This is a genomic window from Herbidospora mongoliensis, assembly GCF_001570545.1.
Lineage (GTDB): Bacteria > Actinomycetota > Actinomycetes > Streptosporangiales > Streptosporangiaceae > Herbidospora > Herbidospora mongoliensis.
This window is the reverse complement of the sequence record NZ_BBXD01000019.1, coordinates 283228-331122: the sequence shown is the minus strand read 5'-3', so window position 1 is coordinate 331122 and position 47895 is coordinate 283228. Positions and strand designations below refer to the sequence as shown.

Sequence of the window (47895 nt, the reverse complement as noted above, 5' to 3'; positions counted from 1 at the left end):
GGGAACCCCCGTCACTTCCTCTGGGATCCCGTCATCACGGACGATCAACTCGCCGGATATGCCCGGCTGTGTGCCCAGGACCGTGCATGCGCCGCACGTACCGAAGACCTTGCCGTCTCCATGAGGGCGACCGCTGCCCACCTGCCCGGCCGCTGGGGACCGCTGGCCATCAAAAGTGGCAACGTCCGCGCCGCGACGCTGATCGGGCTGGTCAACTCCACGCGATTCGCCGCACCGCTCAACGCGCCCGCGATGTTCGACGCGTGGCTGGCCGCCGCCGACGGCGATCCCAGCGGGCTCTGGGCCGTCTCTCTTCTCGCCGACCTGACCATCCCGATGTCTTTCGTCTGGGGAGAGTCCGCCGCGACCACCATGATCGACGCTGCGTCGGTCGACGGCTACTACGCGGCAGGGGGCGATCGGGGCTCAGTTCTGGGCAACGCGGGTGCGGATCTGCTGTGGGCCGGGGGTGGCCTCACCAAGGCGTGGCCGTCCAGCCCCGATTCTCGCGAATACCAGCGGACGCGCCCGACCGACGTCGAAACGCTCCTGATCAGCGGCACCGTCGACTTCACCACACCCGCTCAACTGGCCACCAGGGAACTGCTGCCCGCACTGCCCGACGGCCGCCAGGTGATCTTGGCTGAACTCGGGCACACCACAGACTTCTGGCGATACCAGCCCGAGGCCAATCGGCGGCTGCTGACCGGCTTCTTCGACCACGGTCAGATCGACACCTCCGGGTACACCACCCACAAGGTCGACTTCCAGGTAGGCGCGCTCAGCATGCCGAACATCGCCAAGATCCTCGTAGGCGTTCTGACCGGCCTTGCGCTGGCCGCGGTCGCTCTGCTCGCCTGGATGACCCGTCGGGTACGCCGACGCGGTGGCTTCCGGCCCAGGACCGGCATCTGGTTGCGCGTCGTGACCCCGGTGGCCCTCGGCCTCGGTGGCTGGTCCCTGGCCGTGCTGACCGTGTCGATCGTGTGGCCGGCGACCTACCTCGGCGACCCGCTTGTCGCCGTACCGTCCGTCGGCACAGCCATCGGGTACGGCGCCTACTGCGCCTGGACCCGCCGCGACCGGACCTCTCGTGAGCAGCACCGAGGGCTGGCCGCCGCACCCGTCGCGGCATTGGCCGGAGCCTGGCTGGGATTCTCCGCCGCCGACGGTCTCCCCGGCGTGATGACCACGATCATCGGGGCCGCCCTCGCAGCCAACCTCATCCTCCTCGCCCTCGACATCATCGGCGACAGCTCCGCCACTCTCTCGGAGAGCTGATTCACCGCCCATCGTGCGGCCTGGAGCCAGGACAGACGCTCGTCAGAGGATGGTCCAGCAGTTCGGACACGCGATGGTTCCGGGGCTGCTCGGTCGCGTCCGGGAGCGTTGTCGTCGTCTTGGTGGCCTGACGGCGTTGTAGCCGGCTTTCGAAGCCCGCACCCGGATCGGTGGTGAAACGCCGCAAAGGATGACAGACAGACCGCCGCCCGAGTTAGATTCGATAGTTTAGCTAGTTCTGGATCACCGATATCCCCACAGAAGGGACTGGGCAACGTGGTCGACGACCCCGGTTTGAAGGCGCTGGGCGAGGCCGCTCGTCTCTCCCCGGACAACCTGCCGCTGCGCCGGCTCCTGGCCGAGCAGTTGTTGAACAAGGGGTATCTGGCCGATGCGGAGGCTGAGTTCAGGGCCGCGCTCGTGCTCGCGCCCAAGGATCCGGACATCGTGGCGGGGCTGGCCGAGGCGTTCGTCCGGCAGAGTTCGCACGGGGAGGCGTTGTCCGTGCTGGAGCCGCTGCTCGCCGCAGGTGGATATCCGCCGCGTGTGGGGGTGCTGGCGGCCCGTGCCCTGCTGGGCGAGGGGGACCTGTACAAGGCGGCCTACCGCTACCACGAGGCGGTCTCGCGTGACCCGTCCGTCGCGGACGCCGATCTGGCGGCGCGCCTGGTGATCCCGGAGGCCGCCGCACCGCCTCAGCCTGCCGGGGACGCGTACCCGGCGCCTTCCTCGGCGACCCACGAGCAGTCGACCGCGGAGATCGAGCGGTCGGCCTTCAGTTTCGCCGACGTCGCCGGGATGGACGAGGTCAAGGAGGCGCTCCGGGTCAAGCTGCTGCTGCCCGTCCAGCAGCCTGAGCTGTTCGCCGCCTTCGGCAAGCGCGCCGGTGGCGGGGTGCTGCTGTACGGGCCGCCGGGGGTCGGGAAGACGCACCTGGCCAGGGCTGCCGCCGGTGAGCTCGGCGCGGCGTTCGTGAACGTCGGGCTGGCCGACATCCTCGACATGTACGTCGGGTCCAGTGAGCGGAATCTGCGCGCCACGTTCGACCTGGCTCGCCGTCATCGGCCCTGCGTGCTGTTCTTCGACGAGGTGGACGCGCTGGCCGCGCGCCGCTCCGACATGCGGCAGGCGCACACTCGGCAGCTCGTCAACCAGTTCCTGGCGGAGCTGGACGGTGTCGACCAGAGCGCGAACGAAGGCGTCCTGGTGCTCGCCGCCACGAACGCGCCCTGGTACATCGACGTCGCGTTCCGCCGTCCGGGGCGGTTCGATCAGCTCGTCTTCGTGCCGCCGCCGGACGCGGCGGCACGGGCGGCGATCCTGCGCATCCTGTGCCGCGACAAGCCGCTGGAGGAGGTCGACTTCGGCGCGGTGGCCAAGGTCACCGACCAGCTCGTCGGGGCCGATCTCAAGGGGCTGGTGGACCGGGCGGTCGAGGTCAAGCTGCACGAGTCGATCCGCGCGGGGCGGGCGATCCCGCTGTCGACCCGCGACCTGCTGGCGGCGGCCAAGGCGGCCAAGCCGACGGCGGTGCGCGAGTGGATGGCGACCGCGCGCAACTACGTGATGCACGCCAACGAGTCGGGGGCCTGGGACGAGCTCATGCCCTGGATCCAGCGCAAATGGTGAAGACAGGCGACCCGTTGGCGCGGGCACGGCTGTTACTGCAGATGAGCCGCCCGGCGGACGCCGAGCGCGAGCTGCGCGGGCTCCTCGCCGAGGAGCCCCAGCACGTCGGCGCGCACGCGCTGCTGGGGTTGGCGCTGGTTCAGCAGGACCGTACGGGCGAGGCGCTGGAGGAGTCGGGCGAAGCGGTGCGGCTCGCGCCCGACGACTGGATGCCGCACTACCTGTCCGGCCAGGTGCACTACATGGCGGGGCTGATCGAGGAGGCCGCGCGCGCGAGCGCCGCCGGTATCGCCCTCCAGCCGGAGTACGCCCCTTTGTGGGAGCTGCTGGCGCGCGTGCACATGAAGCGGCGCAACTGGGTCCAGATGGCCGAGTGCGCCCGCTACGGACTCAGGATCGAGCCGGAGGACGCCGACCTGGCCGCCCTGCTGGCCATCGCGCTGACCATGCTCGGCGAGCACGAGCAGGCCAGGGCCGCCGCCGCCCAGGCCGTGGCCAACGACCCGGAGAGCGTGCGGGCGCACTGGGCCCTCGGCCGCGCCGCACTGGCCGCCGGTGACCCGAGGACCGCCGCCGAGTCCTTCCGCGAGGTGCTCCGCCTGAACCCCGGCTTCGAATCGGCCAGGGACTGTCTGGTGATCGCGCTGAAGGAGCGCAACCCGGTTCAGCGGACGTTGTCGCGGCTGCGCCAGCGGTTCGTGGGCGGCTGGAGGCTGCTGTTCCTGCTGCCCGCGCTGCCGCCGGTCATCCTGGTGTTCGTGATCATCGCGTTGCTGCACTGGGCGGCGTGGATCGCCGAGTCCTGGACGACGCTCCGGCTGGCCAGGGCCAAGGCCACCCGGCTGCTGTTCGAGCGCGCCGCGGCCCGGGTGTCCATGCTCTGCCTGGGCCTGGCGGGGGCGGGCGCGATCCTGGTCGGCCTGGGCGTCGGGCTCGGCTGGGAGGAGCTCGGGTTGGCCGGTGCGGCGACCATGGCGCTGGTGACTCCCGTACAGGAGGCCGCTCACACCGGTTCCCCGGCCGGGCGGCGCGTGCTGTACGGCTGGGCGGTTCTCCTCGCGGTGGTGGCTCTCGGCGCGATGGTCACCTCCGCCTTCCCTCCCGCCCTCCTCGCGGTCTACGCCGCGCTGGGCACGATCTGGATCGCGGCGGGCGTACGGAAGATCTTCCGCCCTCGGCAGGAGGTCTAGGGCTTGATCGTTGCCCTGAAGATCGGTTTTGATGGCTCATTCGTGAACAGCGCTGGCCCGACAGACAGGAGTCGTGGAGCCGGATGGAATTCAACGTGCTGGGGACGTTGCAGGTCATCCGGGACGGGCGTGAGGTCAACCTCGGAGACGCCCGCAAGCTGAGGCTGACGCTCGCCGTGCTGCTGGCCGGGGCCGGACGGCCTCATTCGGCCGAAGCGCTGGTCGACGCGGTCTGGGGCGACCGGGCGCCCGCTTCGGCGCGGCACAATCTCTACCTCTACGTCCACCGGTTACGCCGGGTCCTGGGCGACGACGTACTGACCCGGGGGGCCGCCGGCTACACCCTGCACGCTCCCGGGCTCGACGCCCGCCGTTTCCGTGACCTGACGGCCGAGGGCGACGCCGCGCTGGCGGCGGGGGAGGCCGAACTGGCCGCCAAGAGGCTGGGGGAGGCACTGGGGCTGTGGCGTGGCGAGGCGTTCGAGGAGCTCGTCGACTGCCCGCCGGTCGCCGAGGCCGCGCGCGGTCTCGAGGAGGCCCGGCTCGCCGCGGCCGAGTCGTGGGCGGTCGCCATGCTCGGGGCGGGGCGTCCAGGGGAGAGTGTCGCCGACCTCGCCGAGCTGGTCCGGCGGCATCCCTTCCGCGAGGGGCTGCGCGGGCATCTGATGCTGGCGCTCTACCGGTCCGGCCGGCCGGCCGAGGCGTTGGAGAGCTTTCACGAGGCGAGGCAGGCGCTCGACCGGGAGCTCGGTGTCGAACCCGGTCTCGGTCTGCGGCGGCTGCACGAGGCGATGTTGCGGGGGGACGAGGAGCTGATCCCCCTTCCCGCCGACAGCGGCGAGTGTCCGTACCGAGGACTGGCGGCCTTTCAGGCGGCGGACGCCGACTGGTTCTTCGGGCGGGAGGCGCTGCGGGACCGGCTGGTCGAGCTGGCCGACCGGTTGCCGCTCGTGGCGGTGTTCGGCGCCTCCGGCAGTGGCAAGTCGTCGTTGCTGCGCGCGGGGCTGGTCGGGGTCCGGCCGGACAGTGTGCTCATCACGCCGGGGGAACATCCGCTCGGCCAGGTGCCGGTGGAGACCGGCGGGCTGCTGGTCGTGGACCAGTTCGAGGAGATCTTCACGCTCTGCGCCGACGAGGAGGAACGGCGCGGGTTCGTGGCCCGGCTGCTGGAACCCGGGCGGCGGGTGGTGCTGGGGGTCCGGGCCGACTTCCTGGGGCGGCTGACCCGCTATCCCGACCTGGTCGAGGCGCTCGGCGGGGAGGCTCAGTTGCTGGTCGGGCCGCCGTCGACGGCCGAGCTGCGGGACATCGTCGTCGGGCCGGCCGCGCGGGCGGGGCTGCGGGTGCAGCCCGAGATGCTGGCCGAGATCGTGGCCGCCGCCGTGGCCGAACCGGGTGGGCTGCCGCTCGTCTCGCACGCCCTGCTGGAGACCTGGCGGGCCCGTGAGGGGAGTCTGCTCACTCTGGACGCCTACCACGGCACCGGCGGGGTCGCCGGAGCCATCGCCCAAACCGCCGAGCAGGTGTACGCCGGCCTCGGCCCCGAGGAACGCCAGGTCGCCCGGCGGATCTTCCTGCGACTGTCGGCGCTGGGAGAGGGCACGGAGGACACCCGCCGCCCGGTCTCCCCGGCCGAACTGGTCGGCATCGCCGCGGAGCCGGTGGTCACCGAGGTGCTGCTGCGGCTGGCCGCCGCCCGGCTGGTCACCCTGAGCGCCGACTCGGCCGAGGTCGCGCACGAGGCGCTGATCCGGAACTGGCCCCGGCTGCGCGGCTGGCTCACCGACGACCGTGCGGCGCTGCTGGTGCACCGGGGCGTCACCGAGGCCGCCCGGCTCTGGGACGGCCAGAGCCGCGATCCCGGCATGCTCTATCGCGGGGCGCGGCTGTCGTCGGCGCGCACGTGGGCCGAGGAGCACCCCGGCGAGCCGAACGCCCTGGAGGCTGACTTCCTGGCCGCGTCCAGAGCAGCCGAGCAGGGCGAGATCGACGCGGTGCGGCGCAGGAACAGGCTGCTCAAGCGGATGGTCGGCGGGATCGCGGCGCTGCTCGTGCTGGCCTTCGTCAGCGGCGCCGTCGCGGTCGGTCAGGGGCGGGAGGCCGAACGCCAGCAGCACATCGCGGCCTCCGGCCGATTGTCACTGACGGCCCGGTTCCTGCTCGACACCGACCCTGACCTGGCGGGCCTGCTCGCGGTGGCGGCCAACGATCTCACCGCCGACGCCGAGACCGTCGGCGGAGTGCTGAGCGTGGCGGCGGCGGCCCGGCGGCGGGTCGAGGTCCAGGCCGACGACGCCGGCGTCTACGCGCTGGCGTTCAGTCCCGACGGCGGCATGATGGCCGCCGCCGGGGTCAACGGCACGGTCGCCGTATGGGACCGGAACCACCGCCGGATCGCCACGCTCAAAGACCATCTGACCGACGTGGACCTCTACGCCAGGACCGTGGCGTTCAGCGGCGACGGGCGCTACCTCGCCTCGACCGCCCGCGCACCGGTCGCGGCCGAGGCGCGCGGCTCGGTCGTCGTCTGGGACACCACCACGATGAAGGCCGTCTTCACCGAACCGCTCACCGAAGTCACCCCCGCCATGGCCTTCTCCACCGACGGCCGCACGGTCGCGGTCGGCCACGACGACGGCACCATCGACATGTGGACGCTGCCCGGCGGCGCCCACCGCGTGATCGACACACGTGGGCCGAAGATCGGCTCACTGGCCTTCGGCGCCGGGAACTCGCTGCTGGTCGCCGCCGGACCCGACGAAACGGTCGTGTGGGACGTCCGCACCGGCCGCCGCCACGCCGAGGTGCCCGTACAGGCCCTGCACCGGGTGATCGTCTCCGGGGAGACGCTGGTCACCGCCTCCGACACCGGCGGCGCCCGGTTCTGGCGGCTGACCCGCGACGGGGTCACCTCGCTGTTCGCGCTGCCGACGAGCGGCCCCTACGCGTGGGACGTGTCCGCGCCCGCCGGCGACCGGGTCGCGGTGGCCGACGAGGACGGGATGATCACCGTCTGGGACCTGACCCGCAGGCAGCCCGTGGAGACCTACCTCGACCGCAGCCGGGCCGAGACCCGGGCCCTGGCCCTCAGCGCCGACGGCTCCCGGCTCGCCTCGGGCGGCATGGGCAGGTCGATCGTGATCCGCGAGCAGGCGGTCCCGCTGTTCGGCGGCCACAGCCAGGCCGTCAACGATCTCCAGATCAGCCCCGACGGGACGATCGCGGCCTCGGCCGGCAGCGACAGGACCGTCCGCCTCTGGGACCTGACCGGACAGCCCCTCGCCATCCTCGACGGGCATCCCGACCAGGTCAGGTCGATCGTCTTCCGCCCCGACGGCCGGGTGCTGGCCGCCGTCGGCCGCGACCACAGCATCACCCTGTGGGACGTGCCGACCCGGCGGCGGCTGAGCGAGATCCACTACGCGGGCACGGGCGCCACCACCAGCGTGGCGTTCGACCCCTCGGGCCGGGTGCTGGTGACGACGGCGCTCACCCGGTTCCGCTGGGACGTCACCGACCCGGCCGAACCCAAGCAGGTGCCGTTCGGCGGCTCGGCTTATCTGTCGACGGTGGTGGCCTACAGTCCGCGCGACCCGCTGCTGGTCTCGGTCGGCCCGTCGGACCTGCTCCTGCTCTGGAACACCGACACGGACAAGGAGATCTCCCGGGTACGGCCGGGCCACGGGTCGATCCTGGACGTCGCCTTCAGCCCCGACGGCGCGACGATCGCCACGTCGGGCTCGGACCGTACCGTCAAACTGCACGACCCGGCCGGACGGACCATCGCCACCCTGTCCGGCCACACCGCCCCCGTGCACGCCGTCGCCTTCAGCGCAGACGGACGGCTGCTCGCCTCCGCGGGGGAGGACCGCACGATCATCGTGTGGGACCTGGCCAGCCGACGCCCCTTTGCCCGGCTGACCGGCCCCACCCTGCCGATCAAGGCCCTCACCTTCACCCCGGCGGGCGAACTCATCAGCGGTGACGACTCCGGCCGCATCATCCGCTGGTCCCTCGACCCCGCCGAAGCGGCCACCCGGTTGTGCCAGGCGTCCGGACGCGACCTCACCCCCGCCGAGTGGGACACCTACGCCGCCGGCCTTCCCCGCCAGGTGACCTGTGGCTGATCAGCAGGCGCGCAGACCCGGCGTCCAGCCGGTGACGTTGGTGGTGAGCTGGCCGGAGCGGCCGGGCTCGCCGTCCAGGCGCAGCTTGTAGTTGCCGTACAGTCCGCGCACCCTGATGTACGCCCCATAGCCGTAAGGGACGGTGCTGTGCCAGAAGTACTGTCCGGTGCCCACGTCCTGGAGCTTGATGTTCAGGGTCTTGCCACCTTGCAGCGCCCAGCAGTTCGTGGCGATGACCATGATGTCGTGGGTGGAGGAGTTGGCGGGCACCGTGCCCGTCGTGCAGGTGGTCGAGAACGGCAGGATCGAGCAGTTGGCGCTGGCGGCCATGGCCGACGGTGCCGTTCCGACGAGAAGCGCCGAGATCGCCCCCAGGGCGAGGGCCACCTTGTAGATCTTCCGCATTCCGCTCCTTCACATCGGTTGACCTGACAGGGCGGAACGCTGGTCCATCGGGATATACGCGAGCTATATCGGCTCAGGCGTCAGCGGAAGGCGGCGGCGTTGTGCCTGGCCCAGCCCGTGAAGGGGGTGGCGGCCCGGCCGAGGATCCTCTCCACATCGGGGCTGACGGTCTGTTCGCGGACGGTGGGGGTGCCGAGGATGTCGAGGGTGGTGTCGGCCACCGGGGCGGGCATGAACGTGAGCATCTGGGCGCGGGCCTCCTCCCGGGTCTGGTCGACGAAGGTGACGGGTTCGCCGATGGCGTCCGCGATGACGGCCGCCCGCTGGCGTGGGGTGATGAGCGTGGGCCCGGTCAGTTCGTAGATCGCCTTGGCGTGGCCCGGCTGAGTCAGGGTGGCGGCGGCCACGGCGGCGATGTCGTCGGGGTCGATGATCGGGAGGCCGATCTCGCCGAAGGGTGCGGCGATCGTGCGGGTGGCCCTGACGGAGGAGGCCCAGGCGTAGGCGTTGGAGGCGAAGCCGCCGGGGCGCAGGAAGGTCCACTCGGCGCCGGAATCCATGACGGCCTGCTCGAAGGCGGCGAAGGCCCGCCCGTGTGACAAGGACTCGGGGCGCGTGGCCACTCCCTGGGAGCTGAGCAAGACGATCTTGCCGGAGCCGGCGAACGGTGCGACGACGCGAGCGGGGTCGCCGGCCATCATCAGGTCTCCGCCGATCAGCAGGAAGACCGCGTCCACCTCGGAGGGCAGGTCGGCGGATGGCTGCGAGAGGTCGGCTGCGACGGCTTGGACACCGGTGGGCACGTCGGCCCGGGTGATGCGGCGGGCTACGGCTGTCACCTCATGGCCCTGGTCGGCGAGGATGCGGACCAGCGTGCGGCCGACGTTCCCGGTGGCGCCTGTGACGACGATCATGATGGAGTCCTCTGGAGTTAGTTAGCTGGCTGACTCACGGAAAACGTAGCACGGATGAGGCCGTAGAGTTAGTCAGGTGACTGACTTGAAAGGGTCCGCCCGAGCCCGGACGGCCGACGCGAAGCGGCAGCGGCTCATGAGGGCCGCGGCCGAAGTCGTGCACCGGCAAGGCGCCGAGCGCACCACCATCGCCGACATCGCGCGGGTGGCCGAGGTCCCCGTCGGCAACGTGTACTACTACTTCAAGACCAAGGACGAGCTGGTCGCGGCCGCTCTGTCCGAGCACGCGCGGCAACTCGAACTGCTCACAGGCTCCCTGGACGAGCTCGCCGATCCCCGTGAGCGTCTCAAAGGGTTGATCAAGGCGTGGGTGAGCCAGCGCGACCTCGCCGCGCGCTATGGCTGCCCGACCGGCACGCTCGCCGCCGAGCTGGACAAGCGCGACGACGGCGGTTTGGACGTTGAGGCGGGCAGGGTCATCCGGCTTCTGCTCACCTGGGTGGAACGCCAGTTCAGCGAGCTGGGCCAGCCGGAACCCGATGGCCTGGCGCTCACCTTGGTGGGTGCCTATCAGGGCATGTCCCTGCTGGCCAACGCCTTGCGCGACCCGGCAGTCATGGAACGCGAGGGTGCTCGCCTGCTCGCCTGGCTCGACTCTCTTGATGCCGCGTGAGCCAGGCCTAGCCGTTCGGGAAGCGCGCTTTCGGTCAGTCCGGGCGGGTCAGGGCGTTCTCCGCGCCGGCTTGGTTCTCGTCCGGACGCCGCTGAACAAGGCGAGCCCGCTGATGACGACGCGTGGCGCTCCCCGCCTCCTGTGGGCGGCGCTTCTGTCGAACGCCCCGAACAGGCCGAAGCCCTTGACCTCGACTTCGACGTCGTCGGGAACGGTGACTTCCGCGTACCCCCAGAGAGCGAAGACGCGGACCCGGATCTCGCGGGCGGCGAAGGCGGCGTCGCGTAGGTCGATCTCGCCGCCGCCGAACATCGACAGCGACGTGAAGTCGCGTGGGGCGACCCAGTGGCCCCTGCGGGTGAACCAGCCGAACACACTCATCGCGAAGTGGGAGCTGGGTTCGTCGCTCACCACCAGCGTGTCCGTGCGGGCGGGCTCGGGAAGATCCTGGCCTGCGCGCTCCAGTTCGGCCTGGGTCTTGGCTCCGTAGATCTCGGTGAGCCGTCGGTCCAGGTCGTCCAGGTCGATCCGGCCCTCGGCGGCGGCTGACTGCAGGCGCTCGGCCGCATGGTCGCGATCCTTGTCGGAGGCGCGCACCGAGGGGGCGGGGTGCTCAGCCATGCGTGAGTCCTGTCTGTTCGATCAGCGTGATGGTCTCCAGGTTATTATCCAACTGGCCAATAAGTCATCCGGATTCGGCCACCATGTGGTTTCCCAGCATCGTGGCCAGTTGGACGCGGAACTCCGCCTCGTGCGCCGGATCGTCGGGGTCGTGTCCCATGCCCGCCAGCCACGACTGACCGCCGATGGCGAACCCGTACGCCGCCGACAGTCCGATGAGCGCCACCGCCTCGATGCGGGAGCGGCTCGGCACGGGTCGTCCCGCCAGCGCCGCGTGGATCCCGGCTTCGATCGCGTCGATCAGTTCGACCAGCTCCGGACGGACGGCGCCCCGGTAGCTGGCGTTCATCTCGGCCCAGACGAACAGGCGCAGGTAGCGCTCGTCGGCAAGGGTGTCGAACAGCACTCCCGTGATTCCCACCGCGGTCGGGACGCCCTGCTCGGCCTGGATCCGCTCGCGTACCGACACTTCGATGCGGTCGTTCTCGGCGGTCAATACCTCGCGGACCAGGGCGGCGTAGGTGCCGAAATAGTGGGTCACGAGCCCGTGGGCGACCCCGGCGGCCTCGGCGATCTGTCTCAGGGTGACGTTGTCCGGGCCTCGTTCCCTGATCAGCTGGGCCGCCGCCGCCAGGAGCTCCGCACGTGATTCCTCGGGACTGCGTCTGCGGCGTCTGGGTGTCATGGGCGGCAGCTTATTCTCCGTTGGAGAACAGTCACCGTCGTCGGCGGAGCCGCTTGTCGGCGATCGCCGGGATCTCGGCGTCGTAGTTGTCGGCGGGGTTGAGGTCGGTGCCGGGGGCGACGATCTCGTCGATGCGGTCGAGGACGTCGTCGCCGAGGGTGACGCCAGCGCCGGCGAGCAGGTCGTCGAGCTGTTCGGGGGTGCGGGGGCCGATCAGCACCGTGCTCACCGCCGGGTGGGCGCGGACGAAGGCCAGCGCGAGATGGGTCATCGGCACGCCCATGCCGTCGGCGATCTCGCGCAGGTGCTCGACCGCCTGGATTTTCGCCTGGTTGGCGGGGGTGCCGAGGTCGAAGACGTGGGCCTCCAGCCCGGGACGGCGGCCGCCGGCCGGGTCCTGGCGGCCTGACAGCCAGCCGCTGGCCAGCGGCGCATAGGTGAGCGCGCCCATGCCGAACTCCTGGAGCGCCGGGAAGACATGCGCCTCGGGGCGGCGGTTGAAGATCGAGTAGCGGGGCTGCTCGGTGACGAAACGGTGGTGGCCGCCCCTCTGCGCCACCCACTGGGCCGAGACGATCAGTTCGGCCGGGAAGGTCGAGGATCCGATGGCCCGCACCTTGCCCTCGCGGACCAGGTCGGACAGGGCGCTCAGGGTCTCGTCCAGATCGGTCGCGTAGTCCGGCCGGTGCATCTGGTAGAGATCGAGGTAATCGGTGCCCAGTCGTCGCAGGCTGTCCTCGACGGCCTGTTTGATCCAGCGTCGCGACCCGCCGGACCCTTCACCCATCGGCAGGCCGAACTTGGTCGCCAGCACCACTTCCTCGCGGCGGCCGCGTACCGCCAGGCCGACCAGGCGTTCCGACTCGCCGTGGGTGTAGACGTCCGCCGTGTCGATCAGATTGACCCCGGCGTCCAGGGCACGGTGGATCATGGCGATGGCCTGGTCCTCGTCCGGGCCTCCGGGGAAGCCGAAATTCATCGCGCCGAACGCGATGTCGCTGACCGCGATGCCGGAGGTGCCGAGTGTTCGATTTCGCATCATCGAACCAGTACACGGCTCTTGCTCCGGGCCGTGGAAGGCTCTGCCGAGACCGGGTAACGGCCAGAGGGGGGACCGGCAGAACCCCCTCAGACCTGACGATTGCGCAGGTGGCGGCCCTTACGGTGGAGAGATGGCCGACCTCGCCGCGAACGATCTCCGTGAGTTCCTGCGCACCCGTCGCGCCCGGATCACCCCTCAGGACGCCGGGCTGCCGCCGCAGATCGGCGTGCGCCGCGTCCCCGGCCTCCGGCGTGAGGAGGTCGCGCTGCTGGCGGGCGTCAGCGCCGAGTACTACGAGCGGATCGAGCGGGGCCGGGTCAAGGGCGTTTCCACGTCGGTGCTCGACGCGATCGCCCGCGTGCTACGGCTGAACCGCACCGAACGCGATCACCTCTACGCCCTGGTCGCCCCTGCTCGTGCCCGGCAGGCGACCGGGCCGGCTCCCCGGCTGCGTCCAGGGCTGCGCCGGGCGCTGGATCTCGTCGTGGACGTGCCCGCGCTGGTCCTCGGTCCCCGGAGCGACCTGCTGGCCATCAATCCGCTCGGCCTCGCCTTCTACGCCGGGCTGGAACTGCTGCCCGCCGGGGAGCGCAACATGGTGCGCTACCTGTTCACGGTGGGCGCGGCCCGCGATCTCTACCACGACTGGGCCGCCACCGCCCGCAAGGTCGTCGCCGGGCTGCGGGTCTACGCCGGCACCCACCCCCACGACCCACGACTGGCCGACCTGGTCGGCGATCTCGCCGTCGGCGACCCCGACTTCCGGCGGTGGTGGGCCGAGCACGACGTCGACGTTCGCGAGCACGGGACCAAGGGCTACCACCATCCCCTGGTCGGGGAGCTCGAACTCGGATACGAGGCGTTCACGCCGGTCGGTGAGCCGGAGCTGGTGTTCGGGCTGCACACGGTCGAGCCCGGCTCCGGCTCCGCGGCGGCGCTCGGCCTGCTCGCCAGCTGGTCGGCGTCAGTCGGGGAGCGGACGGGCGGCCAGGCCGTCGAGGAGAAGTGAGATCAGCCGCGACGCGAGGGCGCGCTGATGCTCGTGGCCGCTGATGAGGGTGATGCCGCCCAGCGCCATGAGCACGTCGGAGGCCGAGCTGTCCGAGCGCAGCCGCCCGGCGGCGACGCCCGCGGCGAGCAGGGTCCCCACCGCCTCGCCCAGTGCTTGTCGGCTGTGCAGGCGGAGGCCGTCTCGCGTCGCGAGGATCGCCGGCAGGGCGTCGGACATGCCCTGCTTGGTGAGCATGTAGTCGACGAAGGACTCCATCCACACCTCGAAGGCCTCGACGGGCGGGTGCCGCTCCAGTAGCCGAGGAGCTGACTCGCACAGCCGCGTGGTCTCGTTGCGGTAGGTCGCCTCGATGAGGTCCTCGCGGGTCGGGAAGCGGCGGTACAGCGTGCCGATGCCCACGCCGGCCTCGGCGGCGATGGTCTTGAGCGAGGTGTCGGCGCCCTCCCGGGCGAACACCCGCGCGGCGACGTCGAGCAGGCGTTCGTGGTTCGCCTGCGCGTCGGCGCGTAGCGAGCGGGCCATGGTCTCCTCCTTGCAAGCGGAGTCGGCTCCGCTTATGCTCGCCTCCGTAAGCGGACGCGACTCCGTTTATAGTCTAGACGCGGAGGCACAGCGAATGTCATCACGATTCACCACGCCGTACGGCCCCCACTCCACCGCGGACGACGTGATCGTGGGCGTCGACCTCAGCGGACGGCGGGCGATCGTCACCGGCGCCGCCGGGGGGCTCGGCCGCGAGACCGCGCGGGTGCTGGCCTCGGCCGGCGCGGACGTGACGATCGCCGCACGCGATCTGGAGGCGGCGACGCGGGCCGCGCGGGAGATCAGCGCGGGGACCGGCAACCCGGACGTGCGCGCGGCGCACCTGGACCTGGCCGACCTCGGCTCCGTCGCCGCGTTCACCCGGAGCTGGACGGGACCGCTGCACGTCCTCGTCGACAACGCCGGGGTCATGGCCACCCCGGAGCAACGCACACCCGAAGGGCGCGAACTCCAGTTCGCCATCAACCACCTCGGCCACTTCGCCCTCACGGTCGGCCTCCACGACGCGCTCCGGGAGGCGGGGAACGCGCGGGTGGTCGTGCTCAGTTCCGTCGGGCACGTCAACGGCCCGGTCCGGTTCGACGACCCCGACTTCGTCCGGGAGCCCTACGACCCGTGGCTCGCCTACGCGCAGTCGAAGACCGCGAACATCCTCTTCGCCGTCGAGGCCGCCAAGCGCTGGGCCGCCGACGGAATCGCGGTGAACGCGCTCAACCCGGGACGCATCTGGGAGACCGGCCTCGGCCGGCACGTCGTCACACCCCCGCCGTCGTTCGACCCGTCGGGCACGACCGGCGTCTCCGAGAAGAACATCGCCCAGGGGGCCGCGACCTCCGTCCTCCTCGCCGCGTCGCCCCTCGTGGAAGGGGTCACCGGCGCGTACTTCGAGGACTGTCAGGAGGCGGAGCCGTTCACCCCGGGCGTGCGCCGCGGGGTCGCGGACCACGCCCTCGATCCGGACGCCGCGCGACGCCTGTGGAAGCTCTCCATCGAGCTGACGGCTCGATGAAGGCATCTGTTCAGCGCATGCGGAACACCGGTCCGCGCGGACGGAAGGGCAGTGAGGCCCCTTCCGGGATCAGGTACGCGTGCTCGCGCCGCACCCGGATCACGTCGCACCAGCCGTCGGTGATGATCAGGATCGGCCCGTCACGGGGGAAGTCGTCGGCGCGTTCGAGCAGGTTGACCCCCGGTTGCAGCTCCGTTCCGCCGCGGCCGCGCACCCGCACCTTCCCGGCGATCGTCTCGACCGGCAGGTAGCCCGCGTCGTAGGCGGCGGCGTCGCAGAACACCACCCGGGCCTGCGGCACGTCCCTGGCCAGCGCATATGACGCGATCGCGCCCAGGGCCTTGCCGAGCAGACGTACATCCATCGAACCCGACGTGTCGAGGACCACGCCGAACGTCGCCTGCCGCACGACCTCCTCGGGCAGGATCCAGCCGGGCCGCGGGATGCCGGGCGTCGACGACTGGCGGCGGGAGGCGCGGGCGTAGGTGCGCTTGCGGGTGGGGCTGCGGACGTGTTCGTCGAACCAGCGGGCCAGTTGGGCGTCCCAGGGGAGTGGGGGCTGGTCGAGGGCGCGGATCTCCTGTTCGAGGCCGCTCGGGAGGTATCCGCGTCCGGCGGACAGGTGGTATTCCAGGCCGTTGGTCAGGGCGCTGCGGTAGTAGGCGTCGAGGTCGGTGTACCGGCCGGGAGTCGCGGGTTCCTGGAGGAGGTCGCCGAGGCCCTTGCCCCGGAGGGTGGCCAGGCGGCGCATGCGGCGCAGGTCCTTGCTGATGCGGTCGTACACCTCTTCACCGGACAGTCCGCGAAGTTCAGGGTCGTAGAGGAGTCCTTCGGGCATCTCACCGACGTTCATCTCGACGAGCCAGCCGTTGACGATGTAGTCACAGGCCACATTCCAGAGGTACGGGTCGCGCCCGCCCACCCGGTCGGCGTGTCGCAGCGCCGCGTGGAGCATCTCGTGGGCCAGGACGAACCGCCACTCTTCTGTCGAGAGCTCGCGCAGCGGGTTGATGTAGAGCTCGCCGGCCTCGGCGTTGACGGCCGCGATCGAGATGTCCCACCCACGCGCCACGTCGGCATCCGCGACGATCTTCATGCCCGCCGCCAGCGCGCCCAGCAGGGGATAGGACGACACGAACCAGCCCAGCGCCAGCTCCCACGGCGGCTTGCGCCGCAGCGGATCGCCCCCGGACGCCACCGTGACGGCCGACGTCGCCGCCGACGAGACGCCGATGGCGAGCTCGTGGGGGAACTTGTTCCAGTCGGCCTGCTTCTCGGTGCCGACGGTGAAGTCGGGGTGCTCGCTCGGGGTGTACTCGGCCGGGACGCCGGCCGTCCAGCGGCTCGCGAGGGTCGTCTCGTCTTCGGTGGGGAAATGAGGCAGGCGGTGGGGCGGACGGCCGATGCCGACAGACGTGAGGAAACGGTCGACCACCACGCAGCAGGCCGCCTGGTAGTGGAGCCGGGGCACTCGTCGCTTGTCCCGCCCGAAGGGGCGGTCGAGGTCGCCCGGTTCGGCGGTGCGCGGGTCGAGGTGGCCGAAACCGGCGTGCAGCAGCAGATGGGCGAACACCCACGCCCACAGGTCGGATTCGGCGCGGACGCGTGGATTGAAGCGGACACTCCCCTCCGGGAGGATGTCGGCCCAGACGCCGTCGGGCAGGTCCTCGTCGTCGTCCATGCCGATACCCATGGCGCGGAACAGCGGATGCGCCGAGGCCTCGTGCCAGCCGCGATGGACCGCCACGCGCCACGGGTCGGGCTTGCGCTGCTTGCTCTGTCTGCTCATCAGGCCCGCGCCGCCGCCAGCCGGGGCAGGTCGCGGCCGACCTCGATGAGGAACCACGACGGCAGCACCGGGACACCGTTGTCGTCGGTCGCGATGACCAGCTGGGCGCATTCGAGACTGATCTCGGCCAGTTCGATCAGCAGCGCCTTGGACCGGAACGCCAGCTTCTGGAGGGCGGGGGAGGCGTGCTTCTTCGACGCGGGCAGATCCTTCGCCAACCGGGCCCGGAACGCCTCCGACAGGAAGAAAAGCAGGTCACGGTCCTGCGGGTCGCGCGGCCAGGCCACCTCGCCCTTGATGACGGCATCGAGATCGAAGGCGTGCCGGACCGTCTTCACATAAGCCCGGAACGCCGACGCGTGCACCGGGGACAGCGTGCCGTGCGCGAGCACGGCGAGGGTGTCGCCGTCGACGGTCTCACCGTAGGCGTGCAGCGCGTCCGACAGCATGTGCCACCCACGCGGCGTGGAGAACGGCTCCTCCGTCTTCGGCGGGGCACTCCACAGGTGATCAGGCCGCTGTACGAGATGGTCGACCACCCACCGGTGCACACCGTTGGCCGAGGCCCAGACGAGCCAGTCGTCCACCGAAGCGCGCAGGTGAAGGTGGATCATACGGTTGACCAGCGCCGACGGCATCGGCCGGGCGAGCGCGTTGTCGGTGGCCCGGTTGCCCGCGCCGATGACGACCGACCCCTTGGGCAGCTCGTAGGTGCCGATCCGGCGGTCGAGGATCAGCGAGTAGAACGCCTTCTGCACCTCGGGCGAAGACGCGTTGAGCTCGTCGAGGAACAGGCAGTAGGGCTCGTCGCGGGCGATCGACTCGGGCGGCGCGAACCGGCTCCGATCGCCGACGATCTGCGGCACGCCGATGAGATCCTCGGGCGCGAGCTGGGTGCCGAGCAGCGTCACACATTCGAGCCCCAGCGACTCGGCGAACGCCCTGATCAGCGAACTCTTCCCAATACCGGGAGCACCCCAGAGGAAGACGGGACGCACCAGCGCGACGTTCAGCAACACCTCGGGAAGCGCGGCCGGCGTAACGGTAACGGTGGCCTGCATATCGATCAGCTTCCCGAATCGCCGTATTTCTGGCTATTGGTTTTTCGCGGTTTCCGCGACATCGGCGTATGAAGAACGGCTTTCCCATTCACCTGAATCGATTTCTTTGTACGGCGTCCGATACCGATGCCGCTCCGACATCACCCCGTCACATACGCGAAACTACGCTGCACGCGTGCGGAGATACCTGGCGTTTCTGCTGTACCCCGGCCTGCTCTCCGGCTGCACCGGCCCGGTGAACGGCGTGACCGGGCTGACCGTGGACACCGAGGGAAACCTCCGCGTCGTCCTGGCCTGGTGCGGTGATCCACCCGAGACCGTCGTCGTCTACCACAACGAGAACGACAGATCAGTCCAGGACGCCGTTTACACGGCACCACCCCTGAGCGGAATCACGACGTCGTTCCGCCTCGACCGCCCGGACAACGGCTGGCAGGTCACCAACCCACTGGGCGAACTGAACCCGGAACTCATCTACCTGATCTTCGGCGGCTCCGCCGACAACAGCCACGGCACCGCCTCGGTCCACTTCCGGCTAGCCGACACCGAACGCCTGGCCACCGCTCCAGGCCGAATCCAGGTCGACCTCGGCGCCCACAACCTGCTGACCGAGGCCGACTTCCTGACCGAAAGCGAGGAACAGTGCGACGGCTAGACCTGGCCCGATGGAGGGCTGCGCGGCTGCGACCTGCTGACCGAGGCCGACTTCCTGGCCGAAAGCGAAGGACGGTGTGACGGTTACGCCTGGCACGATCGTGGGCTAAACGGCCGCGATCTGTGGTGAGACTCCCGATCGGGGTACCGGGTGATTCCCGGGCCCCGATCGTTCGTCGTTGCGGCGGCCTGAGATTCGTTTCTCAGCCCGCCGGCCCCCGCAGGCCGTGTTTCGGGTCAGCCGCAGTTGGTGCGGCGCTTGCCGCCCTCGGTGCCGGTGATGCGGCCCATCCAGTCGACGCACCTGCCCGCCGCCGAGATGTAGATCGGGCCCGCGTATGAGGTGAAGTAGTCGCCCTGGTATTGCGGCCAGTGGCTGCCGACCGGGTTGAGACCCAGCCCGGCCTCGATGAGAACCGCGGACCCGACGCTGTTCCGCTTGGCGACGACGCAGTTCTTCCCCGTCGAGGAGTTGTACGTCAGGAACACGGTCCCCTTGGTCCCGATCGGCGCCGAATTGACGACGCCGTAGCCCGTGCCGCACTCTCCGCCATACGAGGCGGCCATGGCCGGTTGGGCCGTGGTGAGGGTCGCGGCGAGCACAGCGGTGGCGCAGGCGGCGGTGACGGTGGCCTTCTTGACGAGTTTCATTGGTCCCCTTCCAATGCGTTTTTTGCACATGCCTGAACACGAGCGCACGTCAGGTGACGTCATTCCGGACGCACTGACGTCGGGCGCGTCGTGTTGGGTCGGTCAGCCGCAGTTGGTGCCGTTGCGGCCCACGCTGGCGGTGCCGATGGTGCCGCCCCAGTCGACGCACGATCCGGCCGCCGAGAGGTAGACCGGGCCGGCGTAGGTGGTGAAGTTGCCCCGGTCCTTGATCCACGTGGTCGTGCCGGTGCGGCGGATGTAGGCCTCCATCAGCGTCGCGCCACCCGGGTTCTCCCTGATGGTGACGACGCAGTTCTTTCCGGTGGAGGCGTTGTAGGTCAGATAGATCGTCCCGCGCATGTCGGGGAAGTCTCGTAAGTTCACGAGGTTGTAGCCGGAGCCGCACTGCCCGCCGTAGAGCGCGGCGGACGCGGGCGTCGCGGTGCCCACGACGGCTGCGGCGACGACCGCGGCGGTCGTGAGTCCCAGTGAGGCGACCTTCCTCAGGATGAGCACGACAAAGGTCCCTTTCCGTTGAGAGGTCCTTGCCCTTCACGCTGGCACGACGTCTCCGGCAACTTCCAGGGATCTTCGTCCGATATTTGTCCACTGGACATTGGACAAATAAACCGCAGGTCAGCCCACTCGGACATCCAGGAAGATCGGACGTTTGTCGGGGAAGAGGAGGCGGCCCTCATCGTCCACCATCTTCCAGAAGATCTTGCAGGCGCCGGCGATGTCCGGCGCCACCACCGGCACCCGGATGTCCACCGAGTCTCCCGGCGGGGTGTGCGGGATCTCGACCTTCCTGGGAGCGGAGCAGACGGTGTCGTTCACTCGCATGAGGAAACGCCCGGACCACTCGACCTTGCCGGTGTTCTTGATCCGCCAGACCTTCTCGAACGACTCGCCCTTCGCTATCAGGGTGCCGTCGGGGATGGTGATGTCTCCTTCGAAGATCGATTCGTCCAGCGGGATGGGGGTCACCAAGGCCTTCTCCGGAGACCTGCCGTTGACCAGGAAGGCCCCGGCGACGGCCACCACGAGCGCGACTGCGGCGGCGGCGAGGACCCGCGGCCCGAACCGCCGCGCCGACCCGGCGACCCGCGCCTCCCGAGAGCGCGATGCGCCGCCGGCGAAGACCGTGATCTCCGCGGAGCGCGGCGCCACCTCGCCAGGGGCGCCCTCCTCCAGCGAGGGCGACCCGGTGCCGACGAGCGAGGGCGATGCGGTGCCGACATCTGAGGGCGACCCAGTGCCGACGGCCGAGAGCGATGCGGTGCCGACATCCGAGGACGACGCGGTGCCAACGAGCAGGGGCGACCCGGTGCCGACGGTTGAGGGCGATGCGGTGCCGACATCCGAGGGCGACGCGGTGCCGACGGCCGAAGGCGACACCGTGCTGATGGAGGTGTTCGTGTTCGGAGACGGCGGTCCGAGGTCGGCGAACGCCTTTCTCCAGCGGGCCAGCCACTCCCGTTCCGCCTCCGCCGGATCCTGGCCCAGTCGCCCGACCGCGAGCACCCGGACGAACTCCCAGGTCACAGCCCAGCTCGGCAGTGTCCGCCCCTGCGAGGCCGCGGCCAGGGACGACTTCGACGCGGCGGCCCCGAGCTGGTCGCACATCTCGGCGAAGGTCGGGTCGCCCGCGGCTATCTTGAGCTGCCACAACTGGTCGGCGAACGCCTCGACCGGACCTGCGGCCGGATCGGGGCGGTTGGGTCTGCGCCCTCGCCGGTCACCCCGTGTGTCTCTCAAGTGGCTCCCCTGCCCGGTTGGATCTTTGACTCGGCCGCCGACACTACCCAACACCGCACTTGACCGGAGGGAGTGAAGAATCGACCTGTGGATAAGCCAGGGGGTGCCAGTGCGGGCGGGATATGAGGCCGCTTCACCACGGTTGTCGGAGCTGAGCGACCACGAACTCGCCGACCGCGTGCGGACAGCCACCGCGCACGACGCGGGCATCGGCGGCAGGTCGGCGACCCTGGATGTCGACGGCACACCGGTCTTCGTCAAACGGGTCCCGCTGACCGATCTGGAGATGCGGCCAGGGAACGCCCGGTCGACGGCGAACCTGTTCGACCTGCCGGCCTTCTACCACTACGGCCTCGGTTCGGCGGGGTTCGGCGCCTGGCGGGAGCTGGCCGTCCACGAGATGACGACCGGCTGGGTCCGCGCGGGCGACTACCAGGGATTTCCGTTGCTCTACCACTGGCGGGTCATCCCCGACTCGCCTCCCGAAGGGTTCGCCGAGGAGTTCGGCGGCATCGACGGCGCGGTCGCCCACTGGGAGGGCTCCCCGGCCGTGCGCGAGCGGCTCGAAGCCATCGGCCGGTCCTCGTTCAGTCTCGCGCTGTTCCTGGAGCACATCCCGCACACGCTGGACGGATGGCTCGCCGACCGGCCGCGCTACGCCTGGGCGGAGCGGGAACTCGCGCGCGGCTGTGACGTCATGAGCTCACGCGGACTGGTCCATTTCGACGCCCACTTCCGCAACGTCCTCACCGACGGGGAGGCGCTCTACTTCGCCGACTTCGGCCTCGCCCTGAGCTCGGCGTTCGACCTCTCACCGGCCGAGAGGGCGTTCCTCACCGCGCATCTCCGGTATGACCGCGACTACACCGCCGGGTTTCTGGTGCACCAGATCCGCCGGACCTGGGGCGCCGACGTTCCGCCCGACCTCGCCGAGATCGTCGGCCGACACGCCCGGACCGCCCTCGTCCACGAGGAATTTCACCACCGCCTGATGACCGAGACGAAACTCACGCCCTACCCGGCTCAGGAGGTCCGATGAACGCCCGGGTGAGGGTGGCCGCGTCGATCGTGCCCGTCGTCGCCATTCTGGCGCTCGCCGCGGTCTGGGGGCGCGGTCTGCCGGTCGTCGTCGAGGTCCTGATCGTGCTGCTGCTGGCGGGGTGTGTGCTGGCGGCCGTCCATCATGCCGAGGTGGTCGCCCATCGGGTGGGGGAGCCGTTCGGGTCGCTGATCCTGGCCGTCGCGGTCACGGTCATCGAGGTCGGGCTGATCGTGACGCTGATGATCTCGGGCGGGCCCGGCGCCGCCTCGCTCGCCCGGGACACCGTCTTCGCCGCGGTGATGATCACCTGTAACGGCATCGTCGGGCTGTCGCTGCTGATCACGGCGCTGAGACGGGGCACCGCGCCGTTCAATCCCGAGGGGACCGGCGCGGCGCTGGCCACCGTCATCACGCTGGCGACGCTGTGCATGGTGCTGCCTTCGTTCACGACCAGCGACTCCGGTCCGGAGTTCTCGGGCCCGCAGCTCGCCTTCGCCGCCGTGGTGTCACTTGCTCTGTACGTCTTGTTTGTGTTCGTCCAGAACATCCGGCACCGGGACTACTTCCTGGCGGAAGGCGACGACGACGACCACGCCTACGGCCCGTCGGCGAAGGCTGCCCGGACCAGCCTCGGGCTGCTCGTCGTGGCGCTGGTCGCGGTCGTCGGGCTGGCCAAGGTCGAGTCGAAGACCATCGAGGACGCCGTCTCCGGCGCCGGGCTGCCCGGATCGGTGGTCGGTGTCGTCATCGCGCTGCTGGTGCTGTTGCCGGAGACCCTGGCCGCCGCCCGCAACGCGCGCCGGAACCGGGTCCAGATCAGCCTCAACCTCGCCCTCGGGTCGGCGATGGCCAGCATCGGGCTGACCATCCCGACCATCGCGGTGGCGTCGATCTGGCTCGCCGGGCCGCTCCTGCTGGGGCTCGGCGCGGTCCACATCGTGCTGCTCGTGCTGACCGCGATCGTCGGCACGCTCACCGTCATGCCGGGGCGGGCGACGCTGCTGTCGGCCGGTCTGCATCTCGCGCTGTGCGGGAGCTACCTGTTCCTGGCCGCCGTGCCGTGAGGGGTCACCGCAGGGCGTCCATGTCGATGGCGGTCACCGTGTCGCCCGTCCGGTACCAGGACACCTCGTCGCCCAGCTGGACGCCCTCGGCCTCGTTGACGATCTGCCCGGCCCGGCCGCTGGGCACGTCGTAGAGGGTGGAGGCCCGGGTCCCCGCGGCGTCCTGCTGCACGAGGTGGACGACGTGGGCGCCCCACAGCCGGCTCGTTGGCCGTCCGGGGAGACGGCGCACGACCGTGCCGTCGCGGCGCCAGGCCTCCAGCAGGTCGGCGCACCATTCGGGGCCGCAGCCGAACCAGACGGTGCGGCCCCGGGGAGTGGGCGCCGTCGACCAGGTGCCGGAACGCAGGTCGACCAGCCCGTTGGGCGCCCGGCCGGCCCACGGCCACTCCATCAAGACGTAACCGGCGGAACCGGGCACCCGGGCGACCGGTCCGCCGGACAGCGGGACGCTCTGAATGCCCGATTCGAACGTCGACCAGGTCACCATGCCGTCGGCGATGGCCAGGCCGGTGAGCGAGGTCGGCGACGTGCCGGCGGTGGCCAGGCGCACGGGCTCGCCCCCGGTCAGCGGCGCCAGCCAGATGGCGCCGCCGGCCCACCAGGCGGCGTGACCGTCGCCCGCGACCAGACTCGTGGTGTACGTGTTCACGGTCGCCACCACGTTGAACGCGCGCCGGGTCAGGTCGTAGCGCAGGATCGTGTCCTGCTGGCCCCTCCCGACGACCGCGCCGTCGGCGACGTCGGTGGGGGTGAACGCGACGCCGCCCGGCCCCTCGGCCGGGATCCGGTGGACGGCCTTCGGCCACACCTGCTCGATGGGGGTGGCCAGCGGGCCGACGTACGGGCCCATGGCTTTGGGGGAGGCGGCGGGGAAGGGTTCGACGGCGACGCCGCGTACACCCAGGAAGAGCCCGCTCGCCACGACGGCGAGGGAGGCCGCGAGGGCGAGGGGCCCGCGCCAGCGCACCGACCAGGACCGATGCGGCGTGGGCAGCGGGTGGAGGAGGCCGTCGTCGGCGACGGTGGCGGCCTTCGTGGTGAGGGCGTCCCGGAGGATGTCTTCGATGTGGCTCATGTCGACGCCTTCAGTTCGCGTTCCAGGCGGATCAGCGCGCGCATGACCGTGGAGCGGACCGTGCTCGGCTGCAGACCCGTCACCTCCGCGATCTCCCCGTCGGACAGGTCGAGGTAGTAGCGCAGCACCAGGGTCTCCCGCTGCCGGTTCGGCAGCCGGTTGAGGGCGGTCAGCACCTCTTGCCGGGTCTCGCCCAGCAACACGGCCGCTTCGGCCGAATCTTCCGGAATGGCGGCCGGCGGCGGTTTGTGGATCGCCACCCGCCGCCGCCGCAGCGCCGAGCGCGCCCCGTTGAGCACGCTGGTGCGGACATAAGCCAGGGTCAGCACACCCGGCCGGCTCCCGTGCAGCCGGGCGAACACGTCTTGGACGACGTCTTCCGCGGTCTCCCGGTCGCCGACCAGCAGCAGGGCCAGCCGAATGAGTTCGAGCCGGTTCTCGCGATAGAGGGTGACCAGAACTTCGGGTGGCGGCACGAAGTCCTGAAGCATGTCACCCGTCATGTCTATAGAACGCGCGACCCCCCGTATCCGCTGCACGCGCAGCGGAAGTGGTCAGCCCAGCCCGGCGTACTGCCTCGGGCGCAGGGCCTGGGTGCGGAGCGCCGACAGGGCCGCCGCCTGGCCCACCGGGGTGAGCTGCCACGTCGAGCGCCAGTCGCACGACACGCGCAGGTCGAGGGCGTCGAGGCGGCGCTGGAACTCGCCCATCGGGCCGCCCAGGTCTCTGGCGCTCACCTGGGCTCCGGCCGCCGAACGCCAGCCCTCGCCGTTGACCACCTCGGCGACGCGTTCGCACAGGTCGGGGTAGGCGTATTCGGCGCCGTCGGCCAGCAACATCAGGGCCGACTCGCGGATGGAGACCTCGAAGTCGTGTTCGCCCTTGGCGGGGGTGAGCAGGGCCGCCGTGGCGGCGGTCCAGAGGATGTCGGGGTTGTCGGACAGTCTCCGGCCCGCGGGGGTCAGCACGAGTTTGCGGCCGGTGCGCCGGACGGCCTTCAGGTCGGTCATGACCATCTCGCGGAGCATCGTCAGGGTCGGCACGTCGGCCTCGCCCCGGACGGTGCCCGAGGTCAGCGTGTCCCAGCCGAACAGTTCGACCGACTCGATCACCAGGGCGCGGGCCACGTTGAACTTCTGGGTCAGCGGCACGCCGCCGGTCTCGGCCCAGTCGAGCAGCCACCACAGCGAGGCGAGGTGGGGCTCTTCCGGGGGAGTGACGGGCGCGTGCAGGCGGACCTCGAAGGGCTGCGCGAGTTCCCGGCGGGGGCGGCCCCGGCCGAGGACCCAGCGGTTGAGGCGTTCGCCGTGGACGCGGTGCAGCCAGCAGTCGCCGCCGAGTTCGGGGCGGGGGCTGGTCAGCCAGCGGCGGGTGAGGTCGAGGCGGCCCTTGGCGAAGGCCTTGTCGGCCGGTTGCGGGAGCTCGCCGGACACGAGGGCGAGTTCCAGCGCGGCCGCGCAGGCCACGTGGGCGCCCAGCTCCTCGGGGCCCATGATGGAGCTCCAGCTGAGCTCCGAGACGTCGGGAGGCAGGACCCCGGTCGATTCCACGGCGTCCTGGTAGGCGGCGGTGCCGGCCTCCTCGCCCTCACGGGCGTAGACGCGCAGGATCCTGGTCGTGGTGGGCGAGTCGCAGAGGGCGGCGTAGCGCTCCATGCCGCCCAGTTCGAACAGGCGGCCGAGGGCGCGGGCGATGCCGTGCCGGTCGCCCGTCACCTTGATCGGCAGGGCGTACCAGAGGAACTCGCAGACATCGAGCTGGCTGATCGTCTCAAGGGCCTCGCCGCCGGTGAGCCACTCAACGGCGACTCGAGCCGAGTCGGCGACATCCGGCTCGGCTCGCTCCAGCTCGGCGAGGAGGGCCGCCACGTCAGGTGCGGGCATGACCCGCAGTCTGCCGTATGGCACCCACCGTTGACGACGACCGAGAGACACTCGGGACCACCCCCCTAGTGACTCACGATACGGACCTGCCCGCCAGAGGTCAGATCCAGCCCTTCTTGAACAACATCCGGTCATACCAGTCCTGGTACGGAAGAAGCTCCGCCGACAGCACCGGATAGAGCCACCAGAAGTTGACCAGGGCCAGCAGGGCGAACACGCCGACCGCGATCGCGCCGGCCCTGCGGCGCTGCAGTGGAGCGGTGGCCGGGCCGATGATCAGGCCGGCCGCCAGCACGATGCCCAGGATCATGAACGGGACCATCGGGATGGCGTAGAAGAGGAACATCGTGCGGTTGTCGGCCCAGGCGAAGTAGAACCAGGGCAGCCAGCCCGCCGCGTAACCCAGCAGGACGGCCCCGGCCCGCCAGTCGCGGGTGGCGACGTACCAGGCGATCATGGCGATCATGGCGGCGAGACCGGCGTACCAGATGATCGGGGTGCCGGTGCCGAGCACGGCCCAGGAGCAGCTGTCGGTGCCGCAGCCCGACGGCGACTCGTAGAAGAACGCGACGGGGCGGGTGAGCAGCGGCCACTGCCACGGTTGCGACTGGTAGGGGTGGGTGGTCTCCAGCCCGGTGTGGAACGACAGGATCTGGGTCTGGTAGTCGAACCACGACCGCATGGAGCTGAACACGAAGTTCTGCCAGCCGCCTGAGGTGGCCTCGGCCCAGTTGCGGCCGTAGCCCCGGTCGCTGCCGAACCAGCCGAAGAACGAGACGACGTACACGACCAAAGACGTGATCGCGACCCAGGCGAACGCGAGCGGGACGTCGAGTTTCAGCGCCGCCAGCAGCGGGCGGCGAAGGCCGACCGCGCGGCGGGCGCCGAGGTCCCACAGGACCGTCATGATGCCGAACGCGGCGATGAACAGGATGCCGGTCCACTTGGTGGCCAGCGCGGCACCCAGGCACAGGCCGGCCGCCAGCCGCCACGGACGCAGGCCGAGCCGGGGGCCCAGGTCGCTGAGGGGGGAGTTCTCGTACCAGTCGGCCAGCCGCTCGCGGCTCTTGTCGCGGTCGACGACCAGGCAGGCGAACCCGGCCAGCAGCCAGAACATCAGGAAGATGTCGAGCAGGGCGGTGCGGGACAGCACGAAGTGGAGGCCGTCGACCGCGAGCAGGAACCCGGCCAGGCAGCCCAGCAGGGTCGAGCGGGTCATCCGGCGGGCCAGCCGGGCCAGCAGGAAGATCGAGATCGTGCCGAGCAGCGCGGCGGCGAACCGCCAGCCGAACGGGTTCAGGCCGAACATCCACTCGCCGAGGCCGATCATCCACTTGCCCAGCGGCGGGTGGACGACATAGGAGCCGCAGTCGGCGATGTTCTGACAGACCTTGAAGATGTTGTCGTCGCCGCGCAGCATCGCCTGATTGGCCGCGTCGCCGTCGAGGAACTGGGTCTCGACGCCGTATTTCAGGGTCGACCAGCCGTCTTTGGCGTAGTAGGTCTCGTCGAAGACCACCGCCTTCGGCATTCCGAGGCGGTCGAACCGCAGGAAGCCGCCGAACACGGCGATGATGAGGGGGCCGAGCCAGGCCCACAACCCGTCGCCCGGCATCGGCGGCAGCAGCCGCTCGCGCACTGAGAGCACCTGCTCCTTCGGCTCGGGCTGTTCGGGCGCCTTGTCAGCGAAATCGGTCACGGCCACGCCGACACATTACTGGCGACACCGCGCCACGAACACGACGAACATTCCGATTATCGCCCGCAGCGCGCCGATTCCTGAGGTGAGGAGCGCGGGAGAGCGAAGCCGACCGGAATGACGAGGGAAGAGATCGCAGATGAGCGCGTGGACCGCCGGGCGGCGGACGCGGCCGGAGATCGTCGGCCCGGCGGGTTCCGTGAAGCTTTCATACTGAGGGGGTGACGGAATACGGGACCCTCGTGCTGGCCGGAGCCCCCATCGGGCAGGCGGGCGACGCCTCACCACGGCTGCGGGCCGCCCTGGAGAGCGCCGACGTGATCGCCGCCGAGGACACCCGGCGGCTGCGACGGCTCGCCCACGACATCGAGGCGGAGATCACCGGACGGGTCGTCTCCTACTACGAGCAGAACGAGATCGCGCGGGCCAAGGAGCTGCTCGGTCACCTGCTCGAAGGACAGAAGGTGCTGGTCATCACCGATGCGGGCATGCCGGGAGTTTCCGACCCCGGCTACCGGCTGACCCGGCTCGCGGTCGACGCGGGGGTGCGGGTGACCGCGCTGGCCGGCCCGTCGGCCGTCACCACGGCCCTGGCCATCTCCGGGCTGCCCAGCGACCGGTTCTGCTTCGAGGGGTTCCTGCCGCGCAAGGCCGGCGACCGGAGCAGGCGGCTGGAGAAGCTGGCCGACGAGGAGCGCACGATGGTGTTCTTCGAGGCGCCCCACCGGCTGGAGGCCTCGCTCCTGGCGATGGCCGAGGCGTTCGGGGACGACCGGTCCGCGGCCGTGTGCCGCGAGCTGACCAAGACGTATGAAGAGGTGCGGCGCGGCGGCCTCGCCGAACTCGCCGCGGGGGCTCCCGGGGCCAAGGGCGAGATCACGATCGTGGTGACCGGGGCGGTGCCGAAGGAGATCGCTGTGGACGATCTTCTCGGCGAGGTCGCCCGGCTGGAGGCGACCGGGGTGACCCGCAAACAGGCGATCAGCGACGTGGCCAGAGACGCGGGCGTCTCCAAACGGGACCTTTACAACGCGGTGCATTCGAGCGGGTGATCTTCACGGCGCGACGGGTTCCGCCGCGAGAGGTTCTTCCTGCGCTCGCTTCCTGGGAAGCCGCGCGTTCCGCAGCGTGATCGCCGCCGCCAGGCACGCCAGCGGCACCGCCGGGAGCAGGTAGCGGTAGTCGAACTCGGCCGTGGCCGCCGGGGCGAGCACCAGGCCGACCGCGCCGAGCCACGGCAGCAGCACCGGGCCGCCGAGGGTGCGCCAGCGCTGGACGACACCTGCCAGGCCCACCAGCACGAGCAGGCCGAGGATGGTGCCGGGGAGCCGGATCACCGACTGGTAGCTCATCATGAACGTCGAGAAGGGGGCGACCTTGACGGTGGCGGCCTCGCCGTTCTCGTAGCGCGTGGCGTCGCCGTTGGTCGTGCCCCGGTAGGAGCTCCATTGGGGGAGTTTGGTGGTGGTGTTGTTGCTGAATTCGTACAGAAGGAAGGTTTTCGGGTCGGGGAACGTGGGGCGGCCCCACTGGAAGGCGCGGAAGAAGTCTTTGGCGACGGCGCCCAGATAGTCGAGCGGCTGGGCCATGATCGCGCGCTTGGCGAACTCGCTCGCGATGCGGTTGGTCTCGGCGTCGAACTTGCGGCCCGCGCCGAAGACATGGAGCTGGTTCTCGTTGTCCCACCACAGGTAGTACTGCGCCGAGTTCTTGCGCTCGGTCACCGGCGTGTTGATGCAGAGCAGCGCCAGGTCGAGGTCGGCGCGCGGGTCGAGGCCCATCTTGTCGCAGTCGGCCCACAGCGCCGTGCGCATGTAGAGGATCACGCCATCGCTCTGTGTCATCGCGAACGGGCCGTTGACCGCTTTGAACCAGCCCATGTAGCCGACGACCGGGATCGCGCACGCCGCCAGCATGGCCACGACCGGCTTCCAGCCGACCCGCTTGATCAGGATGAACGCCACCACCAGCGCCAGGATCGGCAGGCCGATGCTGCGGGTCAGCGCGGTCAGCGCGAGCAGGCCGCCGACGGCCGCGCCGACCTGCCAGGTCATCGAGCGGTGCCAGAGCACCAGCGTGATCACCCCGGTGACCAGCAGGATGAACATGGCGTCGCTCATGATCAGCGTCTCGAGCTGGATCTGGTAGGCGTCGAACAGCACCGGGACGGTGGCCAGAGTCGCCGCCCACCCGGCCATGGCGAACCTTTTGACCAGCAGCGCATAGATCAACCCGGCCGTTGCCAGGCCCATCAGGTGTTGCGTGAGGACAACAAAGCTGAAGCTGTGAAAAGGTCGGAGCAGCAGCAGCCAGAAGGCATAGCCATCCGGTCTGATCGGATGGGGCCTCGGGTGGAGCGCGACCGACACGTAGTCGTAGGAGTCGTTGAACCACATCGCCGGGCCGAAGCCGAGCATCGCGACGAGCCGCAGGAGCGCGCCGACCGCGAGCGCGGCGGCGAACCAGCGATGATTGCGCAGCGTGACGACGAGACGCTCCTTCCAGGTGACCTGGGGGGCGCCTGTGACGGCGGGTTCCGCGACCGCGACCATGGTTACAGAATGCCAGGGGTTTTCGGGACTTGACCCGCCCCCCTATGGGCAGACGGCATCATGGTCTGATTCATGACCGGCGATCACAGGTGTAAACGGCAGGGGTAACGAACGTGGAACTGACAGTGGTCATGCCGTGCCTCAACGAGGCGGAGACCGTGGAGGTATGCGTCCGCAAGGCCCTGGCCTGCATGCGCGAGAACGGGATCGACGGCGAAGTGGTGATCGCCGACAACGGCAGCACCGACGGATCGCAGCAACTGGCCCGCGACGCGGGCGCCCGTGTGGTCCACATCGACCAGAAGGGCTACGGCAACGCCCTGATCGGCGGCATCCGCGCGGCGCGCGGCAAATACGTGATCATGGGCGACGCCGACGACTCCTACGACTTCACCAACCTCATGCCGTTCGTCGAGGAGCTCCGCAAGGGCGGCGAACTGGTGATGGGCAACCGCTTCAGGGGCGGCATCGCCCCGGGCGCCATGCCCCCGCTGCACCGCTACCTGGGCAACCCCGTCTTGTCGTTCGTGGGTCGGCTGTTCTTCCCGAGCGCCATCCAGGACTTCCACTGCGGCCTGCGCGGCTTCCGCCGTGACTCGATCCTCAACCTGGGTCTGCAGACCGGCGGCATGGAGTTCGCCTCCGAGATGGTCGTCAAGGCCACCCTGCAGGGCCTCGACGTGCGCGAGGTGCCGACGACCCTGGCGCCCGACGGCCGCTCCCGCCCGCCGCACCTGCGCTCCTGGCGCGACGGCTGGCGTCACCTGCGCTTCCTGCTCCTCTACAGCCCGCGCTGGCTGTTCTTCATCCCGGGCCTGGCCCTGATGATCTTCGGTCTCATCGTCGGCACGGCGCTGACCTTCGGCCAGGTGCGCATCGGCGAGCTCGCCTTCGACGTCGACACCCTCGTGGGCGCCTCGGCGATGGTGGTGATCGGCTTCCAGGCCGTGCTGTTCGCCCTGTTCACCAAGGTGTTCGCGGCCGAAGAGGGCTTCCTGCCAGAGTCGCCACGCATCAAGAAGCTGATCGACATCGTCACCCTCGAACGCGGCCTCATCATCGGCGGCCTGCTGGCGGTCGCCGGTCTGGCCGGCCTGGTCGCCTCGCTGGCCCACTGGGGCGATCGGGGCTTCGGTGAACTGATCCCGGCCGAGTCGCTGCGCCTGGTCGTGCCGTCGGCGACCGCGTTCATCATGAGCTTCCAGACGATCTTCGCATCGCTGTTCATCTCGATCCTGGGCATCCGCCGCTCGCGCGAGACCCCGGCCGACATCGCCGCCTCCGCCGCGGAGGAAGCCGCCGAGGCAGTGAATAAGCAGCCGACGCTGTAGTCCGATGCCTCTAGGCTTGAGGCATGTCTCAGCACATCTTGACCGCCGTCGCGTGGCCCTACGCCAACGGGCCACGCCACATCGGGCACGTCTCCGGGTTCGGCGTGCCGTCCGACGTCTTCAGCCGCTACCAGCGGATGGCGGGCAACAAGGTGCTGATGGTCTCCGGCACCGACGAGCACGGCACGCCGATCCAGGTCCAGGCCGACAAAGAGGGCGTCACCGCCCGTGAACTCGCCGACCGCTACAACCGGGTCATCGCCGAGGACCTGACGGCCCTCGGCCTCTCCTACGACCTGTTCACCCGCACGACCACGCTCAACCACTACGCCGTCGCCCAGGAGATCTTCCTCGGGCTGCACAAGAACGGCTACATCTTCCCGAAGACCACGATGGGCGCGGTCTCGCCGACCACCGGCCGCACCCTGCCCGACCGCTACATCGAGGGCACCTGCCCGATCTGCGGTTACGACGGCGCGCGGGGCGACCAGTGCGACAACTGCGGCAACCAGCTCGACCCGATCGAGCTGATCAACCCCAAGTCGAAGATCAACGGCGAGACGCCGAAGTTCATCGAGACCGAACACTTCATGCTCGACCTGCCCGCCTTCGCCGACGCGCTCGGCACCTGGCTGCAGGGCAAGCAGGGCGAGTGGCGGCCCAACGTGCTGAAGTTCTCGCTCAACCTGCTGGGCGACCTGCAGCCCCGGGCGATCAGCCGCGACATCGACTGGGGCGTGCCGATCCCGCTCGACGGCTGGAGCGACCGCAACGACAAGCGCCTCTACGTCTGGTTCGACGCGGTCATCGGCTACCTGAGCGCCTCGGTCGAGTGGGCCCGCCGGTCGGGCGACCCCGACGCGTGGCGCGCCTGGTGGCAGAACCCCGACGCCCGTGGCTACTACTTCATGGGCAAGGACAACATCGTCTTCCACTCCGAGATCTGGCCGGCCATGCTGCTCGGCTACAACGGAGAAGGCACCCGTGGCGGCGAGGCGGGCTCGCTGGGCCGCCTCGACCTGCCCAAGGAAGTGGTGTCGAGCGAGTTCCTGACCATGGAGGGCAGGAAGTTCTCCTCCTCGCGGTCGGTCGTCATCTACGTGCGCGACTTCCTGGAGCGCTACTCCGCCGACGCCCTGCGCTACTACATCGCGGTCGCCGGCCCCGAGAACCAGGACACCGACTTCACCTGGTCGGAGTTCCTCAACCGCAACAACGGCGAGCTGGTCGCGGCCTGGGGCAACCTGGTCAACCGGTCGATCTCGATGGCCTCCAAGAACTTCGGCAAGGTCCCCGACGCGGTCGACCTGACCGACGCCGACCGGGCGCTGCTCGAACGCTCCCGCAACGCCTTCCCCGCCGTGGGCGCCGAGCTCGGCCGCTCGCGGTTCAAGAACGCGGTCACCGAGGCGTTCGACGTGGTCCGCGACGCCAACCGCTACCTGGCCGAGCAGGAGCCCTGGAAGATCAAGGACGACGACGTGCGCCAGGGCACGATCCTGCACGTCGCGCTCCAGGTCGTCGACGACGCCAAGACGCTGCTCACGCCGTTCCTGCCCAACTCGTCCAACAAGATCCACGAGATGCTCGGCGGCCAGGGCGTCTGGTCCGGCATGCCGGAGATCCGCGAGGTCGACGAGCCGGGTGGCCGCTCCTACCCGGTCATCACCGGCGACTACAACGACAGCGCCCGCTGGGAGCACAAGCCGATCCAGTCGGGCACCCCGCTGGCCCCGCCGAAGCCGCTGTTCGCCAAGCTCGACCCCAAGATCGTCGATGAGGAACTGGGTCGCCTGGAGGGCGACAAGTAATGTCCGTCCCGTTGCCCGAGGCGCTCGGCGCCGACGTGTTCGACAGCCACTGCCACCTCGACATCATGGTCGGGGAGCGCAAGGCGTCATCGGGTGACCCCGTCGCCCTGGCCGCCGAGGCGGCCGGGGCGAGCGTGGATCGCATCGTCGAAGAGGCCAGGTCGGTCGGGGTGACCCGCCTGGTCACGATCGGTTACGACCTGCGCAGCTCCGAATGGGGCGCCGAGATCGCCCGCGACCACGAGGCCGTTCACGCCGGCGTGGCGATCCACCCCAACGAGGCCCACGCGGCGACGCCGGAGGTGCTCGGCCAGATCGAGGCCCTGGCCCGTCTTCCTCACGTACGAGCCGTCGGCGAGACCGGCCTCGACTTCTTCCGCGACTGGGCGTCGAAGGACGACCAGCACGCGTCGTTCCGGGCCCACATCGAGATCGCCAAGCGCACCGGCAAGGCACTGGTCATCCACGACCGCGACGCCCACGACGCGGTGCTCGACGTGCTCGACTCCGAGGGCGCCCCTGACGTGGTCGTCTTCCACAGCTACTCGGGCGACGCCGAGATGGCCAAGCGCTGCGTCGCGGCGGGCTACTACATGTCGTTCTCCGGCCCCGTCACCTACAAGAACGCCGCCTACCTGCGAGAAGCCGCCAGGGTCGCACCGCCGTCGCTGATCCTGGTCGAGACTGACGCGCCCTACCTGCCGCCGACCCCGCACCGGGGCAAACCCAACGCGCCCTACCTGATCCCGCTGACACTGCGCTGCCTGGCCCAGGTGAAGGACATGGCGCCGGAGGCGCTGGCCGAGATCATTAACGTGAACGGCCCGCGCGTTTTCGGTGATTGGTAATGCAATGTCACGATACGGTGTGAGTTGACCATGGCGGCTCCGGAAGGACGCATCCGTGCATACCCCGACATTGGAGAGCCCCGCGCGGGAGCGCGAGACGGGCAGCCAACTGTCGGGCTGGGAACACCCGGTCGAGAAACCCGCTGAGGCGCCGTCCCGGCTGATGGTCTTCGTCCGCCCGTGGCTGGCGGTGCTGTGCGCGGCCGCGCTGGGGGCCGCCGTCGGAGTGGTGGCCGGGTTCGGGCTGGCGCGGGGGATCACCCTCGACGTCGACGGGAAACTCACCACCCACCGGTCGTTCGCGACCGACGTGCGAGGAGCCCTCGAAAGCGCCGGCGTCGCCTACGACAAGCGCGACATGGTCTCGCCGCCCCCGCCGACGGAGATCGACGACGGCATGACGATCGTGGTCCGCCACGCCCGCCCGCTGACGCTGAACCTCGACGGCACGTCGAGCACCCACATGACCGTGGCCCTGAACGTCCAGGACGCGCTCGAAGAACTCAAGATGAACCCCAGCAAGCTGCAACTGTCGACGACCCGGCTGCGCCAGATCCCGGTCGAGGGCTTCAAGCTCAGCGTGCGGACCCAGCGCAGCGTGACGATCGTGGCCGGCACCATGCGCATCAAGACGACGACCACCGGGCGGACCGTCAAAGAGGTCCTGCAGGAGTCGAACATCGAACTCGGCGAGGGCGACACGGTCTCACCCGGCCTGTCGACGTTCCCTCCCGAAGACACGGTCATCCGCGTCAAGCCCGGACTGCCACCGCACACCATCCCGATCTCAGCCGACGTCGCGGCGCTCAACTGGGACGCGCTGGCGCGATGCGAGTCCGGGGGCGACGCGAAGCGGGTGCCCGGCGGGCTCTACCGGTTCAGCCTCACGATGTGGCGGGCGGTCGGCGGCGAGAAACGCCCGATCGACTGGCGGAAGGCCGAACAGACGTACCGGGCGCAGCTGCTCTACCAGCGACTGGCGGGCGACTGGAAGCGCGCCTGGTCGAAGTGCGGCAGCCAGCTTTAGCGCTCTGCATGGCCGAGAGGTGGCGGTCGGTGAACCCATGCCGCCGGATGTTTCCGGTTACTTGACGACATGGCCGTAGTCGACCGACTGGATGGGCGCGTTGGTCCCCGCTGCGGTGAAGACCGCGCCCACTCCGTCGCGGTCAGGAGCGCCGATCAGCAGGCCTGATGGGCCGTCGGCGGTCAGGGACCAGCCGTAGCGCTGGCCCGGCTGGGGTGGGACCGGGAGCGCGGCCACGGTTCCGTCGACGGTGCTCGTGTGTACGCCACCCATCGCCCCCTTCGTATAAGGGTGGCCCATGGCGACCTTGCCGTCGGCCGTGAAGGCCACCGCCCAGCCGAGACCTGTCGTGCCGGGGGCCGTGATGGTCCGGGTCGGGGTGAGGTCGGCCCAGAGCTGGACCATGCCCGCGTCCTGGTCACCGGCCAGGGGAGCGCCCGCGGCCAGATAGGACTTCCCGCCGATCCTGGTCGTCGCGAGGGACCAGCCGAACCGGTTGCCCGATTCCTCCGGGACGGCGGTGGTGGCCTGGCCCAGGTCCCACTTCCTGGTCGTGTACGGCGCTCCCGACAGCACGTCCTGGATCACGACCACCGTGCCGGCGTCGACGATGCCGCTGGCCACCTGGAGACCGGTGCCGTCGTTGTCCTCATAGGGCACGCCGACCGCCAGGTCCGGGCGGGCGGGATCGCCGTGGAAGGCCAGCGACCAGCCCCACATGTCGCCGACCTCACCGTTGCCGATCATGCCGTCGGACTCCTGGTCGAGGCGGGTCCGCCCCTGCGGGGTGAAGAGGTGCACCGCGCCGGAGTCGGTCACCGAGTCGTCGGCGTGGGGTTCGCCGACCGCCAGCACCGTCCCGCCGGGCAGGTCGGCGGCCGCCAGGGACCAGCCGAAATGGGCGTCCTTCTGCGGCTGCTCGGCGGTCACGGTCTGGACGCCGCCCGTACCGAACACATAGACCTCCCCGTGGTCGTCGTCGCCCGCGTAGGGCGCGCCGACGATGACGTCGAGACAGGGATCGCCGTCGACGTGGGCGGTGGCCACGGCCCAGCCGAACCCGGTCTTCGTGTCGTCGCCCGGAGCCCTGAGGGTCCGGCCGCCGAACGTGACGGTCTCGGCGAAGGGGTCGCCTACGGCGTGGGTCGTGGCGGGGCAGGGGGTGGCGGAGGCCGTACCGGAAAAGGGAAGCGCGGTGCCGAGCAGGAGAACGGCGAGCAGCCGGGTCATAGAGCTACCTCCAGTCCGCCGCCGAACTGGAGCCGGGCGGGGCTGCGGTCGTCGGGGAGATCGAACACGAGCATGCCGTCGGAGCGCCCACCCGGACGCAGCCCGCTCGGCAGCGGTGTGGACAGCCGGTGGGGCTGGTGGGTGACGCCCGAGTCGTCGAGCAGGACCGGCGCGGCGGCGATCGCGGCCAGCTCGCCACCGGTGTTGACCATGCTCCACGGGATCACGCAGAACGCACCCGCTGAGGCCGTGACCCCTTCGAAGTCCTGGAGACCGCACTGCGGATCCCGGGTGACGACCAGGTCGACCCCGAACCCCGCGCCGACGGTGACCCGCTTGGCGACATCGCCGTCGGCGGCCTGCTGAGCGGCGATCTGGACGGCGGTGCGCGGCGCGTTGTCACCGGACACGATGAGCACGCCGACCGAAACGACGAAGGCGGCGAAGACGACGACGGCCGCGATCAGCCAACGGTCGGAACGCGACCGCGGCGGCCTGACCAGAGGGACCTCGTCGAGAGGCGCGCCGCTTTCCGCGTCGGAGATCGCCGCGGTCGACGCGTCGGCGCTTGACGCCGGAGCGGCGGAGGCGGTTACCGGCTCGCCGGAGGCCGCGCCGCCATCCGCGGCGGCGAAGACGGCAGTGCGATCGATCCGCGGAACGTCAGAAGTGGCGATTTCGCCGGAAGCCCCGTCCTTGTCGACGGCGGCGAAGGCACCGGTGCGGTCGGCCGGTTCGCTGGTATCGGCGCCCTTGTCTGTGGGAGCGAAGGCAGCGGTGCGATCGGCTCGCTGACCGGAGTTCGGAACCTGATCAGCTGAGGCGAGGACGGCAGTGCGGTCGGCCCGCTCATCAGAGCTCGGAATCTCGTCAGCGGCGGCGAGGACCGCAGTGCGGTCAGCCCGCTCATGGGAGCTCGGAACCTGCTCAGCGGAAGCGAGAACGGCGATGCGGTCGGCTCGTTCGCCGGAGCCTGGAACATGGTCAGCAGCGAGATCTGCGGGTTCGGCGGAACTGGCGCCCTGGTCAGCGGCGGTCTGCTCGGCAGAGTCGGCGGAGTTAGTCGCCTTGCCGGAGGTGGGTTCGCCGGTGTCGGTGCCCTTGTCCGTGGTGGCGAAGGTCGCGGTGCGGTCGGCCCGCTCACCTGAATCCGAAGCTTGGTCGGCAGGTTCGGCGGAACCGGTCGCCTTGTCGGAGGCGCGGTCGGCGGGTTCTCTGGAGCCCGTCCCCCCGCCGGTGACGGCGAAGGTGGTGGTGCGGTCTGCCTGTTCGTCGGAGTCCGGGTCGTCGGAGGTGAAGGCGGCGGCGCGGTCGGCTCGTTCGCCGGAGTCCGGAGCCTGATCAGCAACGGCCACCTCGATGGCTGAGGGCGCTTCCTCGGAAGGTGGCGGGTCGGCTGGGCCGTCCTCGGGTTCGTCGGCGGGGAAGGTCTCCTGCAGCGTCCGGTTGAGTTCTTCGACCGGCATCAGCGGTTCCGCCCGGGGTGTTTCCGGGGCGCGGGCCGAGACCGGGGGGAGGGCGCCGCCGACCAGGGCGATCAGCAGGTCCTGGGCGGTGGGGCGGCGGGTGGGGTCGGGGTCGGTCGCCTGCTTGACCAGGTCGTTCAGAGGTGAGGGCAGGGAGCCCAGGTCCGGGCGGCCGTTCAGGACGCGGGCCGCCAGGGTCATCATGTTGCCCTGGCCATACGGGTGCCGGCCGGTGCCGGCGTAGGCGACCAGGCAGCCCCAGGCGAAGATGTCGGTCCACGGGGTGACCGGTTCGCCGCGCACCTGCTCGGGCGCCCACCAGCCGGGGCTGCCCAGGAGCTCTCCGGCCTGGGTGAAGTCGTGGGAGGCGTCCAGTGCGCGGGCGATGCCGAAGTCGATCACCCGGGGGCCGGACAGGGACAGCATCACGTTCGCCGGTTTCAGGTCGCGGTGCACCAGCCCGGCCACGTGGATGGCGGCGAGCGCCGCGGCCACGCCCAGGGCCACACCGTGGAGCGGTCCCGCGTCGAGGGGGCCCGATTCGGTGATCTGCCTGTTCAGGGGTGTGCCGGCGATGTATTCGGTCACCATGTACGGCCGGCCGTCGGCGGTGTTCCCGTTGTCGAGCACCTGCGCCGTGCAGAACGACGCCACCTTCCGCGCGTTCTCGACCTCCCCGTGGAAGCGCGCCGCGAAGGCGTCGTCGGCCAGCGTGGAGCGGACCACCTTCAGGGCGACCAGCCGCTCGCCCGCGGTCGCCAGGTAGACCGTTCCCATGCCGCCCTCGCCCAGGCGGCCCAGGAGCCGGTACGTGCCGATCTCGGGGGGATCGTCGGGGCGGAGCGGCGTGGCGCCGGTCGGTTGCATCTGAGGGCTCTCCTACGGCCTGCGCGTATTCATAAGGTTCATATGGAGTTCGGGGCAAACGCCAGCATGGATTGCCCACCTCGGCCGCGAACAGGTAAATCGACGCGTTCGGATGCCCGACACTGGTTGCATGAGTCTGCTCGGGCCCGTTGAGGTGCGCACGCTTGCGGAGAAACTGAACATCCGGCCCACCAAGAAGCTCGGGCAGAACTTCGTGATCGACGGCGGCACCGTCCGCAAGATCGTCCGGGTCGCGGAGCTCAGCGAAGACGACGTCGTCATCGAGGTGGGGCCGGGGCTCGGGTCGCTGACGCTCGCACTGCTGTCTGAGGTCGCCGAGGTCGTCGCGGTCGAGATCGACCCGGTGCTGGCGCGGCAGCTCCCCGAGACGGTCACGATCATGCTGCCCGAATACTCCGACCGGCTGCGGGTCGTGCTGGGCGACGCCCTGCGCATCACCCCCGGCGATCTGCCGTCGCGGCCGACCGCGCTGGTCGCCAACCTGCCCTACAACGTCTCGGTCCCGGTCGTGCTGCACCTGCTGCAGATCCTGCCCGAGCTGCGCCGGGGCCTGGTCATGGTGCAGGCCGAGGTCGCCGACCGGCTGGCCGCGCGGCCCGGGTCGCGGGTCTACGGGATCCCTTCGGTCAAGGCGGCCTGGTACGCCGACGTCCGCCGCGCGGGGCCCGTCGGGCGCAACGTCTTCTGGCCGGCGCCCAACGTCGACTCCGGCCTCGTCTCTCTCGTCCGTCGTGAGCCCCCCACCACCACCGCCACCAGGGAGGCCGTGTTCGCGGCCATCGACGCCGCGTTCGCCCAGCGGCGCAAGACCCTGCGCGCCGCCCTGGCGGGCTGGGCCGGTTCCCCGGCGGCGGCCGAAGAGGCGCTCGTCAAGGCGGGGGTCGACCCGAAGGCGCGGGGCGAGCAGCTCGACGTGGCCGCTTTCGCCCGGATCGCCGAACATCGCCGCTAGGCTCCCGTCACGTGATTACCGTGCGTGTGCCCGCCAAGGTCAATCTTCAGCTCTCCGTCGGCCCGATCCGCGACGACGGATTCCACGACCTCGTCAACGTCTTCCACGCCGTCTCGCTGTTCGACGAGGTCACGGCGTCGGAGTCAGACCGGGTCGAAGTGGTCTGCGACCACGCCGACGTGCCGCTCGGCGACGACAACCTGGCCGTGCGGGCCGCTCACGCGCTCGCGCCGGGCCGGGGGGTGCGGCTGGAGATCGTCAAGAACATCCCGATCGCGGGCGGCATGGCCGGGGGCAGCGCCGACGCCGCCGCCGCGCTCGTCGCCTGCAACGCCCTGTGGAACCTGGGCAGGACGACCGAAGAGCTGATGGAGATCGGCGGCACGCTCGGCAGCGACGTGCCGTTCGCGCTGCTCGGCGGCACCGCGGTCGGCACCGGCAAGGGGGAGCACCTGACCCCGGTCGAGACGTCGGGCGTCTACCACTGGGTGTTCGCGCTGGCCGACGGCGGGCTGTCCACGCCGAAGGTCTACGGCGAGTGCGACCGCATCAGGGAGGCCACCGGCGAGCAGGTCGTCTGGCCGACGCTGAGCGAATCCCTCACCAAGGCGCTGGCCGACGGCAACGCCGAAGCCCTCGGCGCGTCGCTGGTGAACGACCTTCAGCCCGCCGCCATCATGCTGCGCCGTTCGCTGCACCGCACCCTCGACGAGGGCCGTGAGCTGGGCGCTCTCGGCGCGCTCGTCTCGGGTTCCGGGCCGACGTGCGCGTTCCTGGCCGAGAGCGAGATGCACGCCCGCGAGCTCGTGGTCTCACTTAGGGGCTCCGGGGTGTGCCGCGACGCGGTGACCGCTCACGGACCGGTCCCGGGAGCCGCGATCGTCTAGATAGGCTTGGGAGGCGATGAATCTGGTCAATCTTGAATCCGTCTCCCATGCCTTCGGCCCCAAACCGCTGCTCAAAGGGGTGTCGCTCGGGGTCGAAGCGGGCGAGCGCATCGGTGTCGTCGGGCGCAACGGTGGCGGTAAGACCACCCTGGTCTCGATCATCGCCGGTGAGCTGACGCCCGACAGCGGCCGGGTCACCCACACGCGCGGGATGCGCGTCGGGGTGCTCGCCCAGCGTGATCTCTTCGATCCCGACATGTCGATCCGCGACATCGTGCTCGGCCGGCAGGCCGAACACGAGTGGGCCGGCGACGCGCAGGTTCGTGAGATCCTCGCCAACCTGCTCGGCGACCTCGACCTGGCGTCCAAGGCGGGCGCGCTGTCCGGTGGCGAACGCCGCCGCACCGCGCTGGCGAAGCTGCTCATCGAGCAACACGATCTGATCGTGCTCGACGAGCCCACCAACCACCTCGACATCGAGGCGATCGCCTGGCTGGCCGGGCATCTGTCCGCGCGCAAGTCGGCGCTCCTCGTCGTCACCCACGATCGCTGGTTCCTCGACGCCGTCTCCACCCGCACCTGGGAGGTCGTCGACGAGTCCGTCGAACGCTACGAGGGCGGTTACGCCGCTTTCGTCCTCGCCAAGGCCGAACGGGCGCGCATCGCCCAGGTCTCGGAGGAGCGGCGGCAGAACCTGATGCGCAAGGAGATCGCCTGGCTGCGGCGCGGCCCGCCCGCCCGCACGTCCAAGCCGAAGTTCCGCATCAACGCCGCCGAGGCGCTGATCGCCGACGTGCCGCCGGCACGTGAGACCGTCGAACTGCTCAGGTTCGCGACCGCGCGCCTCGGCAAGACGGTGTACGACCTGGAGAACGTCACCCTCCACGCCGGTGGCCCCGGCACGGGTCCGCTGGTGCTCGACCAGTGCACCTGGCAGTTCGGCCCCGGCGACCGCATCGGCCTGATCGGCGTCAACGGGTCGGGCAAGTCGACGGTGCTGCGGCTGCTGTCCGGCTCGGTCGTGCCCGACGAGGGCCGGCTGGTCCAGGGCCGCACGGTCAAGCTGGCCCACCTGTCGCAGGAGATCGCCGAACTCGACCCCACCCGGCGTGTGCTGGAGACGGTCGAGGAGGTGCGCAAGTACATCACCGTCGGCAAGAAGGAGTGGACCGCCTCCCAGCTGCTCGAACGCCTCGGCTTCAAGGGCGACGCGCAGTGGAAGGTCGTCGGCGACCTGTCCGGTGGCGAGCGGCGGCGGCTCCAGCTGCTGCGGCTCATCATGGACGAACCCAACGTGCTCCTGCTCGACGAGCCCACCAACGACCTCGACATCGAGACGCTGACCGAGCTCGAAGACCTGCTCGACGGCTGGCCCGGCACCCTCGTCGTGGTCAGCCACGACCGCTACTTCCTGGAGCGGGTCTCCGACCGCACGGTCGCGCTGCTGGGCGACGGCCGGCTGTCGATGCTCCCCGGCGGGGTCGACGAATATCTGGAGCGCCGCGCCGCCGGAACCGCCGTGTCGGCCCGCGCGGCCGAAGCGACGCCTGTGGCCGTCGAGGAGCCTGGGGAGAAGAAGGTCTCCCAGAAGGAACTGCGTGAGCTCCAGAAGGAACTGAGCCGCTTGGAGCGTCAGCTGGACAAGCTGTCCGAGCGCGAGGCCAAGGTCCACGCCCAGATGGCCGAGGCGGCCAGCGACTTCGAGAAGCTGGGCAAGCTCGACGCCGAACTCCGCGACCTCGGGACCCAGAAAGAGGCGACCGAGCTCGAGTGGATGGAGCTGGCGGAGCGTATTGCCGACTAGCGCTTCCTGAAAAGTCCCTGAAAAGGAGAAGAGCCCGGTTGGCCGACCGGGCTCTTTCCTTTTGCTTCAGATGACTTGGGGCACCAACCGAGTCATCTCGGCATTGCGATGGGGAAGATTAGACGATCTTCCCGGACCAGAGAGCCGCCGCCACCTTGTAGACGCCGAAGGTCTCACCGTCGAAGTACGGGGAAACCGAGGTGTCGTAGCGCTTGTTGCCGTCGGTGTCAGCGACACCGATGGTCACGCCGTTGAGGTAGCCGAGACGACGGGCGCTCTTGTACTGCGACAGCCACGACGAGCCCAGCGAGCCCTCGCCCGTGAAGGACGACTTGACCCCGATGATCTCTTCGGCCTTGATGTCAGCGGCCTTCGCCGCGAACGTCTTGCCGTAGCTCCACTTCAGGGTGTGGCCGGTGTAGGCGTGGTTGCCGTCCGGGTGCTTCCCGCTCGGGTAGCCGAAGACGTAGACGCTCTGGCCGACCTTCTGGTTGTACGCCAGACCCTGGCCACCGACGTTGTCACCGAGGCGACCGACGTCCTTGAGGCCGATCGACAGCACCTTGCCGGTGACGACGTAGTCCACGTCGTACTTGACCCAGTACGTGTGCTTGTAGAACTTCTTCGAGGCGCCTTCGCCCTCGGTGTAGAAGAAGGACTTGCCGTCCTTCGACTCGCCGTTCGGGCCGGCCTGGTGGTACGACTTGGCCTGGTTGTACTCGGTCTCGTTCGCGTAGGTCTTGCGGTCCACGCCGGTGAACGGCTTGAACGGACCCGGGTAGTCGGCGTTGTTCGCGTTGGTGCCACCGACGTTCTTGAAGGTGGTACGCGTCACGTAGGTCTGAGCGACCTCCGAGCCCGGGCGGTCCGGACCGATCTTGGTGGTGTCAACCACCTTCTCGATCTTGAGGTGCGACCAGCCGGTGGTCTTGTCGTTCTTCAGCTCGTCGAGCTTCTTCTCGGCATACCACTTCGTGTCGTACTTCTTCTCGTAGTCCTTGTCGTAAGACGCGGCCACGGGAAGGACGCCGTTGTACACGTTGACGAACGCGTAGTTGCGGTCGCCGTCCTCGTACACGTCGAAGTCGTAGTGGGTGAAGGCCTGCTTGCCGACGTAGATGCCCCACGGGGTCTTGCCCTGGTAGTAACCGGGGATGAAGACCCACTTGTCGAGGGTGGCCTTGTTGGACGTCGTGTCGTAGACACAGTGTCCAGCAGTGGCGACGAGGTTCTTGTACGCGCTCTGGAGCGAGGTGCCGGTGCACCAGTGCGGGTTGCCGTCGGCGCCAATGAAGAACACCTTGCCCGTGGTCTTGGGCAGGTTGACGTTCTTCGAGGTGCTGGCGACCTTCTTCTCGTCACCGATCGCGGGCACGACGCCAGGCTTCGTGTCGGCGGTGGGACCACCGGTCGACACGTGCTTGCCGACGACCTGCGTCTCGACGTTGTACGGGGTGGCGCCGATCAGGTTGGCTTTCGCCTCGCCGTACCAGAAGGCCGCGACCTGCTGGGCAGCGATGTTGGTGCTGGCAAGGCTGTCGCTGGCGACATCGCCAGCGGCCTGTGCCGGGGCGGCAACGACCGCGGAGGCAAGCAGCCCCGCGCTCAGACCGCCCAGAATGAACGTGCGCTTCATGTGGATCTCCCCAGGTCTGTCGTGGGACGTCACTTGCGCCCCATGCGTCAGTAAAGGAACGATCAGAAAGCTATAAGACGGAATGAAGGTGTGAAAGCAAAAGGACCAACTGCCTGAGGCGGCTGGGATGTTGGAAGTTGCTGCAAACCTGTGGGATTCCTGTGAAGATTCCGTTATTTCCGCTGATCGAGGGGTATGCCGATCAGTCACCCTGTGGATCGATCCACCTGAGGGGTGTGACATAAATCACACAGGGTTCAGGGGAACCAGATGGTGGGTTAACCCCGTCTTAGTCCGTCACACCTACGCGGAGTCGGACGTGTCGAAGGGCACCAGAAGGGTCCGCAGCAGCCCCGAGAGGTCGAGTTGCTGCTGCCGGCCGAGGGCGGCGAGCAGCTCCTGTTCCCGCCTGAGCAGGTCGGCGAAGGCCGCGTCCACGCGACTGAGGCCGTTGGCGGTCAGCCGCACCAGCACGCCGCGCCGGTCGTCGGGGTCGGGGTTGCGGGTGACGAGCCCGGCGGCGGTCAGCCGGTCGATGCGGTTCGTCATCGTCCCGGACGTCACCAAAGTGGCCCGCAGCAACGCGCCCGGACTCATCACATAAGGCGCGCCGGCCCTGCGCAGCGCCGTGAGCACGTCGAACTCCCACGGCTCCAGCCCGTGTTCGGCGAAGGACGCCCGCCTGGCCCGCTCCAGGTGCCGGCTCAGCCGCGACACGCGGCTCAGCACCTGCAACGGCGTCACGTCGAGGTCGGGGCGCTCCTGCCGCCAGGCCGCGACAAGCCGGTCGACCTCATCCTCGGCTGAGCTCATGGATGACGAGTCTAGCTTTTCTTGACGTCAAGACATCTCTCTTGATATCAAGTATCTCTATGTCGAGAGATAACTTCGTGCCGGAGGCGCGGCCATGACCACGTGGGACCCCACCGTCTACGGGCGGTACGCCGACGAGCGTTCCCGCCCGTTCTACGAGCTCACCGGCCGGATCGCGGCCGAGAACCCCAGTCACGTCGTCGACCTGGGCTGTGGCACCGGTGAGCTGACCGTGTCGCTGGCCCGGCGCTGGCCGGACGCCCGCGTCCACGGCATCGACTCCTCGCCGGAGATGATCGCCAAGGCCCCGGAAGGCGCCACTTTCGAGGTCGCCGACGTGCGTGACTGGCGGCCCGCCGAGCCGGTCGACGTGATCGTGTCGAACGCGCTGCTCCAGTGGGTGCCCGAGCACCGCGAGCTGCTCACCCGCTGGGCCGGGGAGCTGAACCCGGGCGGCTGGCTGGCGTTCCAGGTGCCGGGGAACTTCACCGCGCCCAGCCATCAGGTCGTCCGCGAGCTCTGCCAGAGCTCCGAATGGGCCTCCGAGCTGGCCGACCTCGCCTGGCGCGACCCGGTCGACGACGCCGGGGAGTATCTGGAGCTGCTGTCCGGCGCGGGCCTGACGGTCGACGCGTGGGAGACCACCTATATACACGTGCTCCCCGGCGACGACGCGGTGCTCCGCTGGGTCACCGGAACCGCGCTGCGGCCCATGCTGACCCGGCTGGACCCGGAGCGCCGCGAGGCGTTCCTCGCCGACGCCGGGCGGGTGCTCGGCGAGGCCTATCCCCGGCGTGACTACGGCACCCCATTCCCCTTCCGCCGCATATTCGCGGTCGCGCACAAATGATCACCGGCATTCACCACGCGCAACTCGCCACCCCTCCCGGCCGCGAAGACGAATTGCGCGCCTTCTATTGCGGGCGTCTCGGTATGACCGAGATCACCAAGCCGGCGGAATTGGCCAAGCGCGGGGGCGCGTGGTTCGGTGGAGGAGGTGTCGAGCTTCATCTCGGTGTCGAGGAGGGCTTCCGGGCCGCCAGGAAGGCGCACTTGGCGCTGCTGGTCCGGGACCTGGACGAGATCCTCGCGCTCTTCCCCGAGGCCGAGATCGACCGGCTGCTGCCCGGATACCTGCGGTGTTACGTACATGATCCCGTGGGGAATCGTCTAGAACTTCTCCAGCCCGTGTCTCGATAGGCGATTTGTTCACCTTCAGGTGGCATCATGGCCGCAATTCGGCAGTGTCACGTTTACCTGGAGGTGCTAGTGGCGATCGAGATCGAGGACAAGTTCGATGTCCAAGACGAGTTCGTGGTGCCCGATCTACTCGGCGTCAAAGGCATCTCGGCATCCAGTGGGCCCAAGTCCCACCAGCTCGTGGCCATCTACTTTGACACTCCCGATCTGCGCCTCGCCGCGCGGGGCATCACCCTGCGGCGGCGCCGCGGCGGCGACGACTCCGGCTGGCACCTGAAACTGCCGAAATCCGCCGGTGTACGGCAGGAGATCCAGCTCCCGCTCACCCGCAGTGCCAAGATCGTCCCGCCCACGCTGGCCGAGCAGGTGCTCGTCTACACCCGGGGCCAGGCACTCGTCCCCGTCGCCGAACTCGACACGAAGCGGGCGGTGACCAAGTTGCTCGACGCCGAGGAGCAGGTGCTCGCCGAGGTCGCCGACGACCGTGTCAAGGGCACGGTCTACGGCGAGACGACCCGCGTCGAACGGTGGCGCGAGGTCGAGGTCGAGCTCGTCAAGGGTGACGAGGCGCTGCTGAAGCGGGTGGGCAAGCGCGTCATCAAGGCGGGGGCGGCTACCGGCGGCTCCGCGAACAAATTGGGCCGCCTCTTGGGCGAAGCCGTACCGAAACTTCCCCAGTCGCCTGCCGAGGGGACGGTCGGCGCCGCGGTTTTCGCCTACCTGCGCCGGCAGACCGACGCGCTGATCGCCCAGGACGGCCGGGTGCGGCGGGCGGAGGACGAGGCCGTGCACAAGGCGCGGGTGGCCTGCCGGCGGATGCGCAGCGCGTTCAAGTCGTTCTCCTCGATCGTCACCGAGACGGACACGCTCCAGGAGGAGCTGCGCTGGCTCGGCGAGGTGCTCGGCGAGGTGCGCGACCTGGAGGTCATCCAGGCCCGCTTCGGCCGGGAGCTCGACGGGCTCGACGGCCACCTGATCGTCGGTCCGGTCCGGGCCCGTCTCCTCGACGACCTCAAGCACCAGGAGGAGGCGGGGTACGAGCGCATCCGCGAGGCGATGAACGGCGAGCGCTACTTCGCCCTGCTCGACGCGCTCGACGCGCCCTACTCCTTCACCGGCAAGGCCACCCGGGAGTCCGGTTCCGAGCTGGCCAAGATCGTGACCAAGGAGTGGCACCGGGTCGAGAAGAAGCACGAGACCGCGCAGAGCATCGAAGACGCGCACGAGCGCGAGATCGCCATGCACGACGTGCGCAAGGCCGCCAAGCGGGCCCGCTACACGGCGGAGGCCGCCGGGTTCGCCGACGAGGCCGCCCGCGCCGAGGCGATCCAGGAGGCGCTGGGCCTCTACCAGGACGGCGTGGTCGCCCAGGAGACCTTGGAGAAGGAGGCCGCCAAGGCCCGCGAGGCCGGCGAGGACACCTTCACCTATGGCGTGCTGGCCGGCCTGGAGCGGGCCGCCGCCGACCGGGCCCGCGCCAAGTTCCCCAAGTTGTGGGCCAAGCTCACGTCGTGACGTAGCGGTCGACGCTGATCAGGTCGCCGTCGGCGTGATGGAGGACGGCGAACCCGCCCTTGCGCAGGTGGGTGTCGCCGATCCGGCCGTCGCACAGGGCGGTGAGCAGGTCGGGAAGGACCTTG

General features: G+C 69.9%; 42 protein-coding genes (1 of these 42 only partly in view). 21 read left to right on the top strand and 21 right to left on the bottom strand.

The features are described 5' to 3' along the window. The 4 genes from AW272_RS29300 to AW272_RS29285 all read left to right on the top strand — a co-directional run. On the top strand, positions 1–1281 hold a 1281-nt coding region (locus tag AW272_RS29300), incomplete at its 5' end, for an alpha/beta hydrolase (RefSeq protein WP_218011111.1). Positions 1282–1557: 276 nt separating this feature from the next. Beyond that, a complete protein-coding gene (locus AW272_RS29295; RefSeq protein WP_066371903.1) occupies positions 1558–2910 on the top strand; it encodes an ATP-binding protein in 1353 nt (450 codons plus the stop codon). Continuing rightward, positions 2904–4100, top strand: coding sequence for a tetratricopeptide repeat protein (locus AW272_RS29290; protein WP_066371899.1), 1197 nt, complete (start codon positions 2904–2906; stop codon positions 4098–4100). Before AW272_RS29295 ends, AW272_RS29290 begins: the two co-directional genes overlap by 7 nt. An 83-nt stretch (positions 4101–4183) precedes the next feature. After that, positions 4184–8227 carry an nSTAND1 domain-containing NTPase gene (locus AW272_RS29285; protein ID WP_066371894.1) on the top strand — a complete coding sequence of 1348 codons (4044 nt, stop codon included), beginning with the start codon at positions 4184–4186 and terminating at the stop codon, positions 8225–8227. On the opposite strand, the gene AW272_RS29280 is transcribed toward AW272_RS29285, so the two are convergent. Both AW272_RS29280 and AW272_RS29275 read right to left on the bottom strand, forming a co-directional pair. Beyond that, positions 8228–8632: a hypothetical protein gene (locus AW272_RS29280; protein WP_066371892.1), complete on the bottom strand. Its 405-nt coding sequence runs from the start codon at positions 8630–8632 to the stop codon at positions 8228–8230. A gap of 80 nt (positions 8633–8712) precedes the next feature. After that, positions 8713–9546, bottom strand: coding sequence for an NAD(P)H-binding protein (locus AW272_RS29275; protein ID WP_066371890.1), 834 nt, complete (start codon positions 9544–9546; stop codon positions 8713–8715). 76 nt (positions 9547–9622) lie between these two features. On the opposite strand from AW272_RS29275, the gene AW272_RS29270 reads away from it, so the two are divergent. Continuing rightward, on the top strand, positions 9623–10219 hold the full coding sequence (locus tag AW272_RS29270) for a TetR/AcrR family transcriptional regulator (RefSeq protein WP_245657776.1): 597 nt from the start codon (positions 9623–9625) through the stop codon (positions 10217–10219). Positions 10220–10267: 48 nt separating this feature from the next. Here AW272_RS29270 and AW272_RS29265 read toward each other — a convergent pair whose 3' ends face one another. The 3 genes from AW272_RS29265 to AW272_RS29255 form a co-directional block, all read right to left on the bottom strand. After that, entirely contained in the window at positions 10268–10840 is a 573-nt protein-coding gene (locus AW272_RS29265) for a DUF1707 SHOCT-like domain-containing protein (protein ID WP_066371887.1), read from the bottom strand. A 64-nt stretch (positions 10841–10904) separates the two neighbouring features. After that, positions 10905–11525 (bottom strand): TetR/AcrR family transcriptional regulator, encoded by a 621-nt coding sequence (locus AW272_RS29260; RefSeq protein ID WP_066371885.1) that lies wholly within the window; start codon positions 11523–11525, stop codon positions 10905–10907. Positions 11526–11556: 31 nt separating this feature from the next. Continuing rightward, positions 11557–12567 (bottom strand): aldo/keto reductase, encoded by a 1011-nt coding sequence (locus AW272_RS29255; RefSeq protein ID WP_245657775.1) that lies wholly within the window; start codon positions 12565–12567, stop codon positions 11557–11559. Positions 12568–12697: 130 nt separating this feature from the next. On the opposite strand from AW272_RS29255, the gene AW272_RS29250 reads away from it, so the two are divergent. Continuing rightward, positions 12698–13576: a helix-turn-helix domain-containing protein gene (locus AW272_RS29250; RefSeq protein WP_066371882.1), complete on the top strand. Its 879-nt coding sequence runs from the start codon at positions 12698–12700 to the stop codon at positions 13574–13576. Here AW272_RS29250 and AW272_RS29245 read toward each other — a convergent pair. Next, positions 13532–14101 carry a TetR/AcrR family transcriptional regulator gene (locus AW272_RS29245; protein ID WP_066371879.1) on the bottom strand — a complete coding sequence of 190 codons (570 nt, stop codon included), beginning with the start codon at positions 14099–14101 and terminating at the stop codon, positions 13532–13534. The two genes, AW272_RS29250 and AW272_RS29245, sit on opposite strands and share 45 nt — an antisense overlap. A gap of 94 nt (positions 14102–14195) precedes the next feature. Between AW272_RS29245 and AW272_RS29240 the strand changes: the two genes are divergently transcribed. Further along, complete coding sequence (locus AW272_RS29240; protein WP_066371876.1) at positions 14196–15131, top strand: SDR family NAD(P)-dependent oxidoreductase; 936 nt, start codon at positions 14196–14198, stop codon at positions 15129–15131. A 10-nt stretch (positions 15132–15141) separates the two neighbouring features. Here the strand turns inward: AW272_RS29240 and AW272_RS29235 are convergent, their stop codons facing one another. Together AW272_RS29235 and AW272_RS29230 are read right to left on the bottom strand one after the other, a co-directional pair. Beyond that, positions 15142–16920, bottom strand: coding sequence for a vWA domain-containing protein (locus AW272_RS29235; RefSeq protein WP_066371875.1), 1779 nt, complete (start codon positions 16918–16920; stop codon positions 15142–15144). Then, on the bottom strand, positions 16920–17981 hold the full coding sequence (locus tag AW272_RS29230) for an AAA family ATPase (protein ID WP_066371869.1): 1062 nt from the start codon (positions 17979–17981) through the stop codon (positions 16920–16922). Before AW272_RS29230 ends, AW272_RS29235 begins: the two co-directional genes overlap by 1 nt. A gap of 175 nt (positions 17982–18156) precedes the next feature. Here AW272_RS29230 and AW272_RS29225 point away from each other — a divergent pair, with 175 nt between their 5' ends. Further along, positions 18157–18636, top strand: coding sequence for a hypothetical protein (locus tag AW272_RS29225; RefSeq protein WP_066371867.1), 480 nt, complete (start codon positions 18157–18159; stop codon positions 18634–18636). Between the two features lie 236 nt (positions 18637–18872). On the opposite strand, the gene AW272_RS29220 is transcribed toward AW272_RS29225, so the two are convergent. From AW272_RS29220 to AW272_RS29210, 3 genes are all read right to left on the bottom strand, one after another. After that, the gene (locus tag AW272_RS29220; RefSeq protein ID WP_066371865.1) at positions 18873–19286 is read right to left on the bottom strand and encodes a spore-associated protein A; all 414 of its coding nucleotides are present in this window, start codon (positions 19284–19286) and stop codon (positions 18873–18875) included. A gap of 102 nt (positions 19287–19388) precedes the next feature. Continuing rightward, positions 19389–19802, bottom strand: coding sequence for a spore-associated protein A (locus AW272_RS29215; protein ID WP_174551865.1), 414 nt, complete (start codon positions 19800–19802; stop codon positions 19389–19391). 120 nt (positions 19803–19922) lie between these two features. Continuing rightward, positions 19923–21044, bottom strand: a complete 1122-nt coding sequence (locus AW272_RS29210) for an NBR1-Ig-like domain-containing protein (protein ID WP_157518860.1) — start codon at positions 21042–21044, stop codon at positions 19923–19925. Between the two features lie 109 nt (positions 21045–21153). On the opposite strand from AW272_RS29210, the gene AW272_RS29205 reads away from it, so the two are divergent. Both AW272_RS29205 and AW272_RS29200 read left to right on the top strand, forming a co-directional pair. Then, entirely contained in the window at positions 21154–22083 is a 930-nt protein-coding gene (locus AW272_RS29205) for a BUD32 family EKC/KEOPS complex subunit (protein WP_245657774.1), read from the top strand. Beyond that, the gene (locus tag AW272_RS29200; protein ID WP_066371857.1) at positions 22080–23150 is read left to right on the top strand and encodes a calcium:cation antiporter; all 1071 of its coding nucleotides are present in this window, start codon (positions 22080–22082) and stop codon (positions 23148–23150) included. Before AW272_RS29205 ends, AW272_RS29200 begins: the two co-directional genes overlap by 4 nt. Before the next feature lie 4 nt (positions 23151–23154). On the opposite strand, the gene AW272_RS29195 is transcribed toward AW272_RS29200, so the two are convergent. From AW272_RS29195 to AW272_RS29180, 4 genes are all read right to left on the bottom strand, one after another. After that, a complete protein-coding gene (locus AW272_RS29195; RefSeq protein ID WP_066371853.1) occupies positions 23155–24228 on the bottom strand; it encodes a hypothetical protein in 1074 nt (357 codons plus the stop codon). Beyond that, positions 24225–24719 carry a sigma-70 family RNA polymerase sigma factor gene (locus AW272_RS29190; protein ID WP_083958774.1) on the bottom strand — a complete coding sequence of 165 codons (495 nt, stop codon included), beginning with the start codon at positions 24717–24719 and terminating at the stop codon, positions 24225–24227. Before AW272_RS29190 ends, AW272_RS29195 begins: the two co-directional genes overlap by 4 nt. Before the next feature lie 63 nt (positions 24720–24782). Beyond that, a complete protein-coding gene (locus tag AW272_RS29185; protein WP_066371848.1) occupies positions 24783–26111 on the bottom strand; it encodes a hypothetical protein in 1329 nt (442 codons plus the stop codon). A gap of 100 nt (positions 26112–26211) precedes the next feature. After that, positions 26212–27816 carry a dolichyl-phosphate-mannose--protein mannosyltransferase gene (locus AW272_RS29180; protein ID WP_066371846.1) on the bottom strand — a complete coding sequence of 535 codons (1605 nt, stop codon included), beginning with the start codon at positions 27814–27816 and terminating at the stop codon, positions 26212–26214. Positions 27817–28031: 215 nt separating this feature from the next. Here AW272_RS29180 and rsmI point away from each other — a divergent pair, with 215 nt between their 5' ends. Then, entirely contained in the window at positions 28032–28862 is an 831-nt protein-coding gene (rsmI, locus tag AW272_RS29175; RefSeq protein WP_066371845.1) for a 16S rRNA (cytidine(1402)-2'-O)-methyltransferase, read from the top strand. A 3-nt stretch (positions 28863–28865) separates the two neighbouring features. On the opposite strand, the gene AW272_RS29170 is transcribed toward rsmI, so the two are convergent. Next, a complete protein-coding gene (locus tag AW272_RS29170; protein WP_066371843.1) occupies positions 28866–30362 on the bottom strand; it encodes a hypothetical protein in 1497 nt (498 codons plus the stop codon). Between the two features lie 113 nt (positions 30363–30475). Here AW272_RS29170 and AW272_RS29165 point away from each other — a divergent pair, with 113 nt between their 5' ends. Genes AW272_RS29165 through AW272_RS29150 form a run of 4 tightly spaced genes read left to right on the top strand, consistent with a single transcriptional unit; the run spans position 30476 to position 35379 of the window. Then, positions 30476–31693: a glycosyltransferase family 2 protein gene (locus AW272_RS29165; RefSeq protein WP_066371841.1), complete on the top strand. Its 1218-nt coding sequence runs from the start codon at positions 30476–30478 to the stop codon at positions 31691–31693. Between the two features lie 23 nt (positions 31694–31716). Beyond that, entirely contained in the window at positions 31717–33504 is a 1788-nt protein-coding gene (metG, locus tag AW272_RS29160; protein WP_066371839.1) for a methionine--tRNA ligase, read from the top strand. Next, entirely contained in the window at positions 33504–34352 is an 849-nt protein-coding gene (locus tag AW272_RS29155; protein ID WP_066371834.1) for a TatD family hydrolase, read from the top strand. The genes metG and AW272_RS29155 overlap by 1 nt, the downstream gene beginning before the upstream one ends. Before the next feature lie 55 nt (positions 34353–34407). Then, complete coding sequence (locus AW272_RS29150) at positions 34408–35379, top strand: resuscitation-promoting factor (RefSeq protein WP_157518859.1); 972 nt, start codon at positions 34408–34410, stop codon at positions 35377–35379. Positions 35380–35436: 57 nt separating this feature from the next. On the opposite strand, the gene AW272_RS29145 is transcribed toward AW272_RS29150, so the two are convergent. After that, a complete protein-coding gene (locus AW272_RS29145; protein ID WP_066371831.1) occupies positions 35437–36609 on the bottom strand; it encodes a hypothetical protein in 1173 nt (390 codons plus the stop codon). Then, positions 36606–38942: a protein kinase domain-containing protein gene (locus AW272_RS44550; protein WP_066371829.1), complete on the bottom strand. Its 2337-nt coding sequence runs from the start codon at positions 38940–38942 to the stop codon at positions 36606–36608. The genes AW272_RS29145 and AW272_RS44550 overlap by 4 nt, the downstream gene beginning before the upstream one ends. Positions 38943–39072: 130 nt before the next feature. Between AW272_RS44550 and rsmA the strand changes: the two genes are divergently transcribed. Genes rsmA through AW272_RS29125 form a run of 3 tightly spaced genes read left to right on the top strand, consistent with a single transcriptional unit; the run spans position 39073 to position 42606 of the window. Beyond that, positions 39073–39915, top strand: coding sequence for a 16S rRNA (adenine(1518)-N(6)/adenine(1519)-N(6))-dimethyltransferase RsmA (gene rsmA / locus AW272_RS29135; RefSeq protein WP_083958773.1), 843 nt, complete (start codon positions 39073–39075; stop codon positions 39913–39915). A 14-nt stretch (positions 39916–39929) separates the two neighbouring features. Continuing rightward, positions 39930–40802 carry a 4-(cytidine 5'-diphospho)-2-C-methyl-D-erythritol kinase gene (locus AW272_RS29130; RefSeq protein ID WP_083958785.1) on the top strand — a complete coding sequence of 291 codons (873 nt, stop codon included), beginning with the start codon at positions 39930–39932 and terminating at the stop codon, positions 40800–40802. Positions 40803–40818: 16 nt separating this feature from the next. Next, complete coding sequence (locus AW272_RS29125; RefSeq protein ID WP_066371817.1) at positions 40819–42606, top strand: ABC-F family ATP-binding cassette domain-containing protein; 1788 nt, start codon at positions 40819–40821, stop codon at positions 42604–42606. Positions 42607–42724: 118 nt separating this feature from the next. On the opposite strand, the gene AW272_RS29120 is transcribed toward AW272_RS29125, so the two are convergent. Both AW272_RS29120 and AW272_RS29115 read right to left on the bottom strand, forming a co-directional pair. Further along, positions 42725–44242 carry a trypsin-like serine peptidase gene (locus AW272_RS29120; RefSeq protein WP_066371815.1) on the bottom strand — a complete coding sequence of 506 codons (1518 nt, stop codon included), beginning with the start codon at positions 44240–44242 and terminating at the stop codon, positions 42725–42727. A gap of 303 nt (positions 44243–44545) precedes the next feature. Continuing rightward, positions 44546–45055, bottom strand: coding sequence for a MarR family winged helix-turn-helix transcriptional regulator (locus AW272_RS29115; RefSeq protein WP_066371814.1), 510 nt, complete (start codon positions 45053–45055; stop codon positions 44546–44548). Positions 45056–45149: 94 nt separating this feature from the next. Between AW272_RS29115 and AW272_RS29110 the strand changes: the two genes are divergently transcribed. The 3 genes from AW272_RS29110 (at position 45150) to AW272_RS29100 (ending at position 47770) form a co-directional block, all read left to right on the top strand. Continuing rightward, positions 45150–45905 (top strand): trans-aconitate 2-methyltransferase, encoded by a 756-nt coding sequence (locus tag AW272_RS29110; protein ID WP_066371812.1) that lies wholly within the window; start codon positions 45150–45152, stop codon positions 45903–45905. Beyond that, positions 45902–46255 (top strand): VOC family protein, encoded by a 354-nt coding sequence (locus AW272_RS29105; RefSeq protein ID WP_066371810.1) that lies wholly within the window; start codon positions 45902–45904, stop codon positions 46253–46255. The genes AW272_RS29110 and AW272_RS29105 overlap by 4 nt, the downstream gene beginning before the upstream one ends. A gap of 69 nt (positions 46256–46324) precedes the next feature. Further along, complete coding sequence (locus AW272_RS29100) at positions 46325–47770, top strand: CYTH and CHAD domain-containing protein (protein ID WP_083958772.1); 1446 nt, start codon at positions 46325–46327, stop codon at positions 47768–47770. Here AW272_RS29100 and AW272_RS29095 read toward each other — a convergent pair. Then, positions 47760–47895, bottom strand: partial view of an NUDIX hydrolase gene (locus AW272_RS29095; RefSeq protein ID WP_066371803.1) — the final stretch only. It continues 719 nt past the right edge of the window; the window shows 136 of its 855 coding nt (coding positions 720–855); the start codon falls outside the window, past its right edge; it ends in the stop codon at positions 47760–47762. The genes AW272_RS29100 and AW272_RS29095 overlap by 11 nt on opposite strands.

What these genes read in the sequence shown, in the direction of transcription:
- AW272_RS29290 (WP_066371899.1), top strand. Translation starts at nt 2,904, where the DNA reads ATGGTGAAGACAGGCGACCCGTTGGCGCGGGCACGGCTGTTACTGCAG.
- AW272_RS29285 (WP_066371894.1), top strand. Translation starts at nt 4,184, where the DNA reads ATGGAATTCAACGTGCTGGGGACGTTGCAGGTCATCCGGGACGGGCGT.
- AW272_RS29280 (WP_066371892.1), bottom strand. Translation starts at nt 8,632, where the DNA reads ATGCGGAAGATCTACAAGGTGGCCCTCGCCCTGGGGGCGATCTCGGCG.
- AW272_RS29275 (WP_066371890.1), bottom strand. Translation starts at nt 9,546, where the DNA reads ATGATCGTCGTCACAGGCGCCACCGGGAACGTCGGCCGCACGCTGGTC.
- AW272_RS29265 (WP_066371887.1), bottom strand. Translation starts at nt 10,840, where the DNA reads ATGGCTGAGCACCCCGCCCCCTCGGTGCGCGCCTCCGACAAGGATCGC.
- AW272_RS29260 (WP_066371885.1), bottom strand. Translation starts at nt 11,525, where the DNA reads ATGACACCCAGACGCCGCAGACGCAGTCCCGAGGAATCACGTGCGGAG.
- AW272_RS29255 (WP_245657775.1), bottom strand. Translation starts at nt 12,567, where the DNA reads ATGATGCGAAATCGAACACTCGGCACCTCCGGCATCGCGGTCAGCGAC.
- AW272_RS29250 (WP_066371882.1), top strand. Translation starts at nt 12,698, where the DNA reads ATGGCCGACCTCGCCGCGAACGATCTCCGTGAGTTCCTGCGCACCCGT.
- AW272_RS29245 (WP_066371879.1), bottom strand. Translation starts at nt 14,101, where the DNA reads ATGGCCCGCTCGCTACGCGCCGACGCGCAGGCGAACCACGAACGCCTG.
- AW272_RS29240 (WP_066371876.1), top strand. Translation starts at nt 14,196, where the DNA reads ATGTCATCACGATTCACCACGCCGTACGGCCCCCACTCCACCGCGGAC.
- AW272_RS29235 (WP_066371875.1), bottom strand. Translation starts at nt 16,920, where the DNA reads ATGAGCAGACAGAGCAAGCAGCGCAAGCCCGACCCGTGGCGCGTGGCG.
- AW272_RS29230 (WP_066371869.1), bottom strand. Translation starts at nt 17,981, where the DNA reads ATGCAGGCCACCGTTACCGTTACGCCGGCCGCGCTTCCCGAGGTGTTG.
- AW272_RS29220 (WP_066371865.1), bottom strand. Translation starts at nt 19,286, where the DNA reads ATGAAACTCGTCAAGAAGGCCACCGTCACCGCCGCCTGCGCCACCGCT.
- AW272_RS29200 (WP_066371857.1), top strand. Translation starts at nt 22,080, where the DNA reads ATGAACGCCCGGGTGAGGGTGGCCGCGTCGATCGTGCCCGTCGTCGCC.
- AW272_RS29195 (WP_066371853.1), bottom strand. Translation starts at nt 24,228, where the DNA reads ATGAGCCACATCGAAGACATCCTCCGGGACGCCCTCACCACGAAGGCC.
- AW272_RS29190 (WP_083958774.1), bottom strand. Translation starts at nt 24,719, where the DNA reads ATGCTTCAGGACTTCGTGCCGCCACCCGAAGTTCTGGTCACCCTCTAT.
- AW272_RS29185 (WP_066371848.1), bottom strand. Translation starts at nt 26,111, where the DNA reads ATGCCCGCACCTGACGTGGCGGCCCTCCTCGCCGAGCTGGAGCGAGCC.
- AW272_RS29170 (WP_066371843.1), bottom strand. Translation starts at nt 30,362, where the DNA reads ATGGTCGCGGTCGCGGAACCCGCCGTCACAGGCGCCCCCCAGGTCACC.
- metG (WP_066371839.1), top strand. Translation starts at nt 31,717, where the DNA reads ATGTCTCAGCACATCTTGACCGCCGTCGCGTGGCCCTACGCCAACGGG.
- AW272_RS29155 (WP_066371834.1), top strand. Translation starts at nt 33,504, where the DNA reads ATGTCCGTCCCGTTGCCCGAGGCGCTCGGCGCCGACGTGTTCGACAGC.
- AW272_RS29145 (WP_066371831.1), bottom strand. Translation starts at nt 36,609, where the DNA reads ATGACCCGGCTGCTCGCCGTTCTCCTGCTCGGCACCGCGCTTCCCTTT.
- AW272_RS44550 (WP_066371829.1), bottom strand. Translation starts at nt 38,942, where the DNA reads ATGCAACCGACCGGCGCCACGCCGCTCCGCCCCGACGATCCCCCCGAG.
- rsmA (WP_083958773.1), top strand. Translation starts at nt 39,073, where the DNA reads ATGAGTCTGCTCGGGCCCGTTGAGGTGCGCACGCTTGCGGAGAAACTG.
- AW272_RS29125 (WP_066371817.1), top strand. Translation starts at nt 40,819, where the DNA reads ATGAATCTGGTCAATCTTGAATCCGTCTCCCATGCCTTCGGCCCCAAA.
- AW272_RS29120 (WP_066371815.1), bottom strand. Translation starts at nt 44,242, where the DNA reads ATGAAGCGCACGTTCATTCTGGGCGGTCTGAGCGCGGGGCTGCTTGCC.
- AW272_RS29115 (WP_066371814.1), bottom strand. Translation starts at nt 45,055, where the DNA reads ATGAGCTCAGCCGAGGATGAGGTCGACCGGCTTGTCGCGGCCTGGCGG.
- AW272_RS29110 (WP_066371812.1), top strand. Translation starts at nt 45,150, where the DNA reads ATGACCACGTGGGACCCCACCGTCTACGGGCGGTACGCCGACGAGCGT.
- AW272_RS29105 (WP_066371810.1), top strand. Translation starts at nt 45,902, where the DNA reads ATGATCACCGGCATTCACCACGCGCAACTCGCCACCCCTCCCGGCCGC.